Here is a 53,962-nt window from a genome sequence, read left to right on the forward strand (position 1 = left end):
GTCCCGAGCTGTGCGGCAACCGCGGCCACCGGCTCGTCCCGTCCGATCAGCTCGGTGAGCGGAGCGGGCAGGTTGGTGGCGTGCCGTACCGCCGGCGCGAGGTCAGGGTCCTGGGCGAGGATGGCCCGCTGCACCTCGGCCAGCTCGGGGCCGGGGTCCAGCCCGAGCTCCTCGCCGAGCCGTTCACGCAGGTCGGCGTAACTCTCCAGCGCCTCACTCTGCCGCCCGGCCCGATACAGGGCTTTCAGGTGTACGGCCCGCAGCCGCTCACGCAGCGGATGCCGCGCCACCAGCTCGGCCAGCTCCCCGGCGAGCAGGGCGTGCTCTCCCAGCTGCAGCCGGGCCTCGGCGTGCGCTTCCACGGCGGTCAGGCGCTGCTCCTCCAGCCGGGCGATCGCCGCCCTGGCGAACTCCTCGTCGGCGAAATCGGCGAACGCCGGGCCCCGCCACAGGGCCAGCGCGTCGGCCAGCAGCGCGGCCCGCGTTCCCAGGTCCTTCGCCGCCTGGGCCCGCCTGGTGAGCTCGGTGAACCGGCGCGCGTCCACCGCGTCCACCTCCACCTGCAGCAAGTAGCCCGCGGGCCGGTGCGCCACCAGGCTCCGATCGCCCAGCGCCTTGCGCAGCTGTGAGACCCGGACCTGCAACGTGGCCGACGGATGGGCGGGGGCGTCATCTCCCCACAGGTCGTCGACCAGCCGGTCGGCCGACACCGGGCGGCCCTCGTGCAGGAGCAGGTCGGCCAGGAGCGCGCGGACCTTCAGCCCACGGATCGTGACGGGCACGCCGTCCGCGTCCCACACCATCAGCGGGCCAAGCACCCCAAACCGCATGACCGTCACCCTATGCCGGAGCGGTAAGCGCGGTGGAAGGAACCGGTAAGGGCCGCCCAGCACAGTGGTCACATGGCAAGCGACGAACGGCTGCGGGTGGCGGTGATCATCGGTAGCACCAGAAGCGGCAGGTTCGGCCCGACGGTGGCCGAGTGGTTCGCCGCCCAGGCCCGCAGGCGACGGGAGCTGGAGGTCGACGTCGTCGATCTGGCCGAGGCCCGGCTGCCTGACGTCCTCACCGACGAGGACGAGGAGCCGCCGGCTCAGGTGCGGGCACTGGCTCCACGGCTGGCCGCGGCGGACGGCTTCGTGGTGGTGACCCCCGAGTACAACCACAGCTTCCCCGCACCGCTCAAGACCGCCATCGACTGGTACGACGCGGAGTGGCAGGCCAAACCGGTCGCTTTCGTGTCGTACGGAAGGGAGTCGGGCGGCCTGCACGCGGTCGCCCAGCTCCGTGAGATCTTCGCCGTGCTGCGGGCGGTGGCCGTCACCGAGGCGGTCAGCCTGCCCTGCTACTGGGATCTCTTCGACGCCGACGGCTCCTGGCCCAAACGGGGCGCGAGCTGCCATGCGGCGGCCGGAATCACGCTTGACCAGCTGTCATGGTGGGCCCGTGCGCTACGGGACGCCAGAAACGATCACCCCTGGAGAGAACAATGAGGAAAGTCATCGCGTCGACCTACGCCACGCTCGACGGCTACATCGACGACCCGCAGAACTGGTCGTTCGACTACCGGACGGACGATGCCAACCAGTACGCCCTGGACCTGATGCGCAGGTCGGACGCCTTGCTGTCGGGGCGGGCCACTTACGAGGGGTTCGCGTCGGTCTGGCCGACCAGGCCCAGCGACGAGTTCTCCGACCGGATCAACGGCATGCACCATTACGTGGTCAGCGACACTCTGGAAAAGGCCGACATCTGGGGCACCTCCACCATCATCAGGGGCGAGAACCTCGTCGAGGAGGTCACCGCGCTCAAGCAGCAGCCGGGCGGCGACATCATCATCTACGGCAACGGGCGGCTGACCGACGCGATGTCGCAGGCCGGGCTGCTCGACGAGTACCACCTGTGGGTGCACCCCCTCATCGTCGGTGAGGGTGAGCCGCTGTTCAGGCGCGAGTCGAAGACGAAGCTGAAGCTGCTGGAGAACAGGACCTTCAGCTCCGGCCTGGTCATCCTGGTCTACCAGCCCGAGCAGTAGACCAGCACGACCACCGCGAACCCGCCCCGATCAGCGGATTCCGCTGCGAACCCGCCTCGGCCAGCGGATTCCGCCGACGGCCACCGGCGTCGTGGAGGGCAATCGAGGCCCACCCGCTGGGGTGCCGGTTCGGCCACCGTGGACAGTTTCACCATGCCGGCGGAGGTCGTCAGCTTTCGTCGTCATCTTCGGCACCGTCCGGATCGCGCGGGTCACGGCTGGTGCCGGGGGCCAGGCCGGAAACCAGGAAGTCGCAGGCACCGTGCACGCCAAGGTGCCGACGTTGGACGTACCGCTTCGATCCCTCCGATCCCGCCGACCGCCACCGGTTCGGTGCCTTCCACGCGGTGGAGATCCCGTACGTCGTCGAGAACGTGAGCCCGCGCGAGGTGGGCTCGCGCCTCGGAGAGGCGCCCGCGCAGGCCGTGGCCGACAACGTGCACCAGGTCTGGGTCGCCTTCATCACTAGCGGAGCACCTGGCGGAGCACCTGGCGGAGCACCTGGCAACACCACCCACCGCACAGCCGACGACACTACCCACCGCTCCACGCACGGCACCATCGGCCTGCTCACGGCACCACAGAGACCGTCGACGATCCCGCCTGCGACGAACGCGCGACCTAGAACGGACTCCGCTGACGCCCGCCATCATGTGATCTACATTGTAAAGGCGCTGGGGCGTTAAATTCGCAGTCATCAACGCTCTTTACCCCCATCTGTGTCCGACCACGAAGTTCACGATGACTGCCACTCCTGTCAGCTGGGGTTCGGGTCTGCCTCCAGGTAGGCCAGAACCGCCATCACCCTGCGGTTGTGGTCATCGGAAGGCGGCAGCCCCAGCTTGGTGAAGATGTTGTTGGTGTGCTTGCCGATCGCCTTGTCGGTGACGAACAGGCGGGTGGCGATCGCGGCGTTGGACATGCCCTCGGCCATCATCGCGAGCACCTCGCGCTCCTTCGGGGTCAGCTCGCCAAGGGGCTCGTCCCTGCCACGGCGGGTGAGGAGCTGAGAGATCACTTCGGAGTCCATCGCGGTGCCGCCCGCCGCCACCCTGCGCACCGACTCGACGAACTGCTCGACGTCGCCGATCCGGTCCTTCAGCAGGTAGCCGACCGCGCCGGATCGGTCGGACAGCAGCTCGCGGGCGTAGAGCTGCTCGACGTACTGCGAAAGGATCAGCACGGGCAGCCCCGGTTGCCGTTGACGTGCCTCCAGGGCGATCCGCAGTCCCTCGTCGGTCAGGGTCGGGGGCAGCCGCACGTCGATCACGGCGACGTCGGGCCGGTGCCGGATCAGCGCGTCGAGCAGCATGGGGCCGTTGTCGACGGCCTCGACCACCTCGAAACCGTGCGCCGACAGCAGGCGGACCAAGCCGTCTCTCAGGAGTGCGAGATCTTCGGCGATGACAACGCGCACGGTAGCTCCATGGTGAGTTCGGTTGGGCCGCCCGGGGGACTGTGCACGATGAGCGTCCCGTCGAAGGCCGACAGGCGCCGCCGGATGCCGCCGAGGCCGGTGCCGGCCGACGGGCGGGCGCCGCCGCGTCCATCATCGCCCACCGCCAGCCGGAGAACGCCTCCCGAGTGGCGCAGGCGCACCCACGCCCAGGTGGCGGCGCTGTGCTTGGCCACGTTCGTGAGGGCTTCGGCGGCCGCGAAGTACACGGCGGACTCGACGGGCGGCTCCGGGCGGGCGGGTAAATCGATGTCGACCCGCACCGGGATCGGACAGAGGAGCGCGGCGGCCTGGATCGCACCGGCGAGCCCCCGGTCGGCGAGCACGGGCGGGTGGATGCCGCGCACCAGGTCGCGCAGGTCGGCCAGGGCCTGCCCGGCCGACTCCCATGCCTCCCGCACCAGCTCGCGAACCTGATCGGGGTCGCTCTCGCTCTTGGCCAGCCCGAGGGTCATCCGCATGGAGATGAGCCTGGCCTGCGCGCCGTCGTGCAGGTCGCGCTCGATCCGGCGCACCTCGGCCGCCTGCGCGTCGACCGCCGCCGCCCGCGACTCGGTCAGCGCCCTGACCCGTCCCGCCAGGGAGGACGCGGGCCCCAGCAGCCGCTCGGCCAGGCGCGCCTGGAGCGTGTGCAACAACGGGACGGCGGCCAACCCGATCGCGGTGAGAGCCACGATGGCCAGCGACAGGTTGAGCGTCACCGACAGGCCGTTCTCCGCCGTACGGAGCCTGACGATCGCCATCGCGGCGGACAGCGTCGCGCCGACGGAGACCAGGCAGGCCGGTCCGACGACGGCGTGTACGGCCAGCCACGCGACCTCGCGGGCGGTGCGGTCCTGCGGGTGCGGCTCCAGGATCTCGTGCCCGAGCACCTGCGCCGCCCGCGCCCGCTGCACGCCCGTCAGGGCTCGGGCCATGCCGAGCACGCGCGACAGCAGGCGCCGCCCCGGCCCGCCGAGCGGGAGTGACACCGCCCCCGCTGCCAGCAGGACGAGCAGCACCCATGCCGCCACTCCGGTGACGGCGTTAAGCAGCAGCCCAGTGGGGGGTTCGACGATGAGACGGATCCTGCGCACGCCAGCAGTCTGCCCGCTCGGCGGTGCGCAGGCGAGGGAGCTAGCCCTACCACGCGGAGGGCGAAAGCCTACCTTCGCGGTGGGCGCAGGGCGATGGAGGAAGCCGGGCGGCACCTCAAAACTGGAGGCCGATACCGAAACGAGAGGATGCCTGTGATTGACGTGAGCGGCCTGACGATGTGCTACGGCGACGCGCTGGCGGTCGACGACCTGAGCTTCACGGTGAAGCCGGGCCTGGTGACCGGTTTCCTCGGTCCCAACGGCGCGGGCAAGTCCACCACCATGCGGGTGATCCTCGGGCTGGAGTCGCCCGACCGGGGGATCGCCCTCGTGGGCGATCGGCCGTACGACTCATTGACGGAGCCGATGCGCCAGGTGGGCGCGTTGCTCGACGCGGCCGCGGTGCACGGCGGGCGGACCGCCGCCGCGCACCTGTGGTGCCTGGCCCGCAGTAACGGCATCGGCCGCGGCCGGGTCGGTGAGGTGCTGGAGCAAGTGGGGCTGGGCGAGGTCGCCGGCCGGCGGATCGCCGGGTTCTCGCTGGGCATGCGCCAGCGGCTCGGCATCGCCGCCGCGCTGCTGGGCGACCCCGGCGTGCTGATGTTCGACGAGCCGGTCAACGGGCTGGATCCCGAGGGCATCCGGTGGTTCCGCATGCTGATGCGCCGGCTGGCGGGCGAGGGCCGCACCGTGCTGGTCTCCAGCCATCTGATGAGCGAGATGGCGCTCATCGCCGACCACGTCGTGGTTATCGGGCGCGGCCGGCTGATCACCGACACCACCATGCCGGAGCTGGTCGAGCGCTTCGAGCGAGGCGTGCTGGTCCGGGCGGCCGACCAGCGGACGCTGGCCGTTGTGCTGCGGGCGGATGGCGCGAGCGTGTCCGAGGAGGAGGATGGGCTGTCGGTGAACGGCCTTTCCCCCGCACGGATCGGCGAGTTGGCCCTCGCGAGCGGGATCGCGCTGCGCGAGCTGACGCCGCGCAGCGCCTCGCTCGAAGAGGCGTTCATGGAGTTGACCGGGGAAAGCGTCGAATTCGGCGCGGAAAAGGCCGCCTGATGACCAACGTGATCGTCTCCGAATGGCTGAAGCTGCGTTCACTGAGATCCAATCTGTACCTGCTGGCATTCTCGACGCTGTCCGTGCTGCTCTGCGCCGGGGTGATGTTCATGGTCACCAGAGGCTTCGACAACCAGACGGGCGATGACCGGCTGGTGTTCGAGAGCATGGGCGCGGGGCTGGGCACCGGGCTGCCGGTCGCCTGCTTCGTGATGGCCGCGCTCGGCGCCCTGTCCATCACTTCCGAATACGCCACTGGCCATATCCATACGAGCCTGGTGGTCGTGCCGAGGCGGCAGCGCTTCCTGTTCGGCAAGATCCCGGCGCTGGTCGCCGTCACGCTGGTCACGGGGCAGGCGCTCGTCTTCGCCATGCATGTCGCCGCGCGGGCCGTGCTGGGAGATCGCGCCGGGCAGGTCCTGCTCGACGGTCAGACCCTCGGCGCGTCGCTGTCCGATCCGGGAGTGCTGACCGGGTTGCTCGTGGCCGGGGCCGCCATGCCCCTGGTCGCCCTGGTCGGGCTCGGTCTGGGGGCGGTCATCCGCTCCACCGCGGGCTCGCTGGTCGCGCTGATCATGATTCTGTTCGTCCTGCCGGTGGTGGCGCAGACACTGCCTTCACCGTGGCGGTCGTGGATCGGCTCCTTCATGGTGGAGAACCTGCCGGACCAGATCATCGCCGGAGCAGCACCGGGCATCCTTTCTCCGCTCGCGGCCTGCGCCGTGTTGCTCGCCTACCCGGTGGTGGCGCTCACCGGGGGAGCGGTCGCGATCGCTGTCCGGGGCCGCGGGGCCAAACCGCTGGTCGTAGGAGGGCTGCTGACCGCGCTGCTGGCCTCGGTGATGATGATTCCGTCAGGCGCGGCGGCGTCCACGCTGCCGTGGAAGTCGTGCGGCGGAGAGCTGGAGTGCGCATCGATCGAGGTGCCCGTGGACTGGTCGAAACCGTCCGGGCGGAAGGTCTCCATCCAAGTCGCCCGGCTGCCGGCCACCGGCACCCACCGCAGGATCGGCACGGTGTTCGCCATCCCCGGCGGACCGGGCGGCTCGGGCATCGAGGATCTGAAGAAGAGGGGTGGCGGCTTCAGCACGTTGCGGCAGCGGTTCGACGTGGTCAGCGACGCGCCGCGCAACACCACGGATCTCGGTGTCATCCCGTTCGCGTGTCTGTCCACCGGCCCCTGGATCACCGTTCCCGGCAGCCGTGCCGCATACGACCGGCTGGCCGCACGGAACCGGGCGTCCGCCGAGCAATGCCGGAGGAGCGACCCCGAATACTTCGACAACCTTGACTCAGGCTCGGTGGCCAGGGACATCGAAGCGATTCGGGTGGCGCTCGGCGAGGACACGCTGAGCTTCGTCGCCACCTCCTACGGTGGCGTGGTCGCCACCACCTATGCCCGGCTGTTTCCCGACCGTGTCCGCGCCCTGTACCTCGACGGCTCTGTCGACCACCTCGCCGACCACGCCACGCGAGCCCGGCTGAGATCCGAGTCGATCGAGGCGCAGTTCGCCCGGTTCGCGGCGTGGTGCGAGTCGGCGGCCCTATGCGCGTTACACGGGCGCGACGCCGGTGCCGTCTGGCGCGCCCTCACCGCCGCCGCCGACCGCTCGCCCGTGCCGGTGAAGGGGGAGCGGGTCACCTACAGCGGGTTCGACCTCAAGGTCACCGCCTCGGCGGACGTGACCAGTCCCGGCCCCGCACCTGACTCCCCCCACTGGCAGCGGTTCGCCAGGGCCATCGACCAGGCTGTGCGGGGAGACGCCTCCGGCTTCGCCGACATCGTCGAGCCGGTCACGAAGAGCTTGAAGGTGCCCTCGTTCAGAGGCATGAACGTGACCCACTGCACCGACGGACTCGCCTTCGGCAGCTACGAGGAGTTCCGGCGGATGAAGAGGCTCGGCGAACGAATCTCCCCCAACTTCGCCGGAAACCAGCTCTGGCATCCGCTCGCCTGCGTCGGCTGGCCGGCCCCCGTCACCAACCCCGCCGCCCCGCTGCCCGCCGACAGGCTCCCGCCCTTACTCGGCGCCGGCACCTGGACCGACCATGCCGTCGTGGCCAACATCGTGAAGGCCGTGCCCGGCTCGTCCACGGTCCGCTACAACGGTCACGGGCACGGCCTCTACCTCTCCGGCAACCAGTGCACGATCTCCCACGCCAACCGCTACCTCACCTACCTTCGCCTGCCCCCTCCTGGCACCGCCTGCGAACCGCCGACCACGAGCTAGTCAATCCGAGCAAACACGAGGTGGCGAGCCCCGCGCATCATGCCACCCAAGACGCAACGCCCCCGCGCTCGGGGAGCATCGTGGACGCCCGCAAGACCGGTCCCTGCCCACCTTCACGTGCGAGCTTGTGGTGAACATCGACTCTCGTGGCAGGAGGCGGGGATACTCATCAGCTCGGTGCCCAACGGTACGGCTGGGAAGCGCGACGACGTAGGTCCGAGCAACACCTTTCTATTGATCTACAATGTAAAGGCGACGGCCTCTAAGAGGCAAAAAACCACCACGAACTCCACAATCACAACGAGGGCGAACCGAGCGTGTGGCTCTTGGAGCTTCAGGACAGTCGCAGGGAGGTGGGGATGGGTTTCCGTGGGAGCTGAAGCCCGATCCTGGGCAACTGGGGCTGGAGACGCTGCTGGAAGAGATCGTCAAGCTGCGGCGGGCGAAGGCGTTGGGGCCGGCGGTGGATCTGTTCGGCGGGTAAGCGGAGCGGCTGGTGGCCTCCTGGCAGGCACGGGCGTGAGCGCGGGCGATAGCCTCGCGTCCGACCGGCTGCAGACGTGGGTGGGGCGTCGGTATGGCGAGGCTGATCCGCCGGAGGCCGTTGTGAGACTGCGGGGCCTCAGTGGCGTGGGTCCGGGCCCTCGGTGACGCCCCAGGTCTCGGCGAGTCGGCCGTTGTCCAAGCGGAAGATCTCGATGAGCACGGGCCAGAGGTCGCTACCCGGGGCCGCCATCCCCTCGACGGATGAGCGGATGGCCACCTTGTCACCGTCGATCAAGATGTCGTCGGCGACGACGCGCATGGCAGGGAACCGGGCAACGATCTGGACCCAGGCCTCCTTGCCCGCTTCGAACCCGGTGGCGCCCAGCGGGTGGTTGAGGAAGTCGGGGGTGAACAGCTCGGCGGCCTGGTCGAACTGCCGGGTGTTGAAGCACTCCTGCATCCGCAGCACTAGGGCGCCGGCTTCCTCGCGTGTGGTCATGGAAAGGACCTCCTCGTGTCCGATGGGCCTGCCTCAGGGTGGAACGACGCGATCTCACAACCGGGGCTTCGCCCCGCTTATCTTCGAGCAGCATACGGGGCGACGCCCCGGTTAATCTAGGGGAGTGAGATGTCCAGTCGAACGCCTCAACCCCATCCAGCCGGGTCGACGGCTCCCGTGAACGACCGGGAGCTACGGGCCGACGCGCGCCGCAATCGTGAGCAGGTCCTTCGGACCGCGCAGCAGTTGTTCGCCGCACAGGGCCTCGGCATCTCGCTCGACGAGATCGCCCGCCGCGCGGGCGTCGGTCCAGGCACCGTCCACCGGCACTTCCCCACCAAGGAAGCGCTCTACCTCGCCGTCGCGATCGACCGGATCAGGCAGTTGGTCGCTGAGGGAGAGGCACTCGCCGCTACCGACGATCCAGCCGCCCTGTTCACGCTGCTGTCCCGGATGATGGCCTCGGGCGCGGAGAACGCGACGGTGAAGAGCGCCCTCACGGCCGCCGAGTTCGACCTGCGCAACGCCGCTCCGGACGCCGCCGCCGACCTCACGCACCAGGTCGCACACCTGCTCGATCGCGCCCATCGCGCCGGCGTCGTACGCCACGACGTGACAGCGGACGAGGTGATGGCGATCGTCGCCGGCGCCTTCGCCGCGATCCGGCACGCCGACGCGGACACCAGCCGCGAGCGCTCCGCACACATCGCCCAGATCATCCTCGACGGACTGCGGCCCCCATCCCGATGACAGGGGGGCCAGGTAGCTCCACCCGCCACCCAGCCAAGGATCTCTCCTCTCACGACGTCCTCGGAATCAGAATGGCCGGCAACGACTGAGGGCCGGCGACCAGCTATCGGGCGGCTGGGGACACGTTCGGGAGCGGAGGGCCGTCCTGGCCCTGAGGAACGCCTTGGGGAACGCCCTGGGGGACACCGTTGAAGAGGTCGAGGAGCCCGAACGGGGCGCGGTCGCCGAGGCAGAGGTCCAGCATGTCGTGGGCGTCGGCGTAGAAGGGCTCGCTGCGGGGGAACAGCGCCTTCTCGTAGGCGATGAGTGCCGCTTCGACGTCGCCGGGGTGTGCGGCGATCGCCTTGGCGAGTTCGGCGCCGTCGAACATCGCCAGGTTCGCGCCGTCGCCGGACGGCGGCATCAGGTGCGCGGCATCGCCGAGGAGCGTCACGCCGGGCACATGCTCCCATCGGTGACCGTCCGGGAGCGCGTGGATCACGCGCGCGACCGGAGCGGTCTCCCCGTCGGTGATCAGCGCGGTGAGTTCCGGTGCCCACCCGTCGAACTCGGCCGCGACCCGAGCGGTCGCGGCGGCGGCATCGGTGAAGTCGATGCCGGCGATCCACTCGACGGGCCGGTTCAGCTCGACGTACACGTGCAGGATGTTCCCCGCCTCGCGGTGCGCGATGATCCCCTTTCCCGGCGTCAGCGCGTACATCGCGCCGGCGCCGACCGCCTCGGCCGTCGCCGTGTGCCGCTCGTCGGCGTCGTGCAGGTAGGTGTCGATGAACGTCGTGCCGATGTACTCGGGCTTGGCGTCGGAGAGCAGCGGGCGGACCTTCGACCAGGCGCCGTCGGCGCCGACGAGGAGACCGCTGGTCACGGTCGAGCCGTCGGCGAAGGTCAGCTCGTGCCGGCCGTCGCCGAGAGGCCGGACACCGGTGACTCGGCGCCCCCACTGGACCGTCCGGCCGGGCAGGGAGTCGAGCAGGATCCGGCGCAGGTCGCCGCGGAGCACTTCGGGACGCCGCGCCGTGCCGTCGTCGGGGGCGTCGTGCAGCAGCTTGCCGTGCTGGTCGAGCACGCGCAGGGCCTCGGCGCCTTCGTGGATGATCGCGCGGAACTCGCCGGTGAGGCCGGCGTCGGCGAGCGCGCGCTGCCCGTCGTCCTCGTGGATGTCGAGCTGGCCGCCCTGCGTGCGGGACTGTGGCGAGGGGTCGGCCTCGTAGACCGTTGCCGGGATGCCGTGGACGTGCAGGACCCGGGCGAGGGTCAGGCCGCCGAGGCCGGCGCCGACGATGGCGATCGGGTGGTGGCTGGTGTTCATGCGTTTCCTCGTTCCCGTGCGGGGAGCGCCGGGCACCCGCCCGGGACGCTTTATGGACCGATGTTCCATAAGGAGTATGGAACGCGGTTCCAGCGTGTGTCAAAATGGGGTCATGCCACGGACACGAGGAAGAGCACCCGATGGGAAATGGCGTGCCGACGCCCTGTCCCGAGAGATCATCGTCGGCGCGGCCATCGCGCTGCTGGACGAGCTCGGCGAGCGGGGACTCACCTTCCGGCTGCTGGCCAAACAGCTGAACACCGGCCCTGGCGCGCTGTACTGGCACGTGACGAACAAAGACGAACTCGTCGCCCTGGCCGCCGATGAGGTGCTCGGCCACGCCTTCACCGCGCCCCCGCCCCCCGAGGAAAGCGCCGGCGCCGGGCTGCGCGCCCTCGCCATCGCTGTCTTCGACGCCCTCGATCAGCACCCGTGGGCGGCGTCGCACGTCAACGCGCCGCCCACCCTGGCGAACGCGCTGCGCCTGCTCGACCGCATCGGCACCCTCGTCGCACGCACCGGGCTGCCCGCCGAACGGCATTTCGCGGTCTCCACCGCGATCTCGTACTACATCACCGGCGTCAGCGCCCAGATCATCGCCCCCCGCGCCACCGCCGTCGCGGCCACCGACCGCGACGCCTTTCTCGCCCAGACCGCCGAACACTGGGAGAAACTCGACCCCGCCGACTACCCCTTCCTCACCCGCACCACCACGGACCTACGCGACCACGACGACCGCGATCAATTCACCACCGGCCTCGACCTGCTCCTGGACGGCCTGAACACGACCGCGAACCCGTGACCGAAGCCGCCGGCGCGAGGAAGGCGTCGCGGCCGGCGGTGGCGCGGGGGAAATGCGGGCAGGCGACAACGTCGTCGATCGCTACCAGGGGGGACCCGCCTCCCGGCACGGCCACGGCCATGGCCGCCAAGGCGGCCGACCTCGCGGCACATGGCTCCTCAGCGGGTGCCGAGGAACGTCAGCGTACGCTCAAGCAACAGGGCCGTGGCCTTGGCGTCGTAGGAAGGCAGCGAGCTGTCGGCGAACAGATGCTCATCGCCGGGATACAGGTGCAGTTCGGCGTCGGAAGCCTGGCCGACGAGCGCGTGGGCGGCGTCCGCGTCACCCTCGTCGATGAAGACGCGGTCCGCTTCCATGGCGTGGACCCGGACCGGAACCTGTGCCGGCCATGGCCCGAAGAAGGAGCTCGGCACGCAGGCGTGGACGAATACGGCACCACGCGCGCCCGGCCGGGTCTGAGCGAGCTGCTGCGCCGGAAGCACGCCAAGGGAGAACCCGAGGTAGACCAGCGCCGCCGGCGAGTCCGCCGCCGCCCGAGCGCCGCGGTCCAGGAACCCATCGACGCCGATCTGCTCGAAGTACGCCAACCCCGCATCGAGGGTGTCGAAGGTACGGCCGTCGTACAGGTCAGGTGTGTGCACGTCGTGCCCGTGGCCACGGAGATCCTCGGCAAAAGCGATCACACCCGGGGTGAGGCCGAGAGAGTGATGGAACAGCAGCACGTCGGCCATGGCAAGCCTCCAACAATCGCCGGACAGAGACGATCCATCACCCTAACCCGCCGCCGGCCGCGCCTGCCGAGGTCTCGGACGGCCGGTGCGGATCGCGTACAGGTGCCTATGAGGGCGGGCGGGTGCGGGGTCCGCTGTGCACAGGTGAGAACATCGATCATGAGTACGCCTCTGACTTCTATGAGCGAGCGCGAGTACTTCGCCACCATCAGACGCCGACCAGGGATGTTCGTCCTCGGCGGTCGACTGGCAGGCCTGGAGGCATTCCTCGAAGGTTACGACCAGCACGCCAGGCGCCACGGCGGCCCCGGCCTGCAGGGGTGGACGGAATGGCTCATCGGCCGTCGCGGCAAGACCTGCAATCACCACTGGTCAGGACAGGTGCGTCATATCGCCCTGGGCGCCTGGGACCGCTGGGAGTTGTCCACCGAGCAGGAAGAACTCGTCATCGACACCCTGTTCAATCTCCTCGACGAGTACCTCGCCGAACGCGGCGGACTTCCTTCGCCGAGCTGAACTCCTCATCGGCAGTGGCAGGACCGAGTGGTCACCGATCGCGGTCGATGGCAATGCCGGTGCTGTCGGTTATGGTGGTGGCATGGGTTGCTGTGCCGCTGTGAACATCCGCGCCGCCGCTTAGCGGCGGTATCGCGGTTGCCGTGAACCGCGGCCTCCTTGCCTGCCCCGCCGGGGTCAGTGCCGGGGCCTACCGCCGGATCAGTGTCCCGCCGGCAGCCCGATCACGTGTCTCGCAGTGCTGCCGGATCGTCCTGCGTGATCCGGGGAGCACATCCATGTCCCAGCAGTTCCATCCAACGCACCACGATCCTCTTTCTCGTACGTCCGAGGCATTCTCTGCCGACTCCGACGAGCGGGCCGCAGGCACCGAGAGAGCGAAGCCGGACCATGATGTGCGGGCCGAACCCGCCAGGCTTCTCCTGATGGTCGGGCTCCCCGGCGCCGGAAAGACCACCCGGGCCGAAGAACTCGCCGTGGCCCACCGCGCGCTGCGACTGACCCCGGACGAGTGGATGATCTCCCTGTACGACGGGTCGCAGCCCGACGGCAAGCGCGACATCCTGGAAGGACGGCTCATCGCCCTCGCCCTGCAAGCGCTGCGACTGGGCACCAACGTCGTGCTCGACTTCGGACTCTGGAGCCGCGACGAACGGTCGGCACTGCGCTGGCTGGCAACATCGGCCGGGGCAGCCTGCCACGTCATCTACCTGCCCATCGACAAGGACGTCCAACGCGCCCGGATCGCTCACCGTCAGGCGACCGCACCGCACACGACATTTCCGATGAGCGAGGCGGACATCGGCGAATGGCGGAAGCGGTTCCAGGCACCAGATGCCGCCGAAATCCGTGGCGGTGACATCCCCGGTCCGCCACGGGGGTGGCCGGGCTGGCCGGAGTGGGCCGCGGACCGATGGCCCTCGCTTACACACGGCCGGTAGACCGTCGAGCAGCATGTCCACGACGCCGGCGATCCGCCACCCGATCAACCGCATTAATCTACAATGTAAAGGCCATCACTGGTCTCAAAAATCACCGACCACCCCGAAAACCATTGGCAACGATGGCCGAACGCACATAACGGGCCAGGCCGGGGGCGTGCGCGTCGTGGGTGGCGGTGAAACGTGGGTCGGACACGTACAGCTCGCCCAGGCACCGGTGGTGTTCGTGGTCGCAGGTGTAGAACCAGCGACTGATGTGGAGCCGGTGCCGTTCGGCCAGGTCCATAGCCTCCGCGCCGTCGGGCGGCAGACCCCCCTTGAGCGCCGCGACCAGCGCTTCGGTGAGGGCGGCGGCCTCGGCCGTGAGCTCTGCCCAGTCCGCCTTCGTGTAGGAGGCGACGCGGCGGCGGCTCTGCGTGTACGCCTCCGTGCCGCCCCAGCGGCGTTCGACCTCGGCCTCGTGGTCCTCGGGCTGGAAGTCGCCGAACAGCTCCAGGCGCTCCTGCGGGGTCAGGGCGATGCCGAGGGAACGCGCCTGCATCGCCCGCTCGACGGCGGCGATGACCTCACGAAGGCGTTCGGACTTGCGAGTGAGGAGTTCGTGCTGGCGGCGTAGCTGGGTCAGCTCGTCCACGTGAGGGTCGTCGAGGATGACGGCGATCTCGTCGAGAGGGAAGCCGAGCTCCCGGTAGAGGAGGATCTGCTGCAGCCGGATGAGGTCGCCGTCGGTGTAGCGGCGGTAGCCGGCGCTGGTGCGCTCGCCGGGGATGAGCAGGCCGATCTCGTCATAGTGGTGCAGGGTGCGCACGGTGATCCCGGCGAGACCGGACACCTGGCCGACAGACAGACTCATGCCTCCAGGATGGGGCCTCACGTGACGTCAGGCGCAACCGGCCATGCTGGTGGGTGTGAGAGATGATCTGCTGCCGATCGGGCAGTTCGCGCGGCTGGCCCGGTTGAGCGTGAAGCAGTTGCGGCATTACGGCGAGCTGGGGTTGCTGGAGCCGGCGTATGTGGATCCCGATTCGGGATACCGCTACTACCGGGCGTCGCAGGCGAGGGTGGCGCTGTCGATCGGGTTGCTGCGCTCGCTCGACGTGCCGCTGGCGGTGATCGGTGAGGTGCTGTCGGGCGCGTTGGGAGCTCTGGACGAGGTACGGGATTCGCTGCAGGAGGAGCTTGCCCGGCGCAGTCGTACGTTGGCGTCGCTGGAGCGGGTGATGACGCACGGGTTGCCGGCGGCGAACGTGCGGGTGGTGAGTGAGCCCGCTCGGCGGGTGGCGGTGGTGCGGGAGGTGGCGGACGGGCCGCAGGACATCGGGCGGGTGACGTCCGCCGCGGTCGCGCGACTGGTGGGCGGGCCGGCCTCGCGGGCACCTGATGTGCCGGTTCGCCTGGTGGGGCTGTTTCCGATGGACCTGGGAGAGGTGGTGAAGGTCGAGGTGGCGTACGTGCTGGAGGGCGTGGAGGCGTTGACGGGTGGGGCGCGTGCGGAGGTGTTGCCGGGCGGCCGGTTCGCGACCGCCACTCATGTGGGGCCGTACGACCAGATCGGGTTGACGGTGCATGCGGTGCTGGCGTGGTGCGCGGAGCGGCGGCTGCGGATCGGCGGGCCGATCCGGGAGGTGTACGTGTCCGATCCGGCGGTGACGCCGGCTGATGAGCTGGTCACCGAGGTGATGGTGTGTCTGGAGGAGGAGCAGTGAGTCCTGAGTTGGTGACGCGCGGTCCGGTGACGTGCGTGAACGTGTCGGGGATGGGGGAGCCGGGGGGTGCGGAGCATCTGGCCGCGATCCGGGCTCTGTATGCGGTGGCGGCCGGGATGGGGGGGCCGGCGGGGCCGTTGGAGGGGTTGTGGTGGGTGGAGGACGAGCGGCCGGCACTGGAGGTGCCGAGAGGGTTGTGGCGGTGGCATCTGCTGCTGCCGCTGGCGGGGGAGCCGCAGCCGGGGCTGCTGGAGCGGGTTCGGGAGAGGGCGCGGCCGTCGGGGGCGGCGGTGGATCGGGGGCGGGCGGCGACGGGCTGACCGGGCGCGGGGGTGCGTCGGTGCGCGCCCCCGGGGAGGTCGGGGGATCCTGGGGCCGCCGTCAATGGCGGCGATAACTATAACGGTATTGTTATCGGGGTGTGTAGAATCGGACGCATGGTGCGACCCCCGCTGACCCCGCAAGAACGCCTCCGCGGCGAAGAACTCGGCCGGCTGCTGCGTCAGGCCAGAGGCGAGCGCAGCATCATCGAGGTCGCCGCCGCCGCCGGCATGTCCGGCGAAACCCTCCGCAAGATCGAGACAGGCCGGATCGCGACACCGGCCTTCTTCACCATCGCCGCCCTGGCCGTCGTGCTCGACGTGCCCCTCGACCGGCTCGCCGCGGGCGCCGCCCCCGCCGTCCCCACCTGACCCCGGCCAGCACCCCGCGGCAGCACCTCGGGCAGCGCCCCCGTCAGTCGGACCGCTTCGGCTCACGCAGCAGCGGATGCGCCCGCATCGCGACCTCCAGCTCACCCGGCAGCTCGTCCCGGTAGCGCCCCAGCGTCGACAGATCGCTGTGCCCGAGCACCCGCCGCACCGCGTCCATGTCCACGGCATCGGCCAGCAGATGCGTCGCCGTCGTATGCCGCAGCCCGTGCGGCGTCACCGACCGCCGCCGCTCCGGATCGACCTCACGCAGCACCCGGTCGATCACCGCCTGCACGTCCCCGCGCGCCAGCCTGCGCCCCCGCCACGACAGCAGCAGCGCCTTGTCCTGCGTCGCGGGCCTGCCCCGCTGCAGATAGGCCTCCAGCACCGCCGCCACGTCACGGGGGAGCGGCACATCACGAGTCCGGCCGCCCTTGCCGAAGATCCGCCAGTAACGCACGCCGTCATTGGTGTAGAAATCCTCGACATTGGCCCGGACCAGCTCCGACACCCGAGGCCCCAGCGCCGCCAGCAACAACACCACCAGCGCGTCACGCAGCTCCGTGCGCTGATCACGCCGCCGCTCCGGCCGCCGCGGCTCCTCACCCAAGGTCCGGGCCGCGCCGATGAGCCCCTGCGCCTGCTCACGGGTGAGCGCCCGCCGCTCGGGACGCAGCCCCCCGCGCTCCTTGGCGGTCACGGTGGCCAGCGCCATCGGGTTGATCTGCACCCACCCGGCCAACGTCGCGTGCTTGAACAACGCCGAGATCGACCGGCGGAAACGCGCCTGGGACGACGCCGACTGCCGCGAGCCGGCGTCCGTGGTCCGGCGGCCGTCCGGTTTGCGGGCGAACGCGAGCAGGATCGCGTCGACGTCCTCGCCGGTCAGGTCGTCCAGCACCGTCCGCTCCCCGGCCAGCGCCACGAGCGTCGCCACGTCCCGCGCGTAGACCTCGGCCGTCGCCGGGGACAGCGCCCCCGTCAGGGTCTTGGCCCGCACCAGCTCCACATAGCGATCAGCCGCCTCCACCACCGTCAGCCGGTCGAGCTCCGCAGGCCGCACCGTCCCCCCTCACCCTCATGGAGATCCCCATGGAGATCCACGAAGAGACGGTAGCGGCCCGCACCGACAGAATCCTCAGATGTCGCGGAAGGTCTCGATCCGCGCGCCCAGCGCGTTCAGCCGCTCCGCCAGATCCTCGTAACCGCGGTTGATCACGTACACGTTGCGCAGCACCGAGGTGCCCTCGGCGGCCATCATGGCCAGCAGCACCACCACGGCGGGCCGCAGCGCCGGCGGGCACATCATCTCCGCCGACCGCCACCGGGTCGGGCCTTCGACCAGCACCCGGTGCGGGTCCAGCAGCTTCACCGAGGCGCCGAGCCGGGTCAGCTCGGTCAGGTAGATGGCGCGGTTGTCGTACACCCAGTCGTGGATGAGCGTGGAGCCCTGCGCCGCGGCGGCGATCGCCGCGAAGAACGGCACGTTGTCGATGTTGAGGCCGGGGAACGGCATGGGGTGGATCTTGTCGATGGGGGAGGTGAGCTTCGACGGCCGGACGGTCAGGTCGACCAGGCGGGTGCGGCCGTTGGCGGCCGGGTATTCGGCGCTGCGGTCGTGGTCGAGGCCCATCTCCTCCAGCACGGCCAGCTCGATCTCCAGGAACTCGATCGGCACCCGGCAGATCGTCAGCTCCGAGGAGGTGACGACGGCGGCGGCCAGCAGACTCATCGCCTCGACCGGGTCCTCGGAGGGGGAGTAGTCGACGTCGCGTTCGATGGACGGCACGCCGTGGACGGTGAGGGTGGTGGTGCCGATGCCGTCCACGCGCACGCCGAGCTGCTCCAGGAAGAAGCACAGGTCCTGGACCATGTAGTTGGAGGAGGCGTTGCGGATCACCGTCACGCCGTCGTGGCGGGCGGCGGCCAGCAGGGCGTTCTCCGTCACGGTGTCGCCGCGTTCGGTGAGCACGATGGGCCGCGTGGGGGAGGCCTCGTGGTCGACGCGCGCGTGGTAGAAGCCGCCGGTGGCGGTGATGTCCAGGCCGAAGTGCTTCAGGGCCGACATGTGCGGCTGGACGGTGCGGGTGCCGAGGTCGCAGCCACCGGCGTACGGGATCCGGAACTGCTCGGTGCGGTGCATGAGCGGCCCGAGGAACATGATGACGCTGCGGGTGCGGCGGGCCGCCTCGGTGTCCATCGCCTCCAGGTCCAGCCGGGCGGTGGGCACGATCTCCAGGTCGCTGCCCTCGTTGATCCAGCGTGCCCGTACGCCGATGGAGGCGAGCACTTCCAGGATCCGGTAGACCTCCTCGATGCGGGCGACCTTGCGCAGGATCGTCCGCCCGGAGTTGAGGAGGGACGCGCACAGCAGGGCCACGCAGGCGTTCTTCGACGTCTTGACGTCGATGCTGCCTGACAGGCGGCGGCCGCCCACCACCCGCAGGTGCATCGGTCCCGCGTAGCCCAGGGAGACGATCTCGCTGTCGAGCGCTTCGCCGATCCGGGCGATCATCTCAAGACTGATGTTCTGGTTGCCGCGCTCGATCCGGTTGACCGCGCTCTGGCTCGTTGCCAGGGCGTCGGCCAGCTGGAGCTGCGTCCAACCTCGATGCTGGCGCGCATCTCGGATGAGCCGGCCGATTCGCACAAGATAGTCATCTGCCACAAGACGACAACCTATCTCACATATGAGATGGTCTCGCGTTCGACGCGTTCGACGCGCCGGACAACTCCCGATGAACCGCCAGATGCTCCGGAGTCGCCTCCGCCTTCCGCTTCAGCACGAACCCCTCCCGCGCCGCCCGGAACCCGCACCGGTCGTCGAACATGTCCCGGCTCATCTCCGCCAGCTCCTCCACCCGATAGGCGTCCAGCGGCTTACGCCGCTCATCCACCTCCCGCGCCGCCTGCTTCGCCGCCAGCAACCGCTCATAGTTCGGATCCACCGCCAGCCTCTCGGCATACTCCAGAACGGTCCGCTCGAACTCGGGCCGCGTCCCCGCCACCACCTTGTCCGCCAGCCCGATCTCGGCAGCGTCCACCGCAGCGATCGGCAACGCCTCCTGTGTCAACCGCGCCGCCTGCTCCGCACCCACCCGCCGCGGCAGCGCGTACGTCCACAACTCGCTGCCGAACAGCCCCATCGTCCGGTAATGCGGATTAAGCACCACCCCGGCCCGCATGACCACCCGATCGCCGCCCAGCCCCATCATCACCCCGCCCGCACCGGCGTTCCCGCCCACCGACACCACCACCAGCTGACCGGTACACCACAGCACCTCACGGCACACCTGATTGATCGCGTTGATGTTCATCCACGCCTCCATCTCCGGATGACGGGCCGCCTCGATCACGTTCAGATGGATCCCGTTGGAGAACGTCTCACCGCCTCGCACCACCAGCACCCGCGTGTCCTGCGCCACCGCGTACCGCAACGCCGCCGCCAGCCGCCGGCACTGATCGGTCGACATCGCCCCGTTGTAGAAGTCGAAACTCACCACCCCGACCCCTTCGCTGCGGTCATAGGTGATCTCGCTGTATCCCGCCGCCTCCTCGACATCGGCGACCAGATCGCCGAGCACGGCCGCGGCCGGCAGCTTCACCGCACCCGGCTCGTCCAGCCGCAGATGGCCGACCCACACCGTGCCGTCACCGGTGCACACGAGCACCGCGCCCTCACGCCGCCCCACCACCGCACCCGGCTCCCCGGCCACCACCGGCCCCCGGTACACGTCGAACACCCGCACCGCCAGCCCGCACAGCGTGGCCCGGCCGCCCGGCGCCCCGTCGGCCGCCCGCACCCGCCGCAGCACCGTCTCCGTCGGCGCCGCCCAGGACACGTCCCGATCGGCGTGCCGCATCGCCGGCCGCAGCCGCCCCACCACCTCCGGGCGGCGCGGGTCCAGCGGCGTGGGCACGAACGCCGGGTCCGCCGCCTTGGCCGCCACCTCCAGCACCAGCTCCACCGCGGCCTCGGCCACCGGCCCGTTGTACAGCGCCGACTTGCGCGGCGGCTCCGCCGGCATCGGGAACATCCGGTAGCCCCAGATCGGGCCGGCGTCCATCTCCTCCACCGCCTGCAGCGCGGTCACGCCCCATTCGGGTTCGGCGTCGGCGATGGCCCAGTCCAGCGACGACGGGCCCCGGTCGCCGGGCGGCCCCGGGTGGATGATGATCGTGCGCTGCGTCTGCCACAGCCGCGCCGGCACCTTCTCCTTCAGGAACGGGCAGATCACCAGATCCGGCTTGGCCAGCTCGGCCGCCTCGAGCATCACCCGCTCCGACAGCGCCAGCTCCACGCTGACGTCGTGACCGGCCCGGCGTAGCTCCAGCCAGGCGCGCTGGGTCAGGCCGTTGAACGAGGAGCAGAGAAGCAGGATACGCAAGGGGAGATTCCTTCTGAGGGGATCGGACGGGGGACAGGGGCGGTCAGACGGCGCGGGGCCGCCGCGGGGGAGCCCACCGGCCCCAGCCGTTTACGGCAGCCCCATATGACCCGTTCATCCGTCGATGCTGACATGGCCGAGCAAGCCCTGCTGACATATCACGACAAAAAGCCGCCCGTGTTGACCCTATTAGTCCACTTTTGTCGGGTATTTCCTCGCGAAGTGTGGTGAATCTCCGCATCTCACCCCATCCCACCGCACAGCCGAAAACCACCACACTCCGTACGACCCCACCTCGCGAACGGTCACCATCCCGACCCGTCCACGCCAACCTGAACCGACGAAGACCCGGCCGCGCCGATCCGGCCCAGGGGAGTGCCCGGACGGGCCGCACAAGCCTGGGTACGTGAAACCGCCGCACGACAGCCGGGCCGCGCCAGCCTCTGGCGCACGAACCAGTGACATCAGGGTTTCGGCGCACTCAGAGGCAGGACATCATCGTCATCGCATGCTTCCGGCGCCGCCGAGTCATCGCCCACCTCGACACGCGTCGCAGTGACGTCTCCCAACAACGGGAAGGTCAGCAAACATGTCGACACATCGCCCCAAAGGCACCCTGAAAATCGTCTTCACCACGGAAGATCTCGCACTGACCCGGATCGCGAACCGGGCCGATCTCATGTGGGAGATGATGGGCAGCCTCCACCGCCTGCAAATCCGTGACGGCGGCGCGACCATGGACTCATGGCGACGCCAGGCCCACCTCCGGCTGACGGAAACCGGCCTGCTCCCATCCGTGCGCGCGCTCCTGCTGCCACTCGCACCGCGCGGCCCGTATTTCCCCGACTTCCTGACCCCCATCGAAGCCCAGCTATCCGACGAGAACGCGATCCAGGCACTTCTGGACACCCCGCGCGCCCGTATCCAGCACGAACTCGACCTCCTGCGCCACAGCACGGGCTTGGCCTCCGCCGACCTGGAGGACCTCGCACGAGGTAACCCGCAGACCATCGCAAGACTCGGAAACCTCGCCGCCGCCTACTGCGACACCATCCTCACCCCACGACGCCCCGCGATCGACCGCATCCTGGCCCAGGAGCGCGCCATCCTGCTGCGCCACCTCAGCATGGACGGCATCGAACAGACGCTCGCCCACCTGAAGCCCACGATCCGCTGGCGCCCTCCCACCCTCGAAGTGGACTATCCGCCCGGGCTAGACCGGGAAATCCACCTCCGGGGACGAGGGCTGACGTTGATCCCGACCTACTTCTGCCGAGCCAACCCCGTCGCCCTCGTCGACCACCGATTACCTCCCGTGCTGGCCTATCCCGCTCCCCACCGGCGCCCCCCGGACACCGGCGCCACAGACGCCCTGGCAGCACTGCTGGGGCGAACCCGAGCCGAGATCCTGCACCGCATCGCCCTAACCCCCGGCGGCTGCAGCACCACCGAACTGGCTCGCCGGACAGGGGTCTCGCAGGCCACGGCGAGCGAGCACGCCCAGGTGCTCCGCCAGGCCAAGCTGATCACCAGCGTCCGGCAGGCCAACCTGATGCTCCACCACCCGACCCGGCTCGGCAACGAACTCCTCACCGAGGCGCGAGACCCGCACAGCGGACGGACCCTTTAGATGGACTCATCCATTGGGGTTTTGGATGTACACGATTTCGTCGGTTTCGATTTTGTGCCAGCCCGGGCCCCAATTGTAGTAACCGTCGTCCCGCCCGCCCCACAGTCGGCTGTCGATGTAAACTCTCCTGGTCGTCCCCGGACCTACGTGGACACCGTCGACGTCCCCCCATCCCTGAGTGTTCTGCCCGCCGTAGAGGTAGCGGATGTTCCCGTTGATGTCCCCCCAGTCCATGGTGACGGAAATGGTGTCCGGGCTGTAGTTGTAGACGAGGCCGCACATCGTGCCGATGCAGCCTCCCAGGGTCGTCACCGGGTCGGCGCTCTCGCTCGCAACGGCGTCCGCGCCCTGGTCCGGTCCGGTCACGGCGGCAGAGGCCGGAGTCCCGGAGGCGAGTAACGCGAGGGCCGTGAAGAGAATGGCGCTCATGGACGAATACGCTCTGGTCTTACTTGGCATGAATACCCCCGTGTTTCCTTTTTTGGGTGATTGAGCCCCATCGTAGGTATTCATGAGAAGCCCGGTCAGGGTCATTCGGTTACGGCCGAATGACCCTGGTCACGTTCTGGCATGCCTGCGAACCGGCCCACAGCCCGCCGGTAGGTGACCGGTCCGGGGCTGCTCGGCGCGGAGCCCGCCATCAGGGGGAGAGTGTGCCGCTCGGCACTCGCGGTCCGCCGCCGCGGAGGCGATGGCAGCCATAAGTGCCTATACCAGACAGAAGCTGGATTCTGTCTGGTATAGGCACCTTTGGGGTGTTTTGGTGGAGTTAGAGGCGGTTGACGAAGCGGGTGGCTGCGCGGTGGCTCATGCCGGTCTCGCCGCGTACGAGGAAGACGGCTTCCTGGATCTGACCCATCGCCTTCATCTCACGCGCCTGATCGACCAGGCCGGGGTTGGGGGTGAGGCTGTTGCGGGGGCTGCGGGTCATTCGCACGGCCAGGAGGATCAGGAGGATGATCACCGCCGTGACGACGACGGTGAGGGCGACGAGACCGCCGGTGGAGATCGCCAGGCTGGGCATGACCCGATCGTATCGCCGTTTCGGCGGGCTGATCAGAGGCGTTCTCGCCAGTGAGACCGCGCGGTCACAGGCTGTCGACGAACAGGGTGGCGCTGGGCTCGTCCATGCCGGTCTCGCCGCGTACCAGGAGGACGGCCTGCTCGGCGCGGCCCGCCTCCTTGAGCTCGCGGACCCGGGAGGCAAGGTCGGCCTGCGGCCGGGCGGGCCGCCGGGCGATGGCGGGCGGGTAGTGGATGGGGTAGCCGGCGGCGAGTCCGTCGACGGCTTCCTTGGCCTGCTTGAGGCTGAGGTCGGTGTGCTCGCGCAGGAGTTTGATCGCTTGGATCTTCTTGTCCTGCCTGATCAGGTCGTGCAGGGCGCCGTCGAGCTCCTCGGCTGACGGCCGGGGCGCGGGCATCGCCGGGCGCCGGTCCGTCGTGTCGCCGCGCCGGCGGTTGAGGGCGATGACGCCGGCGCCGATGGCGACGATCAGGACGGTGGCGATGATCAGCAGCTCGGTCACCGAGAGTCCCATGGGCTGGATCGTAGCGCGCTGGGTCGGGCCGTTGGGTGCTTCTTGAAGCGTGCGTTTGAGGTGGTTCGGGCGTATCTGCGTTTGCTCGATAATAAACATTATGTCAAGTAGACGGTTCTGGAGGGGGGTGGGGGCTCCCCTGGGGTGGTGTGGCTCGCGTGTCGGCCCGGCGCACCGATGCCGGTCAGATATGCCCGTTTGGGCCGAGCCGGATGTGGATCCTGTGAGATGCGTTACCTCACGGTGCGTGAGCGCGCCGATGAGATCCGCTGTTTCGCACGTGGCGGTGACCGTTTCGTGTGAGAGTTGGTAACTTTCGTGTCGGAGGTGTCAGGGCTGGTCACTGTGGGTACGGTCCGTGCCGTTTGAGATCTTGGGTGGGGTTCTGGGGGCCACTCCCCTGGTTCGCGGAATTGCGCCGCCGGATGCGCCGCGTGCTTGACAGCACCTCTGACTTGTCGTTGATTCGCTGTCTTTGGCGCGGTGTGGCGTTTAGGGTGGTCTTCTGCTATCGCGCCGCGAGAGGAGCAGCACGTGGGAAACGAGTCTGTGTTATGTACGGTGTGCCAGGGGGTTCTCCCCGCATCGGGCCGTGAGGCGTACACGTCACTGCGTGGGCGGTTGATCGTGACGAATGGCTACTGCGCGGGTGGCTGCGCCGAACGGCGTGGCGAGCGGGCCCGGTTGGCTCAGCAGTCGCAGCAGCAGGAAGAGCAGCAGCAGGTGCGCCCGGTCGCGCCGGTGCCGCCGGCCGGTCCGGTGCGCGGGCAGCAGATTCCGGTGGCTCCCGGGATGTCCCGCTGAGGTGCCGCCGCCGGGTGGGGCGGTGGTGCTGAGGTGTTGTCGGCGGCCGTGGGCCGCCAGTGGTCGCGGGTCTGTACGACCAGACCGTCACGGTTGAAGCGGGCGAAGACGCCGCCTGCGGTGGTGACGGGCTGGTCGTTTTCTTGTGCCGGGGCCTTCGGGGTCAGCGGGGGGTCAGCACGCAGAACTCGTTGCCGTCGGGGTCGGCCATCGGCACCCCGTGGGTGTCGTGCCGGTCGATGTCGAGGCGGGTGGCGCCGAGGGAGATGAGGCGCTCGACCTCGGCTTGCTGGTCGCCGTGTGCGGGTGGGGCGAGGTCGAAGTGGAGCCGGTTCTTTCCGGTCTTGAGCTCGACGGGCGGGCCGCCCCAGGTGACCTTGGGGCCGCCGTGCGGTGAGCGGATGGCGGTCTCCTCGTCCTGGTCCCAGACGAGTGGCCAGTCGAGTGCTCGGCTCCAGAAGTAGCCGACCTGCTGGGTGCCGTCGCCGGAGAGTGCTCCGATGAGGCCGCAGTCGGCGAGGAACTTGTTGTCGGGTCCGACGATGCAGAACTCGTTGCCTTCGGGGTCGGCGAGGACGATGTGGTCTTCTTCGGGGAGTTGGCCGACGTCGAGGTGCTGGGCGCCGAGTTCGAGTGCTCTGGCCACCTTGTGCTGCTGGTCTTCCAGGGAGGTGCTGGTCAGGTCGAAGTGGACCCGGTTGGGCCCGGTTCTCTTGTCGTGCGTGGGGAGCCATCGGATGTGAAATCCGGTGTCGTCGTCGGGCAGGGTGGTGATGCCGCTGTGGGGGTCGTCGGACAGTTCCCAGCCGAGGAATTCTGCCCAGAAGCGCGCGAGGCGGGGTGGGTCGTTCGCGTCGAAGCAGAGGGCGAAGAGGTGCGACGTCATGGCGCATCTCCAATCTGTTGGCTGACGGGCGCGGCCGGGCAGGTCTTGCCCGGCGCCTGACGGGCGCCACGCTAGACCGCCGCCTGACGGCGGCGCCAACGAATTTCGCCCGAGGCGGGTGGGGTCAGCGGGTGTAGGGGCGGGTGGCGGTGACGGCGGTGACGGGCAGGGGGCCGTACAGGTGGGGGAAGCCGTTCTCGGTGCGGATGTCGAGGCCGGTGGGGTCGATGTCGAGGATGAGCAGGGGTTCGGTGAGGTGGCTGTAGAAGGTGGTGTGGACGCCGTGGAGTTGGTCGAGGTCGCGGCTGCAGTGGATGAAGCCTTCTTGGTCGAGGGTGCGGCCGAGGGTGGAGATGCGGTACTCCCCCGTGTGCTGGGCGTGGGTCCAGTCGGTGGTGAGTGCCAGGTGGTGGATGGTCATGGCGTCCATTCGGTGGCGAGCATGGCGTAGATCATTTCTGAGGACCATTCGCCTTTGACGTGTCCGTTGTCGATGAGGTGGGCTTCGCGGCGCATGCCGAGTTTTTCCAGGACGCGGGCGGAGGCGGTGTTGCGGGCGTCGAGGCGGCCGACGATGCGGTGCAGGCCGAGGTGGTCGAAGCCGAGGCGGAGCATTTCGCGGGCGGCTTCGGGGGCGTAGCCGTGGCCGTGGTGGGTGGGGTTGAGGATGTAGCCGATCTCGCCTTGGCGGTGTTCTTGGCTGGTCCAGATGAGCAGGCAGTTGCCGATGAGGTCGCCGGTGTCGCGCTGGGTGATGGCGAGGTCGATGGCGTCGCCTTCGTGGAGCAGGGCGGTGCGGGAGATCTTCTTGTCGAGGAAGGTGCGGGTGGTGTCGAGGTCGCGGGGCCCCCAATAGAGGTGGCGGGTGACGTCGGGGCGGGATTCGTAGGCGTACAGGGGGTGGAGGTCGTGGGGGGTGAAGGGGCGCAGGAGGAGGCGATCGGTGGTGATCGGGTAATCAGGTTTGAGCACCGGCGCAGTGTAGAGGGGCGGCTGGGCAGGGTGCGAGGCGTTTTCGCAGGGGGCGGTGAGCAGGGTGTGCAGGTGGTGGGTGGGGCGTGAGGTGGGCGGCGAGGTCGGTGTGGCTGTTTCAGTGGCGGAAGGGGGCGAGTTCGGTGTCGATGAGCTGGGCGAAGGCTTCGGCGAGGAGGTGGGCGTGGCGTCGGCGGCCGCGTTCCTGGGTGGTCATGGGGTGGCGGCGAGGTTGAGGACGACGACGCCGCCGATGATGAGGAGGATGCCGCCGATTTTGAATGGGGTGAGGCTTTCGCCCATGAAGGCGGCGCCGATGAGGGCGATGAGGGCGGTGCCGGCGCCGGCCCAGACGGCGTAGGCGGTGCCCATGTCGAGCTGCAGTTTGAGTGCCTGGGCGAGCAGGATGAAGGAGGTGATGTAGCCGAGGGCGGTGAGGGTGGTCCAGCCGAGGTGGGTGAAGCCGTCGCTGAGTTTGAGTGCGGTGGTGGCGGTGACTTCGCTGGCGATGGCGAGGGCGAGCAGGAGCCAGGGCATGGGGCCCTCTCTGGGATTGTGGTACGGGCGTGCCAGTTTAGGGTGGGCGGGTTGAAAAGGGAGTCGAATGCGTGTTCCACTGGGCGGGTGGGCTGGGATGCGTTACCTCTGGTGGACGCCGTCGATGAGCGGCCGCTGATCGAGCGGCGGGCCGTGGTGCGTGACGGGTTCTATGAGATGCAGGTCCGCACGGTGATCGAGCGGGTGCCGGGGTCCGCGGGCATCGCGCAGCGGTGGGCGGTGTCCCCCTACCGTGGTTGCGCCCATGCTTGCCGCGGCTGCGGTGCCCGCGGCGGGCATCGCCGGTTGGGGCTGGACGCGGGGGTGGATTTCGACACGCGGGTCGTGGTGAAGGCGAACGCGGTGGAGCGGCTGGGCGTCGAGTTGGGCCGGTGGGGTGGTGAGGCGCTGGCGGTGGGGGTGAGTGGTGACTGTTATCAGGAGGCGGAGCGTACGTACCGGTTGATGCCGGGGATCGTGGCGGCGCTGGCGGGGGCGGCGGTGCCGTTCACGGTGTATACGAGGAGTCCGCTGGTGCTGCGGGACGCGGCGTTGCTGGCGCGGGCGGGTGCGCAGGTGGCGGTGTCGATCGCGTTCGTGGACGAGCGGATCCGGCGGGCGGTGGAGCCGGGTGCGGTGGGTGCGCAGGCGCGGCTGGAGTTGGTGGCGTCGCTGGTGGAGGCGGGGGTGGAGTGCCGGGTGCTGATGGCTCCGGTGTTGCCGTTGCTGAGTGATGGGGCGGATCAGCTGGAGGCGACGGTGCGGCGGATCGCGGCGGCGGGTGCGGTGGCGGTGGAGCCGGTGGTGTTGCGGTTGCCGGTGGGGACGCGGGCGTGGTTCGTGGAGTGGCTGGGGCGGGCGCGTCCGGAGTTGGTGGGGCGTTATGAGGAGCTGTATGACGGGGCGGGGTTCCCCTCCCCCGATTATGAGCGGCGGATCTTGGGGCAGATCGGGCAGTTGGGCCGGCGCTACGGGGTGCCGGTGGGGTCGGTGGTGGCGCGGGTGCGGGAGCCGCGGTTTCCGCAGTTGACTGTGGTGTGACGCGGGGAGGTTGCATCCCTTGCTCCGGCGTGTGTCCTGACTGGTGTGGTTTGTGGGGCCTCGTGCTGAGGTAGAGCACTACTCAGAGTCACGTTCCGGACGCCGTGGGTGTCCGGGCGGGGTGAGGGGGTGGTGGCATGAGCGCGGTCACGCCGCAGGCGGGGGTCGACGAGGTTCACATTCTGTGGACGTCGGAGGGCATGAGCTGTGACGGGGACACGGTGTCGGTCACGGCCGCGGGGCTGCCGAGCATCGAGGAGGTGCTGCTCGGGTTGGTGCCGGGGTTGCCGAAGGTGCATCTGCACAACAAGGTGCTGGCGCCGGAGGTGGGCGCGGAGTTCATGGCGGCCTTCCATCGGGCGGCGGAGGGTGAGCTGGGGCCGTACATCTTCGTGGTGGAGGGGTCGATCCCGAACGAGCACATCAACGGCGAGGGGTTCTGGACGTCGATGGGCAATGATCCGGTGACGGGTCAGCCGATCACGGTGAACGAGTGGATCGACAGGCTGGCGCCGGGTGCGTGGGCTGTGGTGGCGATCGGCACGTGTGCGGCGTACGGCGGTATTCATGCGATGGCGGGTAATCCGACGGGGAGCATGGGGCTGGCGGATTATCTCGGGGAGGGGTTCCGGTCGGCGGGTGGGTTGCCGATCGTGAACGTGCCGGGGTGCCCGGTGCAGCCGGACAATTTCATGGAGACGCTGACCTGGTTGCTGTATCAGGTGGCGGGGCTGGCGCCGATGATTCCGCTGGATCGGCAGTTGCGGCCGACGTGGTTGTTCGGCAAGACGGTGCACGAGGGGTGTGACCGGGCGGGTTATTACGAGCAGGGGGATTTCGCGCGGGATTACAACTCGCCGAAGTGCCAGGTGCGGATCGGCTGCTGGGGGCCGGTGGTGAACTGCAATGTCACCAAGCGCGGCTGGATGGACGGTATCGGTGGGTGCCCGAATGTGGGCGGGATCTGTATCGGCTGCACGATGCCTGGTTTTCCGGACAAGTTCATGCCGTTCATGGATGAGCCGCCGGGCGGGTCTTTGTCGGCGGGGATGGCGTCGATGTACGGGGGGTTGGTGCGCAGTCTTCGGGCGATCACCAACAAGTCGGCCAACAAGGAGCCGAAGTGGCGGCACAACGGCCGGCGATTGACGAGCGGCTACGATCCCCGCTGGCGGGGCTAGAAGGGGGGACGTCGAGGTGACGGCCCGATCAGTGCAGGCGCAGGAGACCCGCGAGCTGGTGGAGATGTCGTGGGATCCGATCACCCGGATCATCGGCAATCTGGGGATCTATACGAAGATCGATTTCAAGAATCGGGAGGTGGTGGAGTGTAAGAGCACGTCGTCGTTGTTCCGTGGCTACAGCGTGTTCATGAAGGGGAAGGATCCGCGGGATTCGCATTTCATCACCAGCCGGATCTGTGGCATCTGTGGTGACAATCATGCGGTCTGCTCGATCTACGCGCAGAACATGGCGTACAGGATCAAGCCGCCGCCGCTGGCCGACTGGATCATGAATCTGGGTGAGGCCGCGGAGTACATGTTCGATCACACGCTCTTCCAGGACAACCTGGTGTTCGTCGACTACTGCGAGCAGATGGTGAAGGAGACGAATCCGAGTCTGCTGCGCCGGGCGGAGACGACGCAGGCGCCGCGTGGTGACGTGCACGGGTATCGCACGATCGCGGACATCATGCGGGCGTTCAATCCGTTCGTCGGGGACATGTACCGCGAGGCGTTGCAGGTGAGCCGGGTGACGCGGGAGATGTGCTGCCTGATGGAGGGGCGGCATGTGCATCCGTCGACGCTGTATCCGGGTGGGGTGGGGACGGTGGCGACGCCGCAGTTGTTCACCGACTATCTGGTGCGGCTGATCAGGGTGCTGGACTTCGTGAAGAAGGCCGTGCCGATGAACGACGACGTGTTCGACTTCTTCTACGAGGCGCTGCCGGGGTATGAGGAGGTGGGTCGGCGGCGGGTGATGCTGGGCTGCTGGGGGGCGTTCCAGGATCCGGCGGTGGTGGACTACGACTACCGGCACATGGACGAGTGGGGCCGGGCGATGTTCGTGACGCCCGGGATCGTGCTGGACGGTGAGCTGCGCACGACGAACCTGGTCGACATCAATCTGGGGATCAGGATCCTGCTGGGGAGCTCGTTCTACGACGACTGGGTGAGTGAGGAGCGGTTCGTCGAGCGTGACCCGCTGGGCAATCCGGTCGATCAGCGGCATCCGTGGAACCAGACGACGCTGCCCAAGCCGCAGAAGCGGGATCTGGACGGCGGTAACTACAGCTGGGTGATGAGTCCCCGCTGGTTCGACGACCGTACCGGCGATCATCTGGCGCTGGACACGGGGGGCGGGCCGCTGGCGCGGTTGTGGACGACGGCGCTGGCGGGGCTGGTGGACACGGGGCCGGTGCGGGCGACCGGGCGGAGCGTGGAGATCAATCTGCCGAAGAGCGCGGCGTTCCCGGAGATGCGGCTGGAGTGGCAGGTGCCGCGGTGGGCGAACACGATCGAGCGGAACCGGGCGCGGATGTACTTCGTCGCGTACGCGGCGGCGATCGCGTTCCATTTCGTGGAGCAGGCGCTGACGGAGGTGCGGGCGGGGCGGACGAAGGTGTTCACGGACTTCGATGTGCCGGAGGAGGCGATCGGCTGCGGGTTCCATGAGGCGGTGCGGGGGGTGCTGTCGCATCACATGGTGATCCGCGACGGGAAGATCGCGAATTATCATCCGTATCCGCCGACGCCGTGGAACGCCAGTCCGAGGGACGTGTACGGGACGCCGGGGCCGTATGAGGACGCGGTGCAGGGCATGCACATCTTCGAGGAGAACGGGCCGGAGAACTTCAAGGGCATCGACATCATGCGGACGGTGCGGAGCTTCGATCCGTGCCTGCCGTGCGGGGTGCACATGTATCTGGGTGACGGGAAGGTGCTGCGGCAGGTGCACTCCCCCACGCTCGGGATGAGTGCGGGGGGTTAGCGGTGGAGGAGCGGGAGGTCGCCGAGCGGGTGCGCCGGGTCGAGGCGCTGCTGGAGGTGGCCGACGAGCGGGCGGTGGAGCTGGCCGGGGCGCTGCTGGAGCTGTACGGGGAGGCGTTGTCGCGGGTGATGGCGACGGTATCGGCGGTATCGGCGGTGTCGGCTCCCCTGCCGGCTCCAGGCTCTCCCGTCTCGGCTCCTGGGGCGGCTTCCGTCTCGGCTGTCTCGGCTTCGGGGGCGGTGGAGGGGCTCGTGGAGCGGGTGGCCGCTGATGAGCTGGTGTCGCATCTGCTGTTGTTGCACGGCCTGCATCCGGTGGAGGCGCGGGTGCGGGTGGAGCGGGCGGCCGAGCGGGTGGCCGGGGCGGCGGCGGAGGTCGTGGAGGTGGGTCCGGGGGTGGCCCGGGTGCGGTTGCGGCGGGCGGCGAAGGGGTGCGGCTCGTCGCGGGGAGCGCTCGGCTCGGCGCTGGAGGCGGCGGTGCGTGACGCGGCGCCGGAGATCGAGCGGGTCGAGATCGAGGTCGTGGACAGCGCGCCGCCTGCCGTGGTGATCCCCGTGGAGGAGCTGTTCCGGGCTCCGGTACGGGGTCCGTCGGGGATGCCGGCGTGAGGCCGGGCGTGACGGGCGGCGCCTTGCGCAGGCTCATCGCCGGGGAGTTGACCGGCGTCCGTCCGGGAGCCGCCACCGTGCCGCCCGCTCCCCCCGCACCACCCAGCCCCGCCCCGCCCGGTCCCGCCCCGCCGCCCGGTTACGCGTCGTCGTCGCCGTACGACCTCGCGTCGTCGTACGACCCGGTCGGGGTGCGGGCGGGTGGCGAGAGGCGGGAGGACGGGGAGCGGTGTGAGGTGTGCGCTGCCGCCGTGGCGGCGGAGCACCGGCATCTGCTGGAGGTGGCCGGGCGGGAGCTGCGGTGTGCGTGCCGGGCCTGCGCGGTGCTGTTCGATCGGGCGGCGGCGGGTCCGGGCGGGGAGGCGCGATACGTGCTGGTGCCGGATCGCCGGTGGCTGGTGGAGGGGTTCGTGCTGGACGACGCCACCTGGGCGGAGTTGAGCATCCCGGTGCGGATGGCGTTCGTGGTGGAGGACTCGGCGACGGGGCGGGCCGTGCTGGTGTATCCGAGTCCCGGCGGGCCGGTGGAGTCGCCGCTGGAGGAGGCGACGTGGGAGCGGTTGCGGCGGGCCAATCCGGTGCTGCGCGGCCTGGCGACGGATGTCGAGGCGCTGCTGGTGAATCGTACGGGGACGGTGCGGGAGCACTGGATCGTGCCCGTCGATGACTGTTACGCGCTCGTCGGCCTGTTGCGGACCCGGTGGAAGGGGCTGGCGGGCGGGCCGGAGGTGTGGCGGGAGATCTCGAGCTTTTTCACCGGACTACGCCGGCGGTCCAGGATCGTGCCGCCGGCGGATGACGCGCTGGGCAGGGGAAAGGGGATGGCGTGATGGCGAGGAAGAAGAGGACCGAGCCCATCGTGACCGGGCGCAGGCAGGTGCGCCCGGACGCGCCGGCGCACGTCAAGGGCGTGCGCGAGGGGAACGCGACGGGGAACTACGAGGGGCAGCAGGGGCATCTGCCGGACGGGAGGTCGACCGCGGCGCGGTCGACCGGGATCAACGCCGCGGATCGGGACGCGATCGATCCGGACATGCCCAACCTGTCCCCCGCCTGACTCCGGTGGACGGTTCGATGACGGCCGGGGTGCCGGTGCTGTCGATGGTGGTGGACGGGGTGCGGGCGGCGGAGTACGCGGCGGTGCCCACGTTGGAGTTCATGCTGCGGATCGTGCACGCGGGCGGGCCGCCGGTGCGGTCGCTCACGCTGGACACGCAGGTGCGCATCTCCCCCGCCGGGCGGGCTTATGACGAGGCGAGCCGGGAGCGGCTCGCCGAGTTGTTCGGCCGGCGGGAGGAGTGGAGCCGGAATCTGCGGAGTCTGCTGTGGGCGCAGACGGTCACGCAGGTGCCGGCGTTCAGCGGGGAGACGGTGGCGGCGGTGCGGCTGGCGTGCACCTATGACTTCGAGGTGGCGGTGGCGAAGTACTTTCACGGGTTGCGGGAGGGGGAGGTTCCGCTGGAGTTCCTGTTCAGCGGGACGATCTTCTATCTGGTGGAGGGGCGGCTGCTGGCCGGGCGGGTGCCGTGGGACTGCGAGGCGGGGTTCCGGATGCCGGTGCGGGCGTGGCGGGAGCTGATGGACCGGTATTTCGCCGGGAGCGCGTGGGTGCGGCTGGATCGGGAGGTGTTCGACCGGTTGTACGCCTACCGGGTGCGGCACACGCTGACCGGCTGGGACGACGTGCTGGACAGGTTGTTGAAGGAGGGCGGTGGGTGATGGACGAGCTGGATGACGAGGCGGGGCGGCTGGCGCGGGCGGTGCTGTACGAGGGGTATCTGTTGTGGCCGTATCGGCTGTCGGCGTTGAAGAACCGGCAGCGGTGGACGATCGGCGGCGTGCATCCGGAGCCGTACGGGCGGGCGCGGGCGGGGTATGCGTGGTGGTCTGGGACGCAGTGCCTGCTGGAGGCGGACACGGGCGCGGATGCGGCGGTGACGGTGCGGGTGCGGTGGCTGCATGTGGTCACGTGCGAGGCGGATCCCGTACGGGAGGGGTTTCCGCGCGAGGAGGCGGTGGAGCGGGAGGTGGCGGTGGAGCGGGAGGTGGCGGCGTTGCTGCGGGAGCCGCGGGTCGTGGAGATCGACGTGCCCGCGGGGCGTGAGGTGGCGGCCGGTGGGGTGGTGCGCTGCTGGGAGGCGTTGCGCGGCCGGGTGGAGGTGGCGGCGGAGTCGCTGCGGCCGGGGCTGGTGCGGCTGTCGGTGCGGGTGGTGAACACGACCGCGTGGTGCGGTGAGGAGCGCGGGGAGGCGATGCGGCGAACGCTGGTGGCGGCGCACACGGTGCTGCGGGCGGACGGTGGCGCTTTCGTGTCGCTGATGGATCCGCCTGAGGGGTTGCGCGGGTTCGCCGAGGGGTGCCGGAACGTGGGCGGGTGGCCGGTGCTGCTGGGTGCGGAGGGTGATCGCCGGGCGATGCTGTCGGCGCCGATCATCTTGTACGACCACCCGCGGATCTCGCCGCAGAGCCCGGGTGATCTGTTCGACGCGACGGAGATCGATCAGTTGCTGACGTTGAGTGTGCTGGCGCTGAGCGAGGAGGAGCAGCGGGAGATCCGGGAGGGGGATCCGCGCGGGCGGGAGATTCTGGAGCGGTGTGCGGCGTTGTCGCCGGAGCAGTTGATGCGGTTGCACGGGATCGTGCGGGCGGAGCCGGCGTCGTGACGGGGCTGGGCGCGGGCGCCGGTTGCGGCGGCGACTCCCCTGACTCCTCTGACTCCCCTGACTTCCCCGGCGAGGCCGGCGCGGCGGGGTTCGACGGGGCCGGGCTGGACGGGGCTGGGCTGGATTTCTGGGCGCGGATGGAGCGGCGTGGGCCGGAGGAGGTGATGGTGGCCGGGTGGCCGGTGCGGGAGGGGTGCCGGGTGCGGTTGCGGCCGGCGCGGGCGCGGGCCGACATCATGGATCTGGTCCTGGACGGGCGGGTGGCGGTGGTGGAGTCGATCGAGCAGGACCAGGAGGGCGTCTTTCACTTCGCGGTCACCCTGGACGACGATCCGGGGCGTGATCTCGGGCAGGCGCGGCTGCCGGGGCACCGGTTCTTCTACTCGGCCGAGGAGATCGAGCCGGTGGAGCCGGAGGAGGGTGCGGAGCGGGCGGCGCGGGTGCTGGTCGCCGGGGTGGGCAACGTGTTCTTCGGTGATGACGGGTGGGGCGTGGAGGTGGTCCGCCGGCTCGCCGAGGAGCAGTGGTCCGGCACGGGGCCGGATGAGCTGGTGGATGTGGTGGACTTCGGCATCCGCGGCATGGATCTGGCGTACGCGCTGCAGCGGGACTACGGCCTGGTGATCATCGTGGACGCGGCGGTGCGGGGGCAGGCGCCGGGCACGATCACGGTGCTGGAGGTGGATCAGCCGCGTCATGATCTGCCGGGTTCGGACCTGCCGGAGTCGATCGGGTCGGGGCCGGTGGAGGCGCACGGCATGGATCCGGTCAGGGTGCTGCGGCTGGCCGCGGAGCTCGGCCGGGTGCCGGAGCGGGTGATCGTGATGTGCTGCGAGCCGGCGGTGGTGCCGGCGGGCGAGCCCGGCGAGGACGTGCTGGTGGAGCTGAGCGTCCCGGTGCGGGCGGCGGTCGGGCCAGCCGTCCGCCTGGTGATGGACATGATTGCGGAAAGTGCCGGGCCTGGCTCCCGGCCGGGGTGTGAGGGATGAGGTGACCTGACATGAGGATGTCGCGTATCGCGGCTCTGGTCATGATTTTCGGGACGGTGGCGCTGGTCGTCCACCAGTGGCCGGAGATCACCCGGTATCTGAAGATGAAACGGATGTAAGCGGATGCACGAGGTCGGGATGTGCGAGGGCCTGGTCGAGCTGATCCAGCGGCGCGCCGAGGGCAGGCCCGTGACCGGCGCGCGGGTGCGGGTCGGGGTCCGGCACGCGGTCGTCGGGGACGCCTTCGAGCAGGCTTTCGCGCTCGCCTCTGCGGGCACGCCCGCTGAGGGCGCCGTGGTGGATCTGGTGGTGACGCCGGTCACCGTGGCGTGCCGCTCCTGCGGGAGCCGCAGCGAGTCGCTGGACGTGCTGGCGCTGTGCCCGCCGTGCGGCAGCGATGAGGTGGACGTCAGCGACGGTGACGAGCTGGTGCTGGAGTCCGTCGACTTCGGGAAGGAGCCGTGCGATGTGCCTGGGGATTCCCGGTGAGCTGGTGGCCGACGCTCCCGAGCATCCGGATCTGGCGGTGGTAGAGGTCGGCGGGGTGCGCCGGCGGATCAACGTGGGGCTGCTGGCCGATGAGGAGCTGAGGATCGGCGACTGGGTGCTGGTGCATGTGGGGTTCGCGCTGTCGAAGATCTCGCAGGAGGAGGCGCGGGCGGTGCTCGGCTATCTGGAGGGGCTCGGGCGGGACTACGACGACGAGCTGGACGCGCTGCGGGCGTCGGACATCACGTGAGGACGAGGGGGGCGGCCGGTGCGGTTCGTCGATGAGTACCGGGACGCCGGGAAGGCCAGGGTGCTGGCCGCGGACATCGCCGCGCGGTGTGAGCCGGGGCGGCGGTACACGTTCATGGAGGTGTGCGGGGGGCACACGCACACGATCTACAAGCATGGGCTGGAGGATCATCTGCCGGAGCAGGTGGCGCTGGTGCACGGGCCGGGCTGCCCGGTGTGCGTGATCCCGATGGGGCGGGTGGACGACGCGATGCACATCGCCGCCCAGCCGGATGTGATCATGACGTCGTTCGGCGACATGATGCGGGTGCCGGGTGGTAAGGGGTCGTTCCTGGACGCGAAGGCGGCGGGGGCGGACATCCGGATGGTGTATTCGCCGCTGGACGCGCTGAAGATCGCCAAGTTGAATCCGGGGCGGCGGGTGGTGTTCATGGCGATCGGGTTCGAGACGACCGCGCCGTCGACGGCGATGACGGTGCTGCGGGCGGCGGCCGAGGGGGTGGAGAACTTCTCGGTGTTCTGCAACCACGTGCTGATCATTCCGGCGATCAAGGCGATTCTGGACTCCCCTGATCTGCGGCTGGACGGGTTCATCGGGCCTGGTCACGTGTCGGCGGTGATCGGGTGCCGGCCGTACGAATTCATCGCCCGGGAGTACGGCAAGCCGCTGGTGGTGGCGGGGTTCGAGCCGTTGGACGTGCTGCAGTCGGTGCACATGCTGCTGGGTCAGCTCGGTGAGGGGCGGGCCGAGGTGGGCAACCAGTACGGGCGGGTGGTGCCGTGGGAGGGTAACCGGACCGCGATGGAGGTCATCGGCAAGGTGATGCGGTTGCGGCCGTACTTCGAGTGGCGGGGGTTGGGGTTCATCGCGCAGTCGGCGCTGTCGGTGGCCGATGAGTACGCGGCGTTCGACGCCGAGCGGGTGTTCGACCTGCCGGGGTTGCGGGTGGCCGATCCGAAGGCGTGTCAGTGCGGCGAGGTGCTGAAGGGGGTGCTGAAGCCGTGGGAGTGCAAGGTGTTCGGCACCGCGTGCACGCCGGAGACGCCGATCGGGACGTGCATGGTGTCGTCGGAGGGGGCGTGCGCGGCCTACTACACCTTCGGCCGGTTCAGTCGTGAGCGTGTGAGGGAGGCGACCCGGGCATGAGTTCGGAGCCGGCCGTCGAAGGACGGGCCGTGGGGCGGGCCGAGGGGGTGGAGCGGGCGGTGGCGGAGTCGCGGGCCGGTGTCGCGCCCGGTGGCTCGTCGTCCGGGGGGCGTGAGCAGCAGGTGCTCGATCGGATCGCCCGGGTCCGGCGGCGCAGGGCGGTGGTCAGGGAGGAGCGGATCACGCTCGCTCACGGGGCGGGTGGCAAGGCCACGCAGACGCTGATCGAGGCGGTGTTCCTGGAGGCGTTCCGCAACCCGGTGCTGGCGGCGCTGGAGGACGGGGCGACGCTGTCGCTGGACTGCGCGCGGGCGGCGTTCACGACGGACTCGTTCGTGGTCTCGCCGCTGTTCTTCCCCGGCGGGGACATCGGTGATCTGGCCGTCAACGGGACGGTGAACGACCTGGCGATGTGCGGGGCGCGGCCGGCGTTCCTGTCGGCGGGGTTCATCCTGGAGGAAGGGTTCCCGGTGGCCGACCTGCGGCGGATCGCCGCCTCCATGGCGGCGGCGGCCGGCGCGGCGGGGGTGTCGATCGTGGCGGGCGACACGAAGGTGGTCGAGCGGGGCAAGGCCGACGGCTGCTACGTGACGACCTCGGGGGTCGGGCTGCTGGAGCGGCAGGTGAGCCTGTCGGCCGCCGGCGCCCGGTCCGGGGACGCGGTCATCGTGTCCGGCCCCATGGGCGAGCACGGGGCGGCGATCATGCTGGCGCGGGGTGATTTCGGGATCGAGGCGCCGATCGTCTCCGACACCGCTCCCCTGCACGGCCTGGTCGCGGCGCTGCTGGACGCGTTGCCGGGCGGGGTGCGGTCGCTGCGGGACGCCACCCGCGGCGGGGTGGCCACCGTGCTGAACGAGGTGGCGACCGCTTCTCAGGTGGCGGTCGTGGTGGAGGAGGAGGCGCTGCCGGTGCGGGCGGAGGTGACGGGCGTGTGCGAGCTGCTCGGCATCGATCCGCTGTACGTGGCCTGCGAGGGCCGGTTCGTGGCGGTGGTCGACGGGGAGCATGCCGATCGGGCGGTGCAGGTGCTGCGGGGGCAGCCGGGTGGCGCGGGGGCGGTGCGGATCGGGACGGTGCGTGATGATCCGCCGGGTCTGGTGCTGCTGCGGACGGTGTTCGGCGGCACCCGCATCGTGGACCTGCTCGTCGGCGATCCGCTACCGCGCATCTGCTGAGCTGCCGTGCCGGTCCCCCGCCGGGGTCAGGCGCAGGCGGTCTGGGCGGCGGCTGCTACCGCTTGGCCCAGGCTGAGGCCGCCGTCGTTGCAGGGCACCCGGTGGTGGGTCAGTACCCGGAAGCCGTGGCGGCGCAGCCGTTCGGTGATGCCGCCGAGCAGCACGGTGTTGGCGAACACACCGCCGGACAGCGCCACCGTGCCGAGCCCGGTGGCGTCGGCGACCAGGCGGACCGCCACGGTGACCGCCTCGGCCAGCCCGTGGTGGAAGCGGGCCGCGATCACGCCGGTCGCCACTCCCCCGCGCAGGTCCGCCGCCACCGCCCGGATCAGGTCGGTGCTGGTGATCACGACCGGCGGGCCGGAGGTCACGGTGACCGGGTAGCCGTCGCGGACGGTCCGGTCGGCCCGCTGCTCCAGCTCCACCGCCGCCTGGCCCTCGTAGCCCGCCCGGTCGCAGATGCCGGCCAGGGCGGAAACCGCGTCGAACAGCCGCCCGGCGCTCGAGGTGAGCGGCGCGGCGGGGCCGCCGGCGGCCAGCACGGCGGACACCGCCTGCCAGGCGGCCGGGTTGCGGGCGTGCACGTCGAGGCCGTGGGCGGGCTCGTGGGCGGCGTGCAGGAAGGCCGCCGCCATCCGCCACGGCTGGCGGACGGCGGTGGCGCCGCCGGGCATCGGCACCTGCTCCAGATGCCCGGCCCGGTCGAACGTGGCCAGGTCGGCCACCAGCAGCTCGCCGCCCCAGACGGTGCCGTCGCCGCCGTGGCCGGTGCCGTCGAAGGCGACGCCGATGACCGGTCCCGGCTCGCCGTGCTCGGCCAGGCAGGAGACGATGTGGGCGTGGTGGTGCTGTACCCCGATCGTGTCGACGCCGTTGAGGCTGAGCGCGTACTTCGTGGACAGATACTCCGGGTGCAGGTCGTGCGCGACGAGGGCGGGCTCGATGCCGGTCAGCCGCCGTAGCCGGCCGAGTTCGGTGGTGTAGGCGCGCAGGGTGCGGTAGTCCTCCAGGTCGCCGAGGTGCTGGGACAGGATCGCGCGGTTGCCCTGGGCCAGGCAGAAGGTGCTCTTCTGCTGGGCTCCGCAGGCGAGCACCGGCAGGGGGAAGGGCCATGGCAGCCGGAGCGGTTCGGGGGCGTACCCGCGTGCCCGGCGTATGGGCAGGGGGGCGCCGTCGAAGACGCGCATCACCGAGTCGTCGACGGGGGCGTGGATCGGGCGGTCGTGGCTCAGGAAGGCGTCGGCGATGCCGCCGAGTCGCCGCCGGGCGTCCTCGTCGTCGTGGGCGATCGGCTCGCCGGAGCTGTTTCCGCTGGTGAGGACGTACGGGCGGGTGAGTTCGCGGCAGAGCAGGTGGTGCAGGGGCGTGTACGGCAGTGCGACGCCGAGCTCGCGGGTGCCGGGCGCCACGGAGGGGGCGACCGGTGTTGTGGCGCGGCGGGGCAGCAGGACGATGGGGCGGCGGCGGCCGGACAGCAGGCGGGCGGCGGTGTCGTCGAGGTCGCACAGTTCCCGGACGGCGGGCAGGTCGGCGGCCATCACCGCGAAGGGTTTGCCGGTGCGGCGTTTGCGGGCACGCAGGGTCGTCACGGCGGTGTGGTCGGTGGCGTCGGCGGCCAAGTGGTAGCCGCCGAGTCCTTTGACCGCGACGATGGCGCCGGTGGCGAGCAGGGTGGCGGCTTCGGTGAGGGGGTCGCCGGGCAGTGCCGTGCCGTCCGGGGCGCGGAGCGTGAGGGCGGGGCCGCAGGCCGGGCAGCAGATCGGCTGGGCGTGGAAGCGGCGGTCGCGCGGGTCGCGGTATTCGCGGGCGCAGCGGTCGCACAGGGGGAAGCCGGCCATGGTGGTGGTGTCCCTGTCGTACGGGAGCGCCAGGATGATGGTGAAGCGGGGGCCGCAGCCGGTGCAGTTGACGAACGGGTAGCGGTGGCGGCGGTCGGCCGGGTCGAACAGTTCGGCGAGGCAGGCGTCGCAGGTGGCGACGTCGGGCGGGATGAGGGCGTGGGCGGGCGCGCCGGTGACGCTGGGCGCGATGGTGAAGGCGCGGGCGCCGGTCGGTGGGACGGGGGTGAGGCTGACGCGTTCGATGACGGCGAGCGTGGGTGGCCGGTCGCGGAGGGCTCGCACCAGTGCGGTGACGGCGGCGGGTGGGCCTTCGGCCTCGATGAAGACTCCGCCGTGGTCGTTGCCGACGAGTCCGGCCAGGCCGTAGGTGGAGGCGAGGGCGTGGACGAACGGGCGGAAGCCGACGCCTTGGACGATTCCTTCGACGTGGATCCGGGTCCGGATCCGCTCGTTCATCGTTGGTCCAGGGCCTGCTGGGTCAGTTGCCACAGCACGTGGTAGGCGGTGGTCTGCGCCTCCTGGATGCGGTGCACTGATGATGACGGGATGACGAACAGGTGGTCGGCGAGGTTCTCCTCGGCCATCCGGCCGCCGCCGGATCCGGCGAAGCCGACGGTCACCATGCCGGTGCGGCGGGCTTGTTCCAGGCCGCGCAGGACGTTCGCGGAGCCGCCGCTGGTGGACAGGGCCACGGCGATGTCGCCGGGGCGGCCGAGTGCGGCGAGCTGGCGGGCGAAGACGACGTCGAAGTCGACGTCGTTGGCGAGCGCGGTCAGCAGGGCCGCGTCGCCGGTCAGGGAGAGGGCGGGCAGGGCGGGCTGGGCGCCGCCGGAGTCGCCTGTGCCGCCCTTGTCGGCCGTGTTGCTGGTGCCGCCGGGGTTGCCCGGGTTGCTGGCGCCGCCGGGGTCGCCGGTGGAGAACAGGTGGGCGACGGACTGGGCGTCGGTGCTGCTGCCGCCGTTGCCGAAGGCGAACAGGGTGCCGCCGTTCCGGAAGGCGGTGGCGAGGGCGTCGGCGCAGGCGGTCAGGGCGGGGCCGAGGTCGTTCAGCACGCGCAGGCGCAGGTGGAGGCTCTCGGTGGCTTTGGCGACGGTGGAGCGGGTCAGCTCCTCGTCGGTGGTGGCGCCGGGTCGCAGGAAGGGGTAGAGATGGCCGGTCATCGGCTCTCACCGCCGAGCACCGCGATGGCCTCCTTGGCGTGGACCAGGACCACGTCGCCGACCTGTGCCTGGACCAGGGCCACGCTGATCTCCTCGGTTCCGGCGTCGGTGGCGGCCAGGGCGAGGCCGCCCGGCCGTAGCTCGGTGATGTGCACGGGTGTCGCGGCGTCGGCACAGGTGAGGCAGACGTCGTCGCGGCAGCCGGGCGGGTTGCTCTCCAAGCTGTCGGGACTTTCCAGGAACACGTGGGCGAGCTCCCACAGCAGGTGGTAGGTGGTGACGTGGATCTCTCTGGCGATCAGTGGGTCGTCGCTGCGCGCCACCAGCACGTGGTCGGCCGCCGACGATGCACCGCCGCCGGCGACCAGCTCATCTGGGCCACCTGAGCCGCTGTCCCCCTGCGGGGGTTCGCCCGATGTCAGCGCGATGGTGAGCATGCCGAGTGCGCGGGCGGCCGCGAGCGCGTCGAGCACCTCGCCGCCGCGCCGGGCGTCGGTGAGGATGCCCATCGCGATGTCGTCGGGCCGCCCCAGCAGCCGGAGCCGGGCGGCGAACAGGGTGGGCGAGGCGCCGGTGGATGGTGTGTCGGTGGACAGGGAGAGGGCGGGCAGGGCCCGCTTGCCGACGATCACGGGGTGGGTGAACTCCACCGCCACGTGTCCGGCGTCGGCTGCGGCGGGGCCGTCGCCGAAGGTGAGGAGCCGGCCGCCTCGCCGGAAGCGGGCCGCCAGGTCGCGGGCGGCGGCGGTGATCCGTTGGGCGTCCTGGGCCAGGGCCGTGCCGGGGGCGGTGCGGGCTGCGGCGGCGTGGCCGAGCGGTCCGGCCGCCGGTGCGTGCTGGTTCATCGCCGTTCCCGTCGCCGATGGTGGTCATCTCGGGGCGTGTGCCCTTTCGGATGACATGCTCCATCGGCGGCGGGGTTCGGGCCGGGCGGGGGCGTTCAAGGTCGGGCCAAGTTTTGGCCGGGACGTTCAGCGGCCACGATGCGGCCCGGGTGGCCGGGGCGGCTCTGGCCTGGGGGTGGGTGGCTCAGGCCCGGGGGTGGCCTGGTGGGTCAGGCCTTGTCGCCGCCGAGGGCGCTGCCCTTCTGCCACTGCTTGAACGACATCTGCCAGAAGCCCCAGCCGTTGTTCCACTCGAGGTCGCGCTTGGTGCCGGTGATCTCGACGACGTCGCCGCGCTGGAAGGTGTCGAAGTACCACTTGGCCTGGTCGGGGCGGGCGTTGATGCAGCCGTGGCTGACGTTGCGGACGCCCTGGGCCCACACGTTGTTCTTGGCGTGGACGTACTCGCCGCTGTTGGAGATGCGGACCGCGTGGTCGATCATGACGTCGTAGTAGCCGGGGTCGCCCTTCTTGCGGCCGGGCGAGATCATGCGGACCGGGCTGGCGCGCTCCATGGTGAGGTGGACGCCGGAGGTGGTGGTGTATTCGCGGGTGGTGCCCATCCCGGCGCTGATGCGCATCGTCTGGACGCGCTTGCCGTCGCGGTAGACGTACATCATGTGCTTGTCGGCGGAGACCTTGGAGATCATCTTGGCGCCGATCTTCATGCTGTAGTCGTAGTTCTTCATGCCCCACAGGCCCTTGCCGGCCTTGACGCCGTCGAGGTCGGCGTTGAAGGTGACGGTCTGGTGGGCGGCCCAGTATTTGGCGGGGCGGTAGATGGCGTAGGTGTCGTCGATCCACCGCCAGGCGCCGTCGGCGGGCTTGTCGGACTCGACCTTCAGGGCGCGCTCGACGGCGGCCTTGTAGGTGACCGGCTGGGTGAACCTGACCATGATCGGCATGCCGACGCCGACCTTCTCGCCCTTGCGGTTGGGGGTGACGTCGGCGATCGCGAGGACGCGTTCGGGCTTTTGGGTGGTGAAGGTGCTGGCGGCGGTGGTGACGCCGGAGGTGGCGGTGATCTTGTAGCTGGCGTCCGGCTTCAGCGGTGTCTTGGAGATCCACCGGGTCTTGTCGGCGTTGTACTTGCCGTCGACCGGCTCGCCGTCGCCTTCGGCGACGACGTCGTCGAGGGTGCCGCCGGCGGCGGTGACGACGACCCTCTTGCCGGGGCTGACCTTGGTGCTGCCCTCTTGGGGGGTGATGGCGATGGTGGGGGCTTCAGGGGTCGCCGAGGTGGTGGCGTTGTCGTCGGCGGCCGGTCCCGCACCGGGGACCCCGCCGGAACATGAGGCTGTGAGGGCGGTCGCGGTGGCCACTGCCACGCCTGCGACGATCTTCCTCCAGCCGGTCTCAACCTTCACCGCGAACCTCTTCCCGCTATCATCTGCCGCACTAAAACCTTAATGCTCCTGCATGTATGACGCAGAATCATTTGGGAGAGTTCGGTCACATTTCGATCACTTCCGAGAGTAAGGCGCAGGTCAGCGCCGGGTCAATGCCCGGTAAACCGTCATCGAGCAGGTCAGGGGCGGGACAGCCGGTGGGTGAGGCTCGTGTGCCGCCGCCCCGCCCCCCTGGTCCGTACGGCCTGCGCCAGGGCCCGGCGGGAGCCGACGATCACCACGAGCCGCTTGGCCCGGGTGATGGCGGTGTAGAGCAGGTTGCGCTGCAACATCATCCAGGCGCTGGTGGCCAGCGGGATCACCACGGCCGGGTATTCGCTGCCCTGGGAGCGGTGGATGGAGACGGCGTAGGCGTGGGCGAGCTCGTCGAGCTCGTCGAAGGCGTAGTCGACCTGCTCGTCCTCGTCGGTGAGCACGGTCAGGGAGCTGTCGTCGGGCTGGATGCCGGTGACGATGCCGACGGTGCCGTTGAAGACGCCGGCCGCGCCCTTGTCGTAGTTGTTGCGCAACTGGGTGACCTTGTCGCCGACGCGGAAGACGCGGCCGCCGTAGCGGCGTTCGGGCATGCCGTCGCGGGCGGGGGTGAGGGACTCCTGCAGGGCGATGTTGAGCGCGCCCGCTCCGGCGGCGCCGCGGTGCATGGGGGCGAGCACCTGCACCTCGCGGCGCGGGTCGAGGCCGAACCTGCGCGGGATGCGGCGGGCGACCACGTCCACGGTCATGGCGGCGATCTCGTCGGGCTCCTCGCACGGGAACAGGAAGAAGTCCTTCATGCCCTCCAGCACCGGGTGGCGGCCGGTGTTGACGCGGTGGGCGTTGACGACGACGCCGGACTCCTGGGCCTGGCGGAAGATCTGCGTCAGCCGTACGCGCGGGATGTCGTCGGCGGCGAGCAGGTCTTTGAGTACCTCGCCCGCGCCGACGGACGGCAGCTGGTCGACGTCGCCGACGAACAGCAGGTGCGAGCCGGGCGCGACGGCCTTGACGAGCTTGTTGGCCAGCAGCACGTCGAGCATGGACGCCTCGTCGACCACGACCAGGTCGGCGTCGAGGGGGTTGTCCCGGTCGAAGGTGGCCTCGCCGCCGGGGCGCAGCTGCAGCAGCCGGTGCACGGTGGTGGCCTCGTGGCCGGTGAGCTCGGCCAGCCGCTTGGCGGCCCGGCCGGTGGGGGCGGCCAGGATCACCTTGGCGCGTTTGGCGCGGGCCAGGGTGACGATGGAGCGGACGGTGAAGCTCTTGCCGCAGCCGGGGCCGCCGGTCAGCACGGCGACCTTGCGGGTGAGCGCCAGCCGGACGGCCTGGCGCTGCTCGGTGGCCAGCTCCGCGCCGGTCTGGCCGTGCAGCCACTGCTCGGCCTTGTCCCAGTCGACGTCGCCGAACGCCTTGAGCCGGTCGTGGCCGCTGTGCAGCAGCGTCAGCAGGGAGCCGGCCAGGGACAGCTCGGCGCGGTGGAACGGCGGCAGGTAGACGGCGGGCACCACGTTGTCGCCGGCGGGGATCTCCTCGCGGACGGCGCCCTCCTCGGTGACGAGGTCCTCCAGGCAGGTGACGGTCAGGGGGGCGTCCACCTCCAGGATCTTGACGGCGTCGCCGACCAGGTTGGGGGCCGGCAGGTAGCAGTGGCCGTCGTCGGCGGCCTGCGACAGGGTGTAGCGCAGACCGGCCTTGACGCGCTCGGGGCTGTCGTGCGGGATGCCGACGGCCTGGGCGATGGTGTCGGCGGTCTTGAAGCCGATCCCCCACACGTCGTCGGCGAGCTTGTACGGCTGGGCCCGGACGACGTCGATGGAGCGCTCGCCGTACTGCTTGAAGATGCGCACCGCGATGGAGGTGGAGACGCCGACCCCCTGCAGGAAGATCATCACCTCTTTGATGATCTTCTGTTCTGCCCAGGCGGCGGCGATCATCTTGGTGCGTTTGGGGCCCAGCCCCGGCACCTCCACCAGCCGCTGCGGCTCCTGCTCGATCACGTCGAGGGTGTCGGTGCCGAAGTGGTCGACGATCCGCTCGGCCATCTTCGGGCCGATCCCCTTGATCAGGCCGGAGCCGAGATAGCGGCGGATGCCCTGCACGGTGGCCGGCAGCACGGTGGTGTAGGACCACACCTCGAACTGCTTGCCGTAGCGGGGATGGGAGGTCCAGCGCCCGGTCAGCCGCAGCGACTCCCCCACCTGCGCGCCCAGCAACGGCCCCACCACGGTCAGCAGTTCGGCCCCGGAACGGGCGGTGGCGACCCGCGCGATCGTGTAGCCGGTCTCCTCATTCGCGTAAGTGACGCGCTCCAAGACCGCGTCCAGGGTCGCACCGGGCGGACCGCCTGAACCATCGACCACGAAACCCTCACTCCCCAGCCGTCCCGGGGGCCAGCGTAGAACACGCCGGGGCCGGCCGAAATCCTGCCGAGGCGCGCGAGGCCGCGCTCGAGGACCGGAGCGCGACGACCTGGGAGAACATCACGAACGTGATCCCCCTGCTGGAGAACGCCGACCGCATCAAGATCGTTTCCCAGCCGGCGCACGCGCTCAAGGCCCGCGCATACCTGCGGCGGCAGCGCCCTGATCTCGCCGAGCGGCTGGTGCGCGCGGATGACTACCGTCCCGGCGAGTGGATGGCCGTCAAACCGCTGCTGGCTCTGTACGGACTGTGGACCCTGCGCGGTCTCAAGGCCGACGAACGGAAGATCTCGCTGTAGACCGCCCCGGCCGACGCCGGCGGACCCACGAGGCTGGTACAAAGGGGGCATGAGTGATTCTGTCGGGTATTCCCCGCGGCCGAACGTGCCGCCGGCCCGGCCTGTCCGCAGCCGGAGGTACCGCGTGTGGGCCCAGGTGCTGCTGTGGACACCGATCGCGCTCACGGTGGTCGCCGTCGTCCTCGGCCTGGGGCTGTTCGCGGCCGCTGACGCCGACGCGACGCACAGCTCGTCCGCCCTCGGCTATCTCGGCCTCGTCGTGTGGGGCGGCCTCGTGGTCCTGTCGCCGGTCCTGCTCGGGTCGTTCATCGCCGGTCTTGTCATGGTGATCCGCGGCCGAGGCTGAGGCCGCGGGCGCCGGGTCACGACACCCGTGCGGAGGGGACCGTCCAGGTGTTGCACGCGGCGGGCGAGCCGGAGCGAAAGCCCTTGTCGAGCCAGGCGGCGATGTTGCGCCCCTTGCCGTGGGTGCGGTTCTTGCTCTGCTCGTCGCCGCTGTCGCGGTCGATGTCGAGCAGGACCTTCCAGTCGCGCGAGGTACGGTCCAGGGACTTCCAGGTGCTGCCGATGAACACCCCGGCCAGGCATTCGGCCTGCAGCTCCAGGCGGCGCAGTTGCTCGTTCAGCTCGCTCTTGCCCTTGTAGGGGTGCCGGTCGAAGGCGCGGCTGATCCCGGTGAGGTTCTGCACGTGGTGCCCGAACTCGTGGGCGGCGACGTCGAAGAGGAACAGGTCCGACGGCTCGCCGAGCAGGTCGCGGTTCAGCAGGAAGACGAAGCGCCGTTCGTCGTCGCAGTAGCGCGCCGCGGCGTCCTTCCAGGCGGTTCCGCAAAAGCGCCGCGGCTTGGTGATGAAGGCGACCCTGGCTTTGGTGAACGGCAGGCCGGCTCGTCGGAAGTGAGCGGCCCAGGAGGTGTTGAGGCAGTTCACCACCGTGGTCAGGTAGCGCTTGGCGGCCCGGACGTCGTTCGGCTTGACCGGGTGCTCGGTGCACTGGCTCGGCCGTAGCGGGCCGCTGCGGTAGAGCTCGCTCGCGGTCAGGGCGCGATCGCGGATGGGGTAGGTGGCGGCCTGGGCCGTCCCGGCTAACAGGATCGAGCCCAGGATGAAGGCCGCGAGGAGGGGGGTGAGGCGCATGATCACCATCCTAGGACGCGAGATCCGGCCGGGCCGCAGCGAAATCCTGTTTTACCCAGCCATGAGACACCTGCGCAAAGGACCGTGATATGCCGGTTCAAGGGGGGTAGGGCGGTGTGACAAGGTGCCAGATCCGCTCGCCCTGTTGAGTCCCCGAAGCGCATGGCCAGGGCTCCTGACGTGCCGGGCCGCAGGCGCGGAAGGGCGGAAGGAGCCCAACATGGCACAGCAGCATCATCCACAGGCCCGCCAGACGTCCCAGGAACAGGCGACGACGGCCGTACCCCAGCAACGGGAAGGACCCACGCGGTCTCAGCAGGAGGAGCCGCCCCGGCTGACCGGGTGGCTCGGCTGGGTGCTGTTCGCCGGCTTCACGATGGTGATCGTGGGATGCTTCCAGGCGGTGATGGGGCTGGTCGGCATCTTCAACACCGACTTCTACGTCATCACCGCGAACAACCTGGCGATCCCCGTCAACTACACCACCTGGGGCGTGGTCCACCTGATCCTCGGGGTGATCGTCGCCCTCGCCGGGCTGGCCGTCATGGCGGGCAAGACGTGGGGACGCGCGGTCGGGATCTTCCTGGCGGCGATCCAGGCGATCGTCAACTTCGCCTGGTTCCCCGCCTACCCGTTCTGGTCGCTGATCGTCATCGCCGTCGACATCCTCGTCATCTACGCCCTGCTCGTCCACGGCGGCGAGATGCGCGGCCTCACCCGGCAGGGCGCGCGCGGCGCCACCCAGTGATCCACGTGTAGCGTCGCATCTGGCCGTCGACCGACCCGGCGAAGGAGCCAGATGACCACGACGCGCATCGGTGCCGGCCCTCCTCACGCCGGGAAGCGGCGGCCGGGGAGGGCCGCACACGTGCTCAGGCTCGCCCTGGCGGCGCTGCTGCTGGCTATGGCCGGCTGCGGGCAGGCGCCCGAGCGGCCCTCGTCGCCGCCGAAGACGTCTTCGGCGGCGGCGCAGGACGGGTGCGCGGGCGGTGCGCGGCTCACGGCCGGCAGGCACACGCTGACGTTCGCCGGCGAGGACCGCGTCTTCCTGCTGACGCTGCCCGAGGGCGACGGCCCGCATCCGGTGCTGCTCAACCTGCACGGGCTCGGCTCCACCGCCCGCGAGCAGGCCGCCTACAGCCGCCTGCCCCGGGTGGGCGGCCGGCGCGGCTACATCGTCGCCACCCCGCAGGTGGCGAAGGACCGGCTCGCCTGGACGCTGCCGCACGGCTTCGGCCCCGACGACACCGGCTTCCTGAGCGCGCTGCTGGACCGGCTGGAGCAGCGGCTGTGCGTGGACCGGCGGCGCGAGTTCGCCGCCGGCCTGTCCTACGGCGGCGCCATGGCCACGGCCCTGGTGTGCGGCCTGGACGGCAGGCTGGCCGGGGTGGCGGCCGTCGGCGGCGTCAACATCGTCCGGCCGTGCCGTGACCCGCAGCCTGCCACGCTGGTCGCCTTCCACGGCACCGCCGACCGCGTCGTCCCCTACCGGGGCGGCCACCCGCTGCGTGACGCCCCCGGCGACCTGCGCAAACTCGCCGACCTGGTGACGCTCCAGCCGGTGGAGCAGGTGACGGGCGGCTGGGCGGACGCGCTCGGCTGTCCCACCGCCGCCACCACCGCTCCCGCCCCCGGGGTACGGCTGCGCACCTGGACAGGCTGCGCCCGCGGCGCCCGCGTACACCTGTACACGATCAGCGGCGGCGGCCACACCTGGCCGGGCCCGATCGAGGTGTCCACGCTCGGCGCGACCAACCGGCACCTGGACGCCACCCGGCTCATCCTGGACGCCTTCGACGCGGCCCGGCCCGTCTGAAACGACCAGGCCGGGGGCCCGGCCGGGCATTAGGGTTGACGTCCATGAGTCAGGTAGGACATCAGACGGCGCGGGCGCTGCTGCGCAGGCTCGCCATCGAGCAGGCCGAATGCCGCATCCCCTCGGTGCGGGCCGCGATCGTGCGCGACGGCGAGATCGCGTGGCAGGCCGGCCGCGGCCAGGTGGACGGGCGTCCGCCGGAGCCCGGCACCCAATACCGGATCGGTTCGATCACCAAGAGCGTCGTGGCCGTCACCGTCATGCGGCTGCGGGACGAGGGCCTGATCGACCTGCTGGAGCCGATCGGCAAGCACCTGCCCGACACCCGGTTCGGCGAGGTCACGATCGCCCAGTTGCTCTCGCACACCGGCGGCCTGACGGCCGAGCCGCCCACCGGCTGGTGGGAGCGCACCCCCGGCATCGAGATGGCCGACCTGCTGTCCCGCGTCGGCCCCGGCGAGGTCAAGCACCGGCCGGGCCGCCGCTACCACTACTCCAACCTCGGCTTCTCCCTGCTCGGCGAACTGGTCGCCCGCCTGCGCGGCACGCCGTGGGCGCAGGTGGCGCGGACCGAGGTGCTCGGCCCGCTCGGCATGACCGGCACCACCACCAGGCCGCGGCCGCCGCACGCCACCGGCTACGCCGTCCACCCCTACGCCGACGTGCTGCTGCCCGAGCCCGAGCACGACGCCGGCGCCATGGCCCCGGCCGGGCAGCTGTGGTCCACCACCACCGACCTGGCCCGCTGGGCGGCGTTCGTCGCCGGGGACACCGGCGGCGTGCTGTCGCCCGGCACCCTCGCCGAGATGCGCGAGCCGGCCACCGTCGCCGACGGCGACGCCTGGACCTCCGGCTACGGGCTCGGCCTGCAGCTCACCCGGCACGCCGGGCGCCGCCTGGCCGGCCACACCGGCTCCATGCCCGGCTTCCTGGCCACCGTGTGGGCCGACCCCGCCGACGGCGTCGGCGTGCTGTTCCTGGCCAACACCACCTCCGGCCTGCGACCCGGGCTGCTCACCGACCTGCTCGACATCCTCGACGAGCACGAGCCGCGCCTGCCCCAGGAGTGGACCCCCGCCGGCGCCGACCCCGCCCTGCTGGCGCTGACCGGCCTGTGGCACTGGGGGCCCGCCCCCTACCTGCTGCGGCTGCTGCCCGGCGGCGGCCTGTCGCTCGAACCGGTGCGCGGCGCCGGGCGCGCCTCCAGGTTCGTGCCGCAGGACGACGGCACCTGGCTCGGCCTGGACGGCTACTACGCCGGTGAGACGCTGCGGGTGGCGGCCGACCATCTCGACCTCAACACCTTCATCTTCACCCGCGACCCCTACGACCCGGCCGAACCCGTGCCCGGCGGCGTCGACGACTGGCACTAGCCACTTGACGTAACACGTCAAGTACTTGCTATCGTACGTCAAGCAGCGGTCGGGCGAGACGGAGGAGGCACCGTGTCACAGCAGGAGCGGGAGGAGCTCGTCCAGGACCTGATCCGGCTGGTGACCAGCAGGCTGCTGGACCCGCTCGACATCCTCCTGGGCGACGACCCCGCCATCGAGGCGACGCGCCACCGGGTGCGGCAGGACGCCGGCACCTGGGCCGACGAGCTCCTGGGCGACGACCGGGCCCGCGCCACCCACCAGGGCGCGCGCCTGGTCGCGGTCCTCTACCCCGGCGACACCGCCTTCGACCCGCCCGCCGACTGGTGGCGCACCCCCCTCGGCCGGGCCATCGCCCGGCGCGTCGGCCACCCCTCGGCCGAGCGCGTCTCGTACGCCGTCGCCGGGGCGATGCTCGGCATCACCCGGCAGGGCGTCCACGATCTCGTACGACGCGGCAAGCTGCACGCGCACCCGGACGGCGGCGTCACCACGCCGTCGATCCGGGAGCGGCTCGACACCCGAGACCCAGGACAGGCCCATGAGCAGTGACCAGATGATCACCGGCGCGGCGGCGGTGCCGATCGCGATCCGCGACCACGGCGGCGCCGGCCGGCCCTTACTCCTGCTGCACGGCGCGGGCGGCAACCTGCTCCACTGGGAGCGGCTCGCCCCGCTGCTCACCGGCGCCTTCCGGGTGCTGGCCGTGGACCTGCGCGGTCACGGCCGCTCCGGCGACGGCCCGTGGACCTGGAAGGCCGTCCTCGACGACCTCGACGCGGTGGTGGCCGGGCTGGCGGCGGCCGATCCGGTCGTCGCCGGCCACTCACTGGGCGGGATGCTCGCCGGCATGTGGGCCCGCCGCCACCCCTCCTGCCCGGCCGCCATCAGCCTGGACGGCCACCGCGCCGCCGCCACCCACCCCTCCCACTACGCCGGCCTGGCCCCCGAACGCCTCGAACGCGACCTGGCGGCACTGAACGCGGCCTTCACCGCCCAGGCCGAGATGATGGCCCAGCCGATGACCGGCGAGCAGGCCGCCGCCTACCTGCACGGACAGCGCGCCTTCGCCGCCGCGCAGGGCCTGGACGCCGACGCGTGGGAGGAGGCGGCCAGGCGCGGGCTGAGCGAACGCGACGGCCACACCTGGCTGCGGCCCGGCCCCGAGGTCACCCGCGCGCTGCGCGAACTGCCGGAGTTCGCCGACGCGCTACCGGTCTTCGGCGAGGTCACCGCCCCGTTCCTGATCGTGACGGCCACCCGCAACCTGCCCGTGCCGCCCGAACTGTCCGCCCTCATGGACGCCTTCCGCGCCGGCCTCCGCCGCGACCTGACCGCCCTGGCCGCCACCCGCCCGAACATCGAGATCCACGAACTCGACGCCAGCCACGGCATGCTCGCCGAGCGGCCCGACGCCATCGCCCGGCTCATCACCCGCTACGCCTAGACGACCCCCAGGGCGCGTATCGAGACAGACCAGGCCGCCAACCGCTGGTCAGAGCAGGTCGGCCGTCCTGTAGACCGAGACGTGGGAGCGTGATTCCGCGGTGAATGCCTCGCCCGTCCAGCCGGCGTGCCTGGATTCCAGGGTCATTCCGGCCAGTTCGGCCATCAGGTCGAGTTCAGCCGGCCAGATGTACCGGTGCGGGCTGCGGAACAACCGGGCCTCGCGGCCGGCCTCGGGGTCGAACCGGAAGTGATGCGAGACGACCTGCTGGCGCAGGACATCGTAGGTGTCGAGCCCGATGTAGCCCGTCGCCGACTCCCAGACCACGGCCTGCTGACCCGGCGGCAGCTTGCGAAGTTCGGGAACCCACAGCTCGACGACGAACCGCCCGCCCGGCGCGAGATGGCGTGCGGCGTTACGGAAACAGGCAACCTGCTCGGCCTGCGTGAGCAGATTGGAGATGGTGTTGTAGACGAGATAGACGAGCCGGAACTCGCCCGGAGCCTGTGCCGTGGCCATGTCGCCGGCGACGACCGGGATGGCCGCCTCGTCTGCCTTGGTGCGGAGCTGATCGATCATCGGCTGCGACAGCTCGATGCCACTGACCGGGACTCCGCGCTCCGCAAGAGGCAGGGCCACCCGCCCGGTCCCGATCGCGAACTCCAGTGCCGGCCCGCCCTCGGCGAGTTCCACGAGACGGTCCACCGTCGGTCCCAGCACCGCCGGTGCGAACATGCCGGCCCCAGGAGTGTCATAGCCCTGAGCGGCCTGGTCATCCCACATCTCACTGTGAAGCATGAGCAGCGATGATCTCCCACTGCGCGGAGCAGGTCAACGCACTTTCGCCACCGTCTCGTGCGGGCAGGGGCACTGCTCAGCCACGCCCGCAGTTGTCGCGGCCGGCGGTGATGAACGGAAGGCGGCCGCTTTGGCGCTCATCGGCCTGGTCCGGGTCAGCACCGACAAGCAGGAGACCCAGCGGCAGCACGACGCGCTCGACCCGATCTGCCTGAAGGTGTTCGAGGAGAAGACCAGCGGCAAGCTCGCCACCGACGACCGGCCCGCGCTGCTGGACGCGCTGTCCTACATCCGCGACGGCGACATACTGACCGTCCACGAGGTCGATCGCCTCGGCCGCAACCTCCTGGAAGGGCTGATCGTCCTTCAACGACCTGTTCCAGCGCGGCGTCGCCGTCAAAGTGCTGGAGGGCATCGCGGCCGGCGAGCACACCGAACGCTCCCTCATCCTGGACCTGGCCCTCGCCCTGTCCGAAGACAGGCGCCGCGACATCGTCCGCAAGACCAAGAACGGCCTGGAGGCCGGCCCGGGCGGCTTGACAGCCGCGGCGCAAGGTTGCATGGTTAGTTACACATGTAGCTAACCAGTTGGGCGGCTAAGCCAACGATGGACGACGACCGACCGATCTTCCTTCAGATCGCCGAGCTGATCGAAAACTCGATCATCGACGGGTCGCTGGTGGAGGAGGCCCAGGTCCCGTCCACCAACGAGCTTGCCGCCTTTCACCGGATCAACCCGGCCACCGCGGCCAAGGGCGTCAACCAGCTCGTATCGGAGGGAACGCTCTACAAGCGACGCGGCATCGGCATGTTCGTCGCCGGTGGCGCCCGGGCCAGGCTGCGCGAGCGGCGACGGGAACGGTTCACCGAACAGTACGTGGAACCCCTGCTCGCCGAGGCGCGCAAGCTCGGCATCGGCCACGACGAGCTGATGAAGATGATCGATTCATTCGGTGCGGTTGTCGGGAGGGACCTGGGATGACGGCGGTGGTAACCGCACACGGGGT

At 70.3% G+C, this 53,962-nt stretch carries 62 protein-coding genes (2 of these 62 cut by a window edge); 37 read left to right on the plus strand and 25 right to left on the minus strand.

Going from position 1 to position 53,962, the window contains the following annotated elements; all coding sequences use genetic code 11:
• A protein-coding gene (locus IEY87_RS22225; protein WP_189140647.1) for an AfsR/SARP family transcriptional regulator crosses the window boundary here: on the minus strand, positions 1–830 show its 5' end (the start). It extends 2,257 nt beyond the left edge of the window; only the first 830 of its 3,087 coding nucleotides appear in the window; its start codon is at positions 828–830; its stop codon lies beyond the left edge, outside the window.
• A gap of 72 nt (positions 831–902) precedes the next feature.
• On the opposite strand from IEY87_RS22225, the gene IEY87_RS22230 reads away from it, so the two are divergent.
• Positions 903–1,493 carry an NADPH-dependent FMN reductase gene (locus IEY87_RS22230; protein ID WP_189140648.1) on the plus strand — a complete coding sequence of 197 codons (591 nt, stop codon included), beginning with the start codon at positions 903–905 and terminating at the stop codon, positions 1,491–1,493.
• A complete protein-coding gene (locus IEY87_RS22235) occupies positions 1,490–2,035 on the plus strand; it encodes a dihydrofolate reductase family protein (protein ID WP_189140649.1) in 546 nt (181 codons plus the stop codon). Before IEY87_RS22230 ends, IEY87_RS22235 begins: the two co-directional genes overlap by 4 nt.
• A 169-nt stretch (positions 2,036–2,204) precedes the next feature.
• Here IEY87_RS22235 and IEY87_RS22240 read toward each other — a convergent pair whose 3' ends face one another.
• From IEY87_RS22240 to IEY87_RS22250, 3 genes are all read right to left on the minus strand, one after another.
• Positions 2,205–2,498 (minus strand): hypothetical protein, encoded by a 294-nt coding sequence (locus tag IEY87_RS22240; RefSeq protein ID WP_189140650.1) that lies wholly within the window; start codon positions 2,496–2,498, stop codon positions 2,205–2,207.
• Positions 2,499–2,792: 294 nt separating this feature from the next.
• Positions 2,793–3,452 (minus strand): response regulator, encoded by a 660-nt coding sequence (locus IEY87_RS22245; RefSeq protein ID WP_189140651.1) that lies wholly within the window; start codon positions 3,450–3,452, stop codon positions 2,793–2,795.
• Positions 3,416–4,567: a sensor histidine kinase gene (locus tag IEY87_RS22250; RefSeq protein ID WP_225277243.1), complete on the minus strand. Its 1,152-nt coding sequence runs from the start codon at positions 4,565–4,567 to the stop codon at positions 3,416–3,418. The genes IEY87_RS22245 and IEY87_RS22250 overlap by 37 nt, the downstream gene beginning before the upstream one ends.
• A 153-nt stretch (positions 4,568–4,720) precedes the next feature.
• On the opposite strand from IEY87_RS22250, the gene IEY87_RS22255 reads away from it, so the two are divergent.
• The gene (locus IEY87_RS22255) at positions 4,721–5,626 is read left to right on the plus strand and encodes an ABC transporter ATP-binding protein (RefSeq protein WP_225277244.1); all 906 of its coding nucleotides are present in this window, start codon (positions 4,721–4,723) and stop codon (positions 5,624–5,626) included.
• Positions 5,626–7,857: an alpha/beta fold hydrolase gene (locus IEY87_RS22260; RefSeq protein ID WP_189140653.1), complete on the plus strand. Its 2,232-nt coding sequence runs from the start codon at positions 5,626–5,628 to the stop codon at positions 7,855–7,857. The genes IEY87_RS22255 and IEY87_RS22260 overlap by 1 nt, the downstream gene beginning before the upstream one ends.
• A 622-nt stretch (positions 7,858–8,479) precedes the next feature.
• Here IEY87_RS22260 and IEY87_RS22265 read toward each other — a convergent pair.
• A complete protein-coding gene (locus IEY87_RS22265) occupies positions 8,480–8,842 on the minus strand; it encodes an ester cyclase (protein ID WP_189140654.1) in 363 nt (120 codons plus the stop codon).
• Between the two features lie 177 nt (positions 8,843–9,019).
• On the opposite strand from IEY87_RS22265, the gene IEY87_RS22270 reads away from it, so the two are divergent.
• Positions 9,020–9,592 (plus strand): TetR/AcrR family transcriptional regulator, encoded by a 573-nt coding sequence (locus IEY87_RS22270; RefSeq protein WP_225277245.1) that lies wholly within the window; start codon positions 9,020–9,022, stop codon positions 9,590–9,592.
• A gap of 103 nt (positions 9,593–9,695) precedes the next feature.
• Here the strand turns inward: IEY87_RS22270 and IEY87_RS22275 are convergent, their stop codons facing one another.
• Entirely contained in the window at positions 9,696–10,901 is a 1,206-nt protein-coding gene (locus IEY87_RS22275) for an FAD-dependent oxidoreductase (RefSeq protein ID WP_189140656.1), read from the minus strand.
• Positions 10,902–11,013: 112 nt separating this feature from the next.
• Here IEY87_RS22275 and IEY87_RS22280 point away from each other — a divergent pair, with 112 nt between their 5' ends.
• Entirely contained in the window at positions 11,014–11,703 is a 690-nt protein-coding gene (locus IEY87_RS22280) for a TetR/AcrR family transcriptional regulator C-terminal domain-containing protein (RefSeq protein ID WP_189140657.1), read from the plus strand.
• Positions 11,704–11,861: 158 nt separating this feature from the next.
• On the opposite strand, the gene IEY87_RS22285 is transcribed toward IEY87_RS22280, so the two are convergent.
• A complete protein-coding gene (locus tag IEY87_RS22285; protein WP_189140658.1) occupies positions 11,862–12,434 on the minus strand; it encodes a dienelactone hydrolase family protein in 573 nt (190 codons plus the stop codon).
• A gap of 180 nt (positions 12,435–12,614) precedes the next feature.
• Here IEY87_RS22285 and IEY87_RS22290 point away from each other — a divergent pair, with 180 nt between their 5' ends.
• Together IEY87_RS22290 and IEY87_RS22295 are read left to right on the plus strand one after the other, a co-directional pair.
• Positions 12,615–12,950, plus strand: a complete 336-nt coding sequence (locus tag IEY87_RS22290) for a hypothetical protein (protein ID WP_225277246.1) — start codon at positions 12,615–12,617, stop codon at positions 12,948–12,950.
• Between the two features lie 425 nt (positions 12,951–13,375).
• Complete coding sequence (locus tag IEY87_RS22295) at positions 13,376–13,891, plus strand: P-loop nucleotide/nucleoside kinase family protein (RefSeq protein WP_189140660.1); 516 nt, start codon at positions 13,376–13,378, stop codon at positions 13,889–13,891.
• Positions 13,892–13,982: 91 nt separating this feature from the next.
• Here IEY87_RS22295 and IEY87_RS22300 read toward each other — a convergent pair whose 3' ends face one another.
• A complete protein-coding gene (locus IEY87_RS22300; protein WP_189140661.1) occupies positions 13,983–14,744 on the minus strand; it encodes a MerR family transcriptional regulator in 762 nt (253 codons plus the stop codon).
• Between the two features lie 55 nt (positions 14,745–14,799).
• Between IEY87_RS22300 and IEY87_RS22305 the strand changes: the two genes are divergently transcribed.
• The 3 genes from IEY87_RS22305 to IEY87_RS22315 all read left to right on the plus strand — a co-directional run bounded on the left by IEY87_RS22305 (position 14,800) and on the right by IEY87_RS22315 (position 16,289).
• Positions 14,800–15,597 carry a MerR family transcriptional regulator gene (locus IEY87_RS22305; protein WP_225277247.1) on the plus strand — a complete coding sequence of 266 codons (798 nt, stop codon included), beginning with the start codon at positions 14,800–14,802 and terminating at the stop codon, positions 15,595–15,597.
• Positions 15,594–15,917 (plus strand): hypothetical protein, encoded by a 324-nt coding sequence (locus IEY87_RS22310; protein WP_189140663.1) that lies wholly within the window; start codon positions 15,594–15,596, stop codon positions 15,915–15,917. The genes IEY87_RS22305 and IEY87_RS22310 overlap by 4 nt, the downstream gene beginning before the upstream one ends.
• A 117-nt stretch (positions 15,918–16,034) precedes the next feature.
• Entirely contained in the window at positions 16,035–16,289 is a 255-nt protein-coding gene (locus IEY87_RS22315; protein ID WP_189140664.1) for a helix-turn-helix domain-containing protein, read from the plus strand.
• A 43-nt stretch (positions 16,290–16,332) separates the two neighbouring features.
• Here the strand turns inward: IEY87_RS22315 and IEY87_RS22320 are convergent, their stop codons facing one another.
• The 3 genes from IEY87_RS22320 to IEY87_RS22330 all read right to left on the minus strand — a co-directional run bounded on the left by IEY87_RS22320 (position 16,333) and on the right by IEY87_RS22330 (position 20,677).
• Positions 16,333–17,352, minus strand: coding sequence for a tyrosine-type recombinase/integrase (locus IEY87_RS22320; RefSeq protein ID WP_189140665.1), 1,020 nt, complete (start codon positions 17,350–17,352; stop codon positions 16,333–16,335).
• A gap of 75 nt (positions 17,353–17,427) precedes the next feature.
• On the minus strand, positions 17,428–18,939 hold the full coding sequence (locus IEY87_RS22325) for a helix-turn-helix domain-containing protein (protein WP_225277248.1): 1,512 nt from the start codon (positions 18,937–18,939) through the stop codon (positions 17,428–17,430).
• A gap of 34 nt (positions 18,940–18,973) precedes the next feature.
• On the minus strand, positions 18,974–20,677 hold the full coding sequence (locus IEY87_RS22330) for an enoyl-CoA hydratase-related protein (protein WP_189140667.1): 1,704 nt from the start codon (positions 20,675–20,677) through the stop codon (positions 18,974–18,976).
• 589 nt (positions 20,678–21,266) lie between these two features.
• Here IEY87_RS22330 and IEY87_RS22335 point away from each other — a divergent pair.
• Complete coding sequence (locus IEY87_RS22335) at positions 21,267–22,307, plus strand: ArsR/SmtB family transcription factor (RefSeq protein ID WP_189140668.1); 1,041 nt, start codon at positions 21,267–21,269, stop codon at positions 22,305–22,307.
• A gap of 6 nt (positions 22,308–22,313) precedes the next feature.
• Here the strand turns inward: IEY87_RS22335 and IEY87_RS22340 are convergent, their stop codons facing one another.
• The 3 genes from IEY87_RS22340 to IEY87_RS22350 form a co-directional block, all read right to left on the minus strand.
• Positions 22,314–22,736, minus strand: a complete 423-nt coding sequence (locus tag IEY87_RS22340; RefSeq protein WP_189140669.1) for a hypothetical protein — start codon at positions 22,734–22,736, stop codon at positions 22,314–22,316.
• A 340-nt stretch (positions 22,737–23,076) separates the two neighbouring features.
• Entirely contained in the window at positions 23,077–23,331 is a 255-nt protein-coding gene (locus IEY87_RS22345; protein WP_189140670.1) for a hypothetical protein, read from the minus strand.
• Between the two features lie 64 nt (positions 23,332–23,395).
• Positions 23,396–23,845: a ribosomal protein L7/L12 gene (locus IEY87_RS22350; RefSeq protein WP_189140671.1), complete on the minus strand. Its 450-nt coding sequence runs from the start codon at positions 23,843–23,845 to the stop codon at positions 23,396–23,398.
• Between the two features lie 621 nt (positions 23,846–24,466).
• Between IEY87_RS22350 and IEY87_RS22355 the strand changes: the two genes are divergently transcribed.
• Complete coding sequence (locus IEY87_RS22355; protein WP_189140672.1) at positions 24,467–24,649, plus strand: hypothetical protein; 183 nt, start codon at positions 24,467–24,469, stop codon at positions 24,647–24,649.
• A gap of 163 nt (positions 24,650–24,812) precedes the next feature.
• Here the strand turns inward: IEY87_RS22355 and IEY87_RS22360 are convergent, their stop codons facing one another.
• The 4 genes from IEY87_RS22360 to IEY87_RS22375 all read right to left on the minus strand — a co-directional run bounded on the left by IEY87_RS22360 (position 24,813) and on the right by IEY87_RS22375 (position 27,044).
• Positions 24,813–25,535, minus strand: coding sequence for a VOC family protein (locus tag IEY87_RS22360; protein WP_189140673.1), 723 nt, complete (start codon positions 25,533–25,535; stop codon positions 24,813–24,815).
• A gap of 124 nt (positions 25,536–25,659) precedes the next feature.
• A complete protein-coding gene (locus tag IEY87_RS22365) occupies positions 25,660–25,956 on the minus strand; it encodes a DUF952 domain-containing protein (protein ID WP_189140674.1) in 297 nt (98 codons plus the stop codon).
• Positions 25,953–26,507 carry a GNAT family N-acetyltransferase gene (locus tag IEY87_RS22370; protein WP_189140675.1) on the minus strand — a complete coding sequence of 185 codons (555 nt, stop codon included), beginning with the start codon at positions 26,505–26,507 and terminating at the stop codon, positions 25,953–25,955. The genes IEY87_RS22365 and IEY87_RS22370 overlap by 4 nt, the downstream gene beginning before the upstream one ends.
• A gap of 213 nt (positions 26,508–26,720) precedes the next feature.
• Positions 26,721–27,044: a DMT family transporter gene (locus IEY87_RS22375; protein ID WP_189140676.1), complete on the minus strand. Its 324-nt coding sequence runs from the start codon at positions 27,042–27,044 to the stop codon at positions 26,721–26,723.
• A gap of 111 nt (positions 27,045–27,155) precedes the next feature.
• Here IEY87_RS22375 and IEY87_RS22380 point away from each other — a divergent pair, with 111 nt between their 5' ends.
• The 14 genes from IEY87_RS22380 (at position 27,156) to hypE (ending at position 38,399) form a co-directional block, all read left to right on the plus strand.
• Positions 27,156–28,085 (plus strand): radical SAM protein, encoded by a 930-nt coding sequence (locus IEY87_RS22380; RefSeq protein ID WP_225277249.1) that lies wholly within the window; start codon positions 27,156–27,158, stop codon positions 28,083–28,085.
• A gap of 137 nt (positions 28,086–28,222) precedes the next feature.
• Positions 28,223–29,266 (plus strand): NADH-quinone oxidoreductase subunit B family protein, encoded by a 1,044-nt coding sequence (locus tag IEY87_RS22385; RefSeq protein WP_189140677.1) that lies wholly within the window; start codon positions 28,223–28,225, stop codon positions 29,264–29,266.
• Positions 29,267–29,282: 16 nt separating this feature from the next.
• Positions 29,283–31,076 (plus strand): nickel-dependent hydrogenase large subunit, encoded by a 1,794-nt coding sequence (locus tag IEY87_RS22390; protein ID WP_225277250.1) that lies wholly within the window; start codon positions 29,283–29,285, stop codon positions 31,074–31,076.
• 2 nt (positions 31,077–31,078) lie between these two features.
• The gene (locus tag IEY87_RS46720; protein WP_189140678.1) at positions 31,079–31,684 is read left to right on the plus strand and encodes a NifU-related iron-sulfur-binding protein; all 606 of its coding nucleotides are present in this window, start codon (positions 31,079–31,081) and stop codon (positions 31,682–31,684) included.
• Positions 31,681–32,514 (plus strand): DUF5947 family protein, encoded by an 834-nt coding sequence (locus tag IEY87_RS22400; protein WP_225277251.1) that lies wholly within the window; start codon positions 31,681–31,683, stop codon positions 32,512–32,514. Before IEY87_RS46720 ends, IEY87_RS22400 begins: the two co-directional genes overlap by 4 nt.
• A complete protein-coding gene (locus IEY87_RS22405; RefSeq protein WP_189140679.1) occupies positions 32,514–32,741 on the plus strand; it encodes a hypothetical protein in 228 nt (75 codons plus the stop codon). The genes IEY87_RS22400 and IEY87_RS22405 overlap by 1 nt, the downstream gene beginning before the upstream one ends.
• A 17-nt stretch (positions 32,742–32,758) precedes the next feature.
• The gene (locus IEY87_RS22410) at positions 32,759–33,403 is read left to right on the plus strand and encodes a DUF6084 family protein (RefSeq protein ID WP_225277252.1); all 645 of its coding nucleotides are present in this window, start codon (positions 32,759–32,761) and stop codon (positions 33,401–33,403) included.
• Complete coding sequence (locus IEY87_RS22415) at positions 33,403–34,347, plus strand: hypothetical protein (protein WP_189140680.1); 945 nt, start codon at positions 33,403–33,405, stop codon at positions 34,345–34,347. Before IEY87_RS22410 ends, IEY87_RS22415 begins: the two co-directional genes overlap by 1 nt.
• On the plus strand, positions 34,344–35,336 hold the full coding sequence (locus tag IEY87_RS22420) for a hydrogenase maturation protease (protein WP_225277253.1): 993 nt from the start codon (positions 34,344–34,346) through the stop codon (positions 35,334–35,336). The genes IEY87_RS22415 and IEY87_RS22420 overlap by 4 nt, the downstream gene beginning before the upstream one ends.
• 11 nt (positions 35,337–35,347) lie before the next feature.
• Entirely contained in the window at positions 35,348–35,455 is a 108-nt protein-coding gene (locus IEY87_RS47205; RefSeq protein ID WP_372462253.1) for a DUF6893 family small protein, read from the plus strand.
• Between the two features lie 4 nt (positions 35,456–35,459).
• Positions 35,460–35,825 (plus strand): hydrogenase maturation nickel metallochaperone HypA/HybF, encoded by a 366-nt coding sequence (locus IEY87_RS22425; RefSeq protein WP_189140681.1) that lies wholly within the window; start codon positions 35,460–35,462, stop codon positions 35,823–35,825.
• A complete protein-coding gene (locus IEY87_RS22430; RefSeq protein WP_189140682.1) occupies positions 35,803–36,075 on the plus strand; it encodes a HypC/HybG/HupF family hydrogenase formation chaperone in 273 nt (90 codons plus the stop codon). Before IEY87_RS22425 ends, IEY87_RS22430 begins: the two co-directional genes overlap by 23 nt.
• 18 nt (positions 36,076–36,093) lie before the next feature.
• Positions 36,094–37,221 carry a hydrogenase formation protein HypD gene (gene hypD / locus IEY87_RS22435; protein ID WP_189140683.1) on the plus strand — a complete coding sequence of 376 codons (1,128 nt, stop codon included), beginning with the start codon at positions 36,094–36,096 and terminating at the stop codon, positions 37,219–37,221.
• On the plus strand, positions 37,218–38,399 hold the full coding sequence (gene hypE, locus IEY87_RS22440; RefSeq protein ID WP_189140684.1) for a hydrogenase expression/formation protein HypE: 1,182 nt from the start codon (positions 37,218–37,220) through the stop codon (positions 38,397–38,399). The genes hypD and hypE overlap by 4 nt, the downstream gene beginning before the upstream one ends.
• Before the next feature lie 26 nt (positions 38,400–38,425).
• On the opposite strand, the gene hypF is transcribed toward hypE, so the two are convergent.
• The 5 genes from hypF to recD2 all read right to left on the minus strand — a co-directional run bounded on the left by hypF (position 38,426) and on the right by recD2 (position 46,026).
• Entirely contained in the window at positions 38,426–40,696 is a 2,271-nt protein-coding gene (hypF, locus tag IEY87_RS22445; protein ID WP_189140685.1) for a carbamoyltransferase HypF, read from the minus strand.
• The gene (locus tag IEY87_RS22450; protein ID WP_189140686.1) at positions 40,693–41,400 is read right to left on the minus strand and encodes a D-sedoheptulose-7-phosphate isomerase; all 708 of its coding nucleotides are present in this window, start codon (positions 41,398–41,400) and stop codon (positions 40,693–40,695) included. Before IEY87_RS22450 ends, hypF begins: the two co-directional genes overlap by 4 nt.
• Positions 41,397–42,245, minus strand: a complete 849-nt coding sequence (locus IEY87_RS22455) for an SIS domain-containing protein (RefSeq protein WP_189140687.1) — start codon at positions 42,243–42,245, stop codon at positions 41,397–41,399. Before IEY87_RS22455 ends, IEY87_RS22450 begins: the two co-directional genes overlap by 4 nt.
• 209 nt (positions 42,246–42,454) lie before the next feature.
• Positions 42,455–43,651 carry a L,D-transpeptidase gene (locus IEY87_RS22460; protein WP_189140688.1) on the minus strand — a complete coding sequence of 399 codons (1,197 nt, stop codon included), beginning with the start codon at positions 43,649–43,651 and terminating at the stop codon, positions 42,455–42,457.
• Positions 43,652–43,812: 161 nt separating this feature from the next.
• Positions 43,813–46,026: an SF1B family DNA helicase RecD2 gene (recD2, locus tag IEY87_RS22465; protein WP_189140689.1), complete on the minus strand. Its 2,214-nt coding sequence runs from the start codon at positions 46,024–46,026 to the stop codon at positions 43,813–43,815.
• On the opposite strand from recD2, the gene IEY87_RS46725 reads away from it, so the two are divergent.
• Positions 46,011–46,385: an ElyC/SanA/YdcF family protein gene (locus IEY87_RS46725; RefSeq protein ID WP_225277281.1), complete on the plus strand. Its 375-nt coding sequence runs from the start codon at positions 46,011–46,013 to the stop codon at positions 46,383–46,385. The two genes, recD2 and IEY87_RS46725, sit on opposite strands and share 16 nt — an antisense overlap.
• Positions 46,386–46,434: 49 nt before the next feature.
• Positions 46,435–46,731, plus strand: coding sequence for a hypothetical protein (locus tag IEY87_RS22475; protein ID WP_189140690.1), 297 nt, complete (start codon positions 46,435–46,437; stop codon positions 46,729–46,731).
• A 16-nt stretch (positions 46,732–46,747) separates the two neighbouring features.
• Here IEY87_RS22475 and IEY87_RS22480 read toward each other — a convergent pair whose 3' ends face one another.
• A complete protein-coding gene (locus tag IEY87_RS22480; protein WP_189140691.1) occupies positions 46,748–47,521 on the minus strand; it encodes a neutral zinc metallopeptidase in 774 nt (257 codons plus the stop codon).
• Positions 47,522–47,741: 220 nt separating this feature from the next.
• Here IEY87_RS22480 and IEY87_RS22485 point away from each other — a divergent pair, with 220 nt between their 5' ends.
• The 5 genes from IEY87_RS22485 (at position 47,742) to IEY87_RS22505 (ending at position 52,157) form a co-directional block, all read left to right on the plus strand.
• The gene (locus IEY87_RS22485; RefSeq protein ID WP_189140692.1) at positions 47,742–48,269 is read left to right on the plus strand and encodes a DUF7144 family membrane protein; all 528 of its coding nucleotides are present in this window, start codon (positions 47,742–47,744) and stop codon (positions 48,267–48,269) included.
• Positions 48,270–48,320: 51 nt separating this feature from the next.
• Positions 48,321–49,337, plus strand: a complete 1,017-nt coding sequence (locus IEY87_RS22490) for a CE1 family esterase (RefSeq protein ID WP_189140693.1) — start codon at positions 48,321–48,323, stop codon at positions 49,335–49,337.
• A gap of 44 nt (positions 49,338–49,381) precedes the next feature.
• Positions 49,382–50,710 (plus strand): serine hydrolase domain-containing protein, encoded by a 1,329-nt coding sequence (locus tag IEY87_RS22495; protein ID WP_189140694.1) that lies wholly within the window; start codon positions 49,382–49,384, stop codon positions 50,708–50,710.
• A gap of 72 nt (positions 50,711–50,782) precedes the next feature.
• Positions 50,783–51,262 (plus strand): hypothetical protein, encoded by a 480-nt coding sequence (locus tag IEY87_RS22500; RefSeq protein WP_189140695.1) that lies wholly within the window; start codon positions 50,783–50,785, stop codon positions 51,260–51,262.
• Positions 51,252–52,157: an alpha/beta fold hydrolase gene (locus IEY87_RS22505; RefSeq protein ID WP_189140696.1), complete on the plus strand. Its 906-nt coding sequence runs from the start codon at positions 51,252–51,254 to the stop codon at positions 52,155–52,157. The genes IEY87_RS22500 and IEY87_RS22505 overlap by 11 nt, the downstream gene beginning before the upstream one ends.
• A gap of 48 nt (positions 52,158–52,205) precedes the next feature.
• Here the strand turns inward: IEY87_RS22505 and IEY87_RS22510 are convergent, their stop codons facing one another.
• On the minus strand, positions 52,206–52,955 hold the full coding sequence (locus IEY87_RS22510; protein ID WP_189140697.1) for a class I SAM-dependent methyltransferase: 750 nt from the start codon (positions 52,953–52,955) through the stop codon (positions 52,206–52,208).
• Here IEY87_RS22510 and IEY87_RS22515 point away from each other — a divergent pair.
• The 3 genes in view from IEY87_RS22515 to IEY87_RS22525 are tightly spaced (at most 39 nt apart) and all read left to right on the plus strand, a layout consistent with a single transcriptional unit that may run on beyond the window.
• Positions 52,954–53,523 carry a recombinase family protein gene (locus tag IEY87_RS22515; protein ID WP_229699369.1) on the plus strand — a complete coding sequence of 190 codons (570 nt, stop codon included), beginning with the start codon at positions 52,954–52,956 and terminating at the stop codon, positions 53,521–53,523. The two genes, IEY87_RS22510 and IEY87_RS22515, sit on opposite strands and share 2 nt — an antisense overlap.
• A 39-nt stretch (positions 53,524–53,562) precedes the next feature.
• Positions 53,563–53,937 (plus strand): GntR family transcriptional regulator, encoded by a 375-nt coding sequence (locus IEY87_RS22520; protein WP_189140698.1) that lies wholly within the window; start codon positions 53,563–53,565, stop codon positions 53,935–53,937.
• On the plus strand, positions 53,934–53,962 hold the beginning of the coding sequence (locus tag IEY87_RS22525; RefSeq protein WP_189140699.1) for an ABC transporter ATP-binding protein. The gene runs 877 nt beyond the window's last position; 29 of the gene's 906 nt are visible here — the first part of the coding sequence; it begins with the start codon at positions 53,934–53,936; its stop codon lies off the right edge, out of view. The genes IEY87_RS22520 and IEY87_RS22525 overlap by 4 nt, the downstream gene beginning before the upstream one ends.

This window comes from Nonomuraea glycinis (assembly GCF_014646515.1).
In the GTDB taxonomy this organism is placed as follows: Bacteria; Actinomycetota; Actinomycetes; order Streptosporangiales; family Streptosporangiaceae; genus Nonomuraea; species Nonomuraea glycinis.

Coding starts and splice junctions, on each gene's coding strand:
- hypF (WP_189140685.1), bottom strand. CDS start 40,696: ATGAACGAGCGGATCCGGACCCGGATCCACGTCGAAGGAATCGTCCAA.
- IEY87_RS22275 (WP_189140656.1), bottom strand. CDS start 10,901: ATGAACACCAGCCACCACCCGATCGCCATCGTCGGCGCCGGCCTCGGC.
- IEY87_RS22285 (WP_189140658.1), bottom strand. CDS start 12,434: ATGGCCGACGTGCTGCTGTTCCATCACTCTCTCGGCCTCACCCCGGGT.
- IEY87_RS22240 (WP_189140650.1), bottom strand. CDS start 2,498: ATGAAGGCGACCCAGACCTGGTGCACGTTGTCGGCCACGGCCTGCGCG.
- IEY87_RS22475 (WP_189140690.1), top strand. CDS start 46,435: ATGAGTGATTCTGTCGGGTATTCCCCGCGGCCGAACGTGCCGCCGGCC.
- IEY87_RS22315 (WP_189140664.1), top strand. CDS start 16,035: ATGGTGCGACCCCCGCTGACCCCGCAAGAACGCCTCCGCGGCGAAGAA.
- IEY87_RS22375 (WP_189140676.1), bottom strand. CDS start 27,044: ATGCCCTGGCTCCTGCTCGCCCTCGCCATCGCCAGCGAAGTCACCGCC.
- IEY87_RS22230 (WP_189140648.1), top strand. CDS start 903: ATGGCAAGCGACGAACGGCTGCGGGTGGCGGTGATCATCGGTAGCACC.
- IEY87_RS22280 (WP_189140657.1), top strand. CDS start 11,014: ATGCCACGGACACGAGGAAGAGCACCCGATGGGAAATGGCGTGCCGAC.
- IEY87_RS22360 (WP_189140673.1), bottom strand. CDS start 25,535: ATGACGTCGCACCTCTTCGCCCTCTGCTTCGACGCGAACGACCCACCC.
- IEY87_RS47205 (WP_372462253.1), top strand. CDS start 35,348: ATGAGGATGTCGCGTATCGCGGCTCTGGTCATGATTTTCGGGACGGTG.
- IEY87_RS22430 (WP_189140682.1), top strand. CDS start 35,803: ATGTGCCTGGGGATTCCCGGTGAGCTGGTGGCCGACGCTCCCGAGCAT.
- IEY87_RS22345 (WP_189140670.1), bottom strand. CDS start 23,331: ATGCCCAGCCTGGCGATCTCCACCGGCGGTCTCGTCGCCCTCACCGTC.
- IEY87_RS22290 (WP_225277246.1), top strand. CDS start 12,615: ATGAGCGAGCGCGAGTACTTCGCCACCATCAGACGCCGACCAGGGATG.
- IEY87_RS22505 (WP_189140696.1), top strand. CDS start 51,252: ATGAGCAGTGACCAGATGATCACCGGCGCGGCGGCGGTGCCGATCGCG.
- IEY87_RS22405 (WP_189140679.1), top strand. CDS start 32,514: ATGGCGAGGAAGAAGAGGACCGAGCCCATCGTGACCGGGCGCAGGCAG.
- IEY87_RS22415 (WP_189140680.1), top strand. CDS start 33,403: ATGGACGAGCTGGATGACGAGGCGGGGCGGCTGGCGCGGGCGGTGCTG.
- IEY87_RS22335 (WP_189140668.1), top strand. CDS start 21,267: ATGTCGACACATCGCCCCAAAGGCACCCTGAAAATCGTCTTCACCACG.
- IEY87_RS22235 (WP_189140649.1), top strand. CDS start 1,490: ATGAGGAAAGTCATCGCGTCGACCTACGCCACGCTCGACGGCTACATC.
- IEY87_RS22480 (WP_189140691.1), bottom strand. CDS start 47,521: ATGCGCCTCACCCCCCTCCTCGCGGCCTTCATCCTGGGCTCGATCCTG.
- IEY87_RS22300 (WP_189140661.1), bottom strand. CDS start 14,744: ATGAGTCTGTCTGTCGGCCAGGTGTCCGGTCTCGCCGGGATCACCGTG.
- IEY87_RS22510 (WP_189140697.1), bottom strand. CDS start 52,955: ATGCTTCACAGTGAGATGTGGGATGACCAGGCCGCTCAGGGCTATGAC.
- IEY87_RS22425 (WP_189140681.1), top strand. CDS start 35,460: ATGCACGAGGTCGGGATGTGCGAGGGCCTGGTCGAGCTGATCCAGCGG.
- IEY87_RS22450 (WP_189140686.1), bottom strand. CDS start 41,400: ATGACCGGCCATCTCTACCCCTTCCTGCGACCCGGCGCCACCACCGAC.
- IEY87_RS22265 (WP_189140654.1), bottom strand. CDS start 8,842: ATGACCACACGCGAGGAAGCCGGCGCCCTAGTGCTGCGGATGCAGGAG.
- IEY87_RS22385 (WP_189140677.1), top strand. CDS start 28,223: ATGAGCGCGGTCACGCCGCAGGCGGGGGTCGACGAGGTTCACATTCTG.
- IEY87_RS22295 (WP_189140660.1), top strand. CDS start 13,376: ATGGTCGGGCTCCCCGGCGCCGGAAAGACCACCCGGGCCGAAGAACTC.
- IEY87_RS22485 (WP_189140692.1), top strand. CDS start 47,742: ATGGCACAGCAGCATCATCCACAGGCCCGCCAGACGTCCCAGGAACAG.
- IEY87_RS22410 (WP_225277252.1), top strand. CDS start 32,759: ATGACGGCCGGGGTGCCGGTGCTGTCGATGGTGGTGGACGGGGTGCGG.
- IEY87_RS22520 (WP_189140698.1), top strand. CDS start 53,563: ATGGACGACGACCGACCGATCTTCCTTCAGATCGCCGAGCTGATCGAA.
- IEY87_RS22495 (WP_189140694.1), top strand. CDS start 49,382: ATGAGTCAGGTAGGACATCAGACGGCGCGGGCGCTGCTGCGCAGGCTC.
- IEY87_RS22260 (WP_189140653.1), top strand. CDS start 5,626: ATGACCAACGTGATCGTCTCCGAATGGCTGAAGCTGCGTTCACTGAGA.
- IEY87_RS22455 (WP_189140687.1), bottom strand. CDS start 42,245: ATGAACCAGCACGCACCGGCGGCCGGACCGCTCGGCCACGCCGCCGCA.
- hypE (WP_189140684.1), top strand. CDS start 37,218: ATGAGTTCGGAGCCGGCCGTCGAAGGACGGGCCGTGGGGCGGGCCGAG.
- IEY87_RS22340 (WP_189140669.1), bottom strand. CDS start 22,736: ATGAGCGCCATTCTCTTCACGGCCCTCGCGTTACTCGCCTCCGGGACT.
- IEY87_RS22515 (WP_229699369.1), top strand. CDS start 52,954: ATGAGCAGCGATGATCTCCCACTGCGCGGAGCAGGTCAACGCACTTTC.
- IEY87_RS22365 (WP_189140674.1), bottom strand. CDS start 25,956: ATGACCATCCACCACCTGGCACTCACCACCGACTGGACCCACGCCCAG.
- IEY87_RS22490 (WP_189140693.1), top strand. CDS start 48,321: ATGACCACGACGCGCATCGGTGCCGGCCCTCCTCACGCCGGGAAGCGG.
- IEY87_RS22350 (WP_189140671.1), bottom strand. CDS start 23,845: ATGGGACTCTCGGTGACCGAGCTGCTGATCATCGCCACCGTCCTGATC.